Below are 57,671 nucleotides of genomic sequence, written 5' to 3'. Positions count from 1 at the left end.
CCGCAGCTGCGCTTCGCTGCAGAGCGGCACGGGTGTGCTGTCGATGCGGCTGGACATGCCCCGCGGCTCCGCGCCCGCCGACACCCTCGTCGGGCTCTTCGCCGACGCGGTGCCCCAGTGCGGCCCGGTCGCCTTCGGCGGCATGGCCAACATGAGCTCGGGCGAGCTGACCATCCACGGCGTGCCCGCCGGGCGGTGGACGGCGATCGCGGTCGCGCAGCACCAGCCGGGCGCGCCCGGGCCGCGGTTCTCGATCGGCTATTCGGCCGTGAACGTGGCGCCCTTCGGCCAGTCCACCGCCCGGGTGGGCCTGCGCGCGCCGGCCACGACCGACGCGCCGATCGCGATCACGCTGGCGTCGAAGCAGTCGCCGTTCACCCAGCGCATGCTCGCCGCCCAGCGGCCGCACCTGCGCGCCGTCGCCTGATTCCCCGACCAGCAAAGGACGACACCGGAATGTCCACGTTAATCGGAGTGCTGCGCAAGCGGGCGCTCGCTCCGTCACTGGCTTCGGTCGGGTTCGCCGAGCGCGGCTTCCCGGTCACCCACACCGACGCGACGGCCCGGCTGGAGGCGGTGCCGCAGGCGGTCGTGTGCGGGTTCGAATGGGCCATCGAAGGCGCGTCGCTGTGGGAGATCGAGCGCCGGCTGGCGCTGATCGAGCCCGAGCAGCGCGGGTTCGCCTACGAAGGCGCCACGATGGGCTACACGATCCTCGACGCCATGCCGGGCGGCGGCCGCGACCGCACCCGCGCGCTGCTGGAAGGCCCGGGGCGTCCGCACATCTTCCTGACCTACATCGGGATCGGCTTCGCGATGGCGCGCCTGCCGCGTCCACTGTGGAAGAACATCCTGCCCGAGCTGACCGGCGTGGCCTACCACCCGGTGATGAGCTGGCTCGCCGTCGACGGCTACGGCTTCGACCGGGCCTACTTCGACACGAAGAAGTGGGTCGACGAGCAGGCCGACCCGGTGCCCTACCCGTGGGCGGGCCGCCCGGAGTACTTCGGCCGGGCGTTCGACCAGGGTGTCGGCCGCGCGCTGTGGTTCATCAACGGCGGGAACCCGGACACCGTCGCGAAGGCGGTCGTGCGCTTCGCCGAGCACCGCCGGGCGGACCTGTGGAGCGGGGTCGGGCTGGCCGCGACGTTCGCGGGCGGCAGCGACCAGCGCGGGCTGGGCCGGCTGCGCCGGGCGGCCGGCGAGTACTACGACGAGCTGGCGCTCGGCGTGGTGTTCGCGGTGAAGGCGCGGACGTACTCCGCGTACGTGCCCGCCCACACCCACCTCGCGGCCGGGGTGCTCACCGACCTTTCCGTGCAGGGCGCGCAGAACCTCGCGGACCGCACCGAGCAGGCCGACGGCGACGACGGCGCGCAGCCGCCCTACGAGCTGTGGCGGCAGCGGATCCGGGCGGAGTTCGCCCCGGCCGCCCGCCGGCAAGCGGGCTGACGCGCCGGTTCCGCACGCGCGCGTCGATCCACAGGCAAGCGTGGAGTAGAGCGCTGACCAGCGAATCTGTGACTGTAGAAGCGAAGAAAGATCCTGAACCTAGTCGACCCTAAGGGGGAGAGTGCGTTGGGCACTGGTTGGCGCGCGCTCAGACGTCGCATCCTGACACCGAACGTCTCGGAGACCTTGCTGGAAACGCGGGGCTTCCACCGGAAGAGCCCAGCCGCTCAAGAACGACTCGAGACGGTCGGGGAGATGTTCCTCCTCGGGTACGCCCACGCCGTCGAAGCGAAGTCGGTCGAGCAGGCCGAAGAGTGGCTCGATCGCATCCCCCCGCAGTTCCGTGGATTCGCCTACGAAGGCGCGGGCATGGGGTACGGCGTGCTGGACGGCCTGCCGTTCGGCAAGAGCACGAACATCGCCGAGTTCCTGGCGGGCCCGGGCGAGAAGCACGACTACATCATCTACGTCGGCGTCGGCTGGGCGATGGCGCGGCTCCCGCGGTTCGCGTGGCCGAAGGCGCCGGCGTTCGACCCGCTGCTGCGCTGGCTCGTGCTCGACGGCTACGGCTTCCACCAGGCCTACTTCAAGACCGAGAAGTACATCGGGGGGCAGTTCCAGGACCCGGGCTTCTCCTGGCCGGACCGGCGGTACGACGGCTACGCGCTACGCGCCATCGACCAGGGCATCGGCCGGGCGCTGTGGTTCATCTGCGGCACCGACGTGTCGCTGGTGACCAAGACGATCGAGGAGTTCCCCGAGTCGCGCCACGGCGACCTCTACGCCGGGGTCGGGCTGGCCTCGACCTACGCGTGCGGCGTCACGGCCGACGAGCTGGCGGAGCTGGTCGACCGGGCCGGGATCCACCACGGCCAGCTGGCACAGGGCAGCGCCTTCGCCGCCGAGTGCCGGGTGCGCTCGGGCCTGCTGATCCCGGAGACCGAGATGGCGGCCCGGGCGATCTGCGGCCTGTCCGCCGAGCGCGCGGCCGCGATCACCCAGGAGGTCCGCCCGGCCGTCGTCGTCGACGGTGCCGACGTGCCGGCGTTCGAAATCTGGCGGCAGCGGATCGCCGAAGAAGTGCTGACCCACGGAGGGAAGAAGAAATGACCGCGACCTTCGGCTGGCTGCGCAAGCAGCTGGCGGGCATCGTGGCGCTGGTGCTGATCCTCGGCCTGTTCCTGGTCGCCCGGCTGCCCAGTGTCGACGCCGCCGAACAGGACTCGATGGCGAGCAGGTTCCACTTCACGCCGATGACGATCGCACTGCCGGCGGCCGCGAAGTCGCAGTCGATCCGGACGGTGAACAAGGAGTACGAGCACATCGCGGCGTGGATCTCCTCGGTCGGTGCCGGGATCGCGATCAACGACATCAGCGGCAGCGGCAAGGCCAACGACATCTGCCTGGTCGACCCGCGCAGCGACCAGGTCGTCGTGACGCCGACGCCGGACTCGGGCCCGCGGTACGCGCCCTTCGCGCTGGATCCCGCGCCGGCGCTGCCGACGTGGGACTACATGGCGCCGATGGGCTGTGTCCCCGGTGACTTCAACGAAGACGGGCGCACGGACATCCTGGCCTACTACTGGGGCCGGACCCCGGTGGTGTTCCTGCAGAAGGCGACCGCGGCGAAGTTCGACGCGTCCGCGTTCCAGCCGACCGAGCTGGTGGGCGGCAACCACCGTGGCGCGGACGGCAAGTACAACGGTCCACTGTGGAACACCGACTCCGTCACCATCGGCGACTTCGACGGCGACGGGCACGTCGACGTCTTCGTCGGCAACTACTTCCCGGACAGCCGGGTCCTGGACCCGAACGCCGACGGCGGCATCACGCTGAACCAGTCGATGTCGCACGCGACGAACTCGGGCGGCAAGTTCATCTACCGCTGGACCGGCGCCACGTCCGGGGCGAACCCGAGCGCGCAGTTCATCGACGCCTCCCAGGGCATCCCGGAGAGCGCGCGCCTGGGCTGGACGCTGGCCTCGAGCGCGACCGACATAGACGGGGACAACCTGCCGGAGCTCTACATCGCCAACGACTTCGGCCACGACCACATGCTGTACAACAAGTCCACGCCGGGACACATCGAGCTCGCCGAGGTCACCGGCGTCCGCGGGATCGCCGACCCGAAGTCGAAGGTGCTGGGGCACGACTCCTTCAAGGGGATGGGCGTCGACTTCGGCGACCTGAACCACGACGGCCTCTACGACCTGTTCGTCAGCAACATCACGACGTCGTGGGGCATCGAAGAGTCGAACTACCAGTTCATGAACACCGCGCGCAGCACCGAGGACCTGCGCGACCAGCTGAAGGACGGGGTCGCCCCGTTCCACGACGAGAGCGGCCGGACCGGGACGGCGTGGTCCGGCTGGGGCTGGGACGTCAAGATCCAGGACTTCAACAACAGCGGCGAGAACCAGATCGCCCAGGCGACCGGGTTCGTCAAGGGCCAGGTCAACCGCTGGCCGAACCTGCAGGAGCTGGCCACGGCCAACGACGGCCTGCTGTCCAACCCGTTCTGGTGGCCGAACGCGCGGGCCGGGGACGACATCGGTGGCGACCAGACCCTGCACTTCTTCGTGAAGAGCGCGGACGGCCGCTACACCGACCTCGCGCCGCAGCTCGGGCTGGCGGTGCCGGTGCCCACCCGCGGCATCGGCGTCGGCGACACCGACGGCGACGGCCTGCCCGAGTTCGCGGTGGCGCGGCAGTGGGAAGCGCCGATCTTCTACCACAACGACAGCCCGAACCCCGGCAAGTACCTGCAGCTGAAGCTGACCACCGACGCCCAGGTGGCGCCCGGCACGCTGCCCGCGGCCGGCTCGCCCGCGATCGGCGCCCAGGCCACCGTGACGACGTCGGACGGCAAGAAGTACCTCGGCCGGGTCGACGGCAGCAGCGGGGAGGGCGGCCGGCGCAGCTTCGACATCCAGATCGGCCTCGGTCAGAACGTCAGTGGCCCGCTCGACGTGCACCTGCAGTGGCGGGACCGGACCGGGCACCTGCGGACGCAGGACCTGAAGCTGCAGCCCGGTTGCCACATGTACCAGCTCGGCTCCACGGCTAAGGAAGAGATGTGACGGCATGGCCACCCCGACTCTGACCAAAGTGGACACCGCGCCGCCGAAACGGACCAACAAGGTCATCACCGCGCTGCGCCGGTTCGCGATCTCGATCACGGTCTTCAACATCCTCGGCTACACCATCCTCGGCTTCGAGCAGCCGTGGCTGTACCCGTTCATCGCGCTGGCGACCGCGTACACGACGGAGATCCTGCTCGAGGTCATCAACGCGCGGGTGACCAAGCGCGACGTCCGGTTCAAGGGCAACGGCTTCAAGGGGCTCGTGGAGTTCCTGCTGCCGGCGCACATCACCGGCCTGGCGCTGAACATGCTGACCTACGTCAATGACCGGGTCCTCGTGATGATCTTCGGGGTCGTCGTGGCCGTCGGGGCGAAGTGGGTCCTGCAGGCGCCGGTGTACGGCCGCATGCGGCACTACATGAACCCGTCGAACTTCGGGATCACGATCATCCTGCTGGTGTTCCCGTGGGCCAGCATCGCCCCGCCGTACCACTTCAGCGAGCAGATCGCGACCTGGGGCGGCTGGCTGATCGTCGCGATCATCCTGGTGTCGGGCACGGTGCTCAACGCGCTGCTGACCAACCGGATGTGGCTGATCGCGGGCTGGCTGAGCTTCTTCGTGATCCAGGCCTTCGTCCGAGGCTGGCTCTTCGGCACGTCGATCCCCGGCGCGCTGGCGATGGGCACCGGGATCGCGTTCGTGCTCTACACGAACTACATGGTGACCGACCCGGGCACGTCGCCGTCGAAGCGGGGTTCGCAGTTCGCCTTCGGGGCGGGAGTCGCACTCGCGTACGGCTTCTTCACCGCCGTGCACGTCGCGTACGGGCTGTTCCTGGCCACCGCGACCGTCTGCCTGATCCGGGGGGCCTTCCTGTGGGGCCTGCACTTCTCGAACAAGGCGCGGATCAAGTTCGAGGCCGACCAGGCCGCCCAGAAGGCGAAGCTCGAGCTCGCCCCGCCGGTCGAATCGGCCGGCGACGGCGAGAAGCCGGGAGCCGTCGCGGCATGACCGGTCCGCAGCACGAGGCCCGGGCGGCGCGCACCGCGCCGCCCGGGCCGCCGCGCCGGGCGACGTTCCGGTTGATGAAGCAGCTCTTCACCGACCGCCTCGCGCTCATGGGCGACAACGCCGGGACCTACGGCGACGTCGTCCGCATCGCCATCGGCCCCAAGGCGATGTACCTGGTGAACCACCCCGACCTGGCCAAGCACGTCCTCGCGGACAACGCGGCGAACTACCACAAGGGCATCGGCCTGCAGGAGGCCCGCCGCGCTCTCGGCGACGGCCTGCTGACCAGCGACGGCGACACCTGGAAGACGCAGCGCCGGACCATCCAGCCGGTCTTCCAGCCCAAGCGCATCTCGCGCCAGGCCGCGGTCGTCGCGTCCGAAGTGGACGCTGTGATCAAGCGGCTGGCCGGGCACGACGGGCCGGTCGAGATCCTGCACGAGATGACCGGCCTGACGCTCGGCGTGCTCGGCAAGACGCTGCTCGACGCGGAGCTCGGCGGCTACGAGACGCTGGGCCACTCGTTCGAGGCCGTGCAGGACCAGGCCATGTTCGAGGCGGTCACGCTGAGCATGGTCCCGCAGTGGGTCCCGCTGAAGAAGCAGGTGGAGTTCCGGGCCGCGCGCGAGGACCTGCGCCGGATCGCCGACGAGCTCGTCGAGCAGCGGCTGGCGAACCCGGTCGAAAACGGCGAAGACGTGCTGTCGCGGCTGATCGCGTCCGGATCGGCGGAGGGCGCGTCGCGCGAGCGGATGCGCGACGAGCTGATCACCCTGCTGCTGGCCGGGCACGAGACCACGGCGAGCACGCTCGGCTGGGCGTTCCACCTGATCGACGAGCACCCGGAGGTCGCCGAGCGGCTGCACGCCGAAGCCGTCGACGTGCTCGGCGACCGGCTGCCCGAACACGAGGACCTGCGGAAGCTGACCTACACGGTCGCGGTGGTCGAAGAGGTCATGCGGCTGTACCCGCCGGTGTGGCTGCTGCCGCGGATCGCGCAGGCCGACGACGAGATCGGCGGGTACCACGTGCCCGCCGGGTCCGACGTCGTCGTCGTGCCCTACACGCTGCACCGGCACCCGGAGTTCTGGACCGACCCGGAGCGCTTCGACCCGGGCCGGTTCGACGCCGCCAACCCGGCCGGCCGGCCGGCGCGCTACGCCTACATCCCGTTCGGCGCCGGGCCGAGGTTCTGCATCGGCAACAGCCTCGGGGTGATGGAGGCGGTGTTCGTGCTCGCGATGGCCGCGCGGGACCTGGAGCTGCGCAAGGTACCGGGCAAGGTCGTCGAGCCCGAGGCGATGCTGTCGCTGCGGGTGCGCGGCGGGCTGCCGATGACCGTGCACCGCCGCGAGCGGCGGCGGAGTGCCGAAGCAGCTTGAAGTCTGTTGTGGACATTCGACGAGGAGGTAGGCCGGTGCAACCCGAGGTCAGTCAGGGAGCTACCGAAGAAGAACGCGTGATGAACATGACCCTCGAGGCCTACGCGGACACGATCGTGCCGGGGGAGAAGCGTTACCCCGAAGACCGCGCGATCGCCGGGGCCGCGCCCGGCCCGGGGTCGGTGGTCGCCGGCGCGCTCGAGCTGCTGAACTTCGACGCGACCGGCGTCACGGCCGGCCTGCCCTACCTCGCGCAGTCGCTCAACGACCACGCGAAGACCTACGCGGGCGAGGTCGAGCTGGTGCTCGACGACGACGTCCCGCCGTTCGTGGCGCTGCCGTACGAGCATCGCCGCGAGCTGGTGCACCGGCTCACCACGCCCGGGCACCCGGAGAAGGACGGCTGGGTCAGCCTGGCGCTGTTCTGCAACATGGCCTACGACAGCGCCCCGCACCTGCACACCGCCGACGCGATCCGCGACGGGCACCCCGGCCTGCTGGCCCTGGGGTACAAGGCCCCGGACGCCGACGGGTTCTGGCGGTTCCCGAAGTACGGCTACGGCCGCAAGCTGGCCGAACTCCACCCGGACACGACGCCCTCGGGGAGCCCCGCATGACTGCCATCGACCAGACCGACGTCGTCATCGTCGGCAGCGGATTCGGCGGGTCCATTCCCGCCTACCACCTCGCCGCGGGCGGGGCCAAGGTGACGGTCCTCGAGCGCGGTCCCTGGCTCGCCGCGGCCGACTTCGAGCACGACTACCTGCTCGGCTCGTCCTACACGCGGGCGTTCGACTTCGTCGTCGGCGACGGGATGAGCGTGCTGGGCGGCAACTGCGTCGGCGGCGGCAGCGTCGTTTACTTCGCCGCGATGCCGCGGGCGCCGCGCTTCGTGTTCGACCGCCACGGCAGCATCGGCCGCCGGATGTGGCCGCACGCCATCACGCGCGACTCGCTGGAGCCGTGGTACGACCGGATCGACGAGTCGATTCCCGTGTCCAAACAGGACTGGAGTGACGTCTCCTACGCCGGTGGCCTGTGGGCCGCGGCCTGCAACCACTCCGGGCGCACCGCGAACCCGGCGCCGGTGGCCGTCGACAACGACACGTGCGTCAACTGCAACTTCATGATGGCCGGCTGCAAGTTCGACGCCAAGCGGTCGATGCTGACGAACTACCTGCCGGCCGCGCTCGCGCACGGCGCCGAGATCCGGCCGCTGCACGAGGTCCAGCGCCTCGAGCGGACCGAGGACGGCGGCTACCGGGTCCACTTCGACCTGATCGACGAAGAGGACTACCGGGTCCACACCGGCACCGGCGTGATCGAGGCGAAGGTCGTCATCATCGCCGCGGGCGCCGGCGCGACGCCGGTGATCCTGCAGCGCTCGGAGGCCACGCTCGGCACCATGCCGCACGGCGTCGGCCGGTACTTCTCCGGCAACGGCGAACGGCTCAACACCGCCATCATCGACGAGGACCGCGTCCGCGAGGTGCTCGGACTGTCCCGTGAGGACGGTCCGGTGTACTCGGCCAACCACATCGGCAAGGGCCCGACCGTCGCGAACTGGGACAAGCTCGACGGCTCGCTGCCGGAGTACGAGCGGTACTCGCTGGAGCAGCTGTACTTCCCGCCGGGGCTGGGCACCATCCTCGCCCAGGTGCCGGGCGGGGAGGAACCGCGCTGGTACGGGGCGCAGAAGAAGGAGATCCTCAACCAGTGGGCCAACTGGCTGACGATCTTCCTGATGACCGAGGACGACAACGAAGGCGTCTTCGGCACCCCGCCGCCCACCGGCAACGCGTACCGGATCTCGCAGCAGATGCTCGGGCGCGGCCCGCTGCGCTACGACCCGACCGAGAACACCAAGCACGGCTGGGCGCTCGCGGACGCGGACTGCAAGTCCATCATCGAGAAGGACGGCCTGGCGAAGGTCTCGCCGTGGACCAACGACGTCGTCGGGGCGTACACGGTGCACCCGCTGGCGTCGTGCCGGATCGGGGACGACGCGGCGACGTCCGCGCTGCACCCGAACCACGAGCTGCGCAACCACCCGGGCATCTTCGTCACCGACAGCGCGTCGGTGCCGGGCGCGCTGACGGTGAACCCGGCGATGACCATCGCCGCGCTCGCCGAGCGGTCGATCCCCGGCATCGTCCGGGCGCTGCAGGCCCGTGACGTCGACGTCAAGTACGGCGCCCCGGCGCCGGACGGCTCGATCACCGGCCGCCGGGCGGTGTCCAAGCTGGACCTGGTCGCCGGCAACTGATGCACGGGTACATGGAACTCGCGCTCCTGGGGGCCTGGGAGCGCGAGTCCGCCGGTTCTCGAGGAGGAACGATGGCGCCCGGACTGGTGCGGTTCGCCCTGCGGCGGACGCTGCGGGACGTGAAGTACGTCGAGGCCGTGCGGCCGCGGCGGGCACGGGGGCTCGTCCGGGACGTCTACCGGCAGGTGGAGCGGGACTTCGGGATGCTCGCCCCGCCCGTCGCGCTGCACTCGCCCGCGCCGGAGGTGCTCGCCGCGGCGTGGCTGATGCTGCGGGAGTCGCTGGTCGCGGGCGGGACGGCGAGCCGGGCCGACAAGGAGGTCGTCGCGGCCGCGGTGTCGGCGGCGAACTCGTGCCCGTACTGCGTCGAGGTGCACGGCATGGCGCTCGCCTCGCTGGGGGAGCCGGCGGCCGCCGCGGCCATCGAGGCCGGCGACGCCGGGGCCATCCCGGACGGCGACACGCGGGCACTGGCGGCGTGGGCGCGGGGCGAGGGCCGGCTGCCCGCGGACGTCCCCGCGGACACCGCCGCCGAGTTCACCGCCGTGGCCGTGGCGTTCCACTACCTGAACCGGGTGGTGAGCGTGTTCCTCGACCGGTCACCGCTGCCCGAAGCCGTCCCGCCGGCGGCGCGGGAGAAGGCCAAGGCGGTCCTGGGGTACTTCCTGAAGCCGGGGGCGCCGCCACCGGCCGGGACGAGCCTTGCCCTGCTGCCCGTCACCGCCACCGACGGCCCCGGCTGGGCGCCTCCGGGCGGCACCGTGGCCGACGCCTTCGCGCGCGCCACGGCGGCGATCGAGGCCGCCGGCGAACGCTCGGTGCCGCCCCGCGTGCGGGACCTCGTCCGCCGGGAAGTCAAGGCCTGGGACGGGAAGCCGCCCGGGCTGAGCCGCGCGTGGGCCGAGGCGGTGCTCGCCGAGCTGCCCGCCGGCGAACGCGCGGAGGGCCGGCTGGCGCTGCTCACGGCCAAGGCGCCCTACCAGGTGGGGCCCGCCGACGTCCGTCCGGAAAGGACGGACGATCGCGGGCTGGTGGAGCTCGTGTCGTGGGCGGCTCTCACCGCGGCCGTGGCGGCCGGTGAGCGGCTTTCCCTCCGCCCGCGAAGAGAAGACTCCCCAGGTCGGCGCGGGTGATGATCGAGAGGTCGGATCGCCCGCCGGGGCGCGCAGCACCGGGACACACCGAACCTGACCCGGTCCGTGACGCCGCCCCGGCGACCCGATCCGCCCAGCCGGTGGCCGCCGCGAGGAAGGGCTCCCCTTACCCGCCCCTCCTCGCGGCGGCCCCGGCCCACGAGAAGACGTCGCACCGGTGAGAGGACAAACAGGTGACTGACACCACGGGCGTGATCGCCGACCTGACCGCGGATGCCGTCGAGGTGGACGCCCTCGTCGCCGGCCTCCCCGAGGCGGGGTGGGACACCCCGACCCCGGCGCCGGGCTGGGCGGTCCGGCACCAGATCGCGCACCTCGCGTTCATCTTCCGGATCGCGGGCCTCTCGGCCGCGCAGCCGGAAGCGTTCGTCCAGATGACCAAAGCCGTCGCGTCCGTCGGTTTCGAGAACGCGGTCGAAGGCGCGCTGCAGGAGTTCATCCACGACCCGGCCGAGGTGCTGCTGACCCGCTGGCGCGCCGAGCGCGACGCGGGGATCAAGGCGCTGGCCGCCGTGCCCGGCGACCAGCTGGTGCCGTGGCTGGTGAACCCGCTGCCGCCGTACGTGCTCGCCTGCGCCGGGATGATGGAGCTGTTCGGCCACGGCCAGGACGTCGCCGACGCGCTCGGCGTGCGCCCGGTGCGCACCGACCGGATCAAGCACCTGGTGGGGTTCGCCGTCCGGGTCCGGGACTTCGGCTACGAGGCGCGGAACCTGACGCCGCCCGCGGAGGAGTTCCGCTTCGAGCTCACCGCGCCTTCGGGCGCGCTCTGGACGTTCGGGCCCGCCGGCGCGACGCAGGTGGTCAGCGGCAGCGCCGAGGACTTCTGCCTGCTCGTCACCCGGCGGCGGCACCGCTACGACCTCGACATCCGGGCGAAGGGCACGCTGGCGGACCAGTGGCTCGACATCGCCCAGGCCTACCGCGGGCCGGCGGGCCAGGGCCGCCGTCCCGGCCAGTTCGACACCGGTAAGTCCTAAGTAGACAGTCTGTGTCCTTGTCCCAGCGTGCTGACGTGCGGGCCGGGGCAGGGAGAAAGAAGACGGTCCGGACGGCCCGGGAGATGCTGGACCGCACGGCCGGGAACACCGGGCGTACCGGGCAGCGGCGCCGCCGCGGCCCGAAGGAAGTGACCGGTGCGGGATCCCCATCCCGCACCGGGAGGACAGCGGGGACCTGATGGTTCCGGTGATACGGGGCTCGAGAGCCAGTGGGAGTGCGGTGGCATGAGCGTAGAGCGGATTTCGATCGTCGGTATCGGTCTCCGGTACCCCGACGCGAGTTCTCCGGAGGAGCTCTGGGAAAACGTGCTGGCCGGGCGCCGGGCGTTCCGCAGGCTGCCGGACGAACGGATGAACCGGGCGGACTACTACTCGCCCGACCCGAAGGCGCCGGACCGCTTCTACGCGTCGAAGGCGGCCGTGCTGCGGGACTACGAATTCGACCGGGTGGCGCACAAGGTCGCCGGCAGCACCTTCCGGGCGACCGACACGACGCACTGGCTGGCGCTCGACGTCGCCGCCGCGGCGCTGGCGGACGCCGGGTTCGGTGAAGGCGACGGAGCCCCGCGGCAGAGCACCGGTGTGGTCATCGGCAACAGCCTCACGGGCGAGTTCTCCCGGGCGAACATCATGCGGCTGCGCTGGCCGTACGTCCGCCGCACGGTCGCGGCGGCGCTGACCGCCCGCGGCTGGGAGGACGAGGACACCGCGAGCTTCCTGCGCGAACTCGAGGTCCAGTACAAGGAACCGTTCCCCGAGATCAACGAGGACAGCCTCGCCGGTGGCCTGGCGAACACCATCGCCGGTCGCGTGTGCAACCACTTCGACTTCGCCGGCGGCGGGTACACCGTCGACGGCGCCTGCTCGTCCTCGCTGCTGTCCGTGGTGACGGCGGCCAACGCGCTGGTGCAGGGCGACCTCGACCTCGCCATCGCCGGCGGCGTCGACCTCTCGATCGACCCGTTCGAGGTGATCGGCTTCGCGAAGACCGGCGCGCTGGCCAAGCGCGAGATGAAGGTCTACGACGCCGACTCCAACGGCTTCTGGCCCGGCGAAGGCTCGGGCATGCTCGTCCTGATGCGCGAGAGCGACGCGCTGGAGCAGGGCAAGCGGATCTACGCGTCGATCGGCGGCTGGGGCGTCTCCTCCGACGGCAAGGGCGGCATCACGCGGCCCGAAGCCGCCGGGCACCGGCTGGCCCTCAAGCGCGCCTACGACCGCGCCGGGTACGGCGTCGAGAGCGTCTCCTACTTCGAGGGCCACGGCACCGGCACCGCGCTGGGCGACGCCACCGAGATCGAGGCGCTGTCCACCGCCCGCCGCGACGCCGACCCGCTGGCCAAGCAGGCCGCGCTGTCGACCATCAAGGGCAACATCGGGCACACCAAGGCCGCGGCCGGGGTCGCCGGCCTGATCAAGGCGACGCTGGCGGTGTACCACCAGGTCATCCCGCCGGCCACCGGGCACTACGAGCCGCACGAGTCGCTGACCGGGTCGTCGGCGCGGATGTACGTCCCGCGCGACGCGTCCCTTTGGCCGGAGGACCAGCCGGTGCGCGCCGGTGTCTCCGCGATGGGCTTCGGCGGCATCAACTCCCACGTCACCGTCACCGAGGCGCCGACCGCCGCGCGCCGCCGCGAGCTCGACGAGCGGGCCCGCGCCCTGGTGGCCGGCCGGCAGGACGCCGAGCTGCTGCTGTTCGACGCCGACGACGTCGCGACCCTGCGCGGGAACATCGCCGCGACGCTGGAGGTCGTGCCCAAGCTGTCGTTCGCCGAGCTGACCGACCTCGCCGGCGAGCTGGCCGGGAAGCTGGCCGGCCGGGCGGTGCGCGCCGCGGTCGTCGCGGCCAACCCGGAGCACGCCGAGCGGAAGCTGACGAAGCTGCTGGAACAGCTGGAGTCCGGTGACTCGGTCTTCGACTCGGCCGACGGCATCTTCGCGAGCAGCCGCGGCACCGCGCCGAAGATCGGCTACCTGTTCCCCGGCCAGGGGTCCGGGCGCGGCGGCGACAGCGCCCTGCGCCGCCGGTTCACCGTGGCCGAGGAGGTCTACCGCGCCGCGGCCCTGCCGGTCGCCGGCGACCAGGTCGCCACCGAGGTGGCCCAGCCGCGGATCGTCACCGGTTCGCTGGCCGCGCTGCGGGTGCTGCGCTCCTTCGGCATCGAGGCCGCCACCGCGACCGGGCACAGCCTCGGCGAGCTGACCGCCCTGCACTGGGGCGGCGCACTCGACGAACGCGGGTTGCTGGAGCTGGCGAAGGTCCGCGGCAAGGTGATGGCCACGACGACCGGCGACGGCACCGGCGCGATGGCCGGGATCGCCGCTTCGCCGGGCCGCGTCGAGGAACTGGGCCTGGGCACCGACGTCGTCATCGCCGGGTACAACGCGCCCGAGCAGACCGTGATCTCCGGCCCCGCCGGGGCGATCGACAAGATCGTCGCCCGGGCCAAGGCCCAGGGCGTCGGCGCGACCCGCATCAAGGTCTCGCACGCCTTCCACTCGCCGGCCGTCGAACCGGCCGCGAACGCGATGACCGAGCGGCTGGGCCAGTTCACCTTCGCCCGGCTCGAGCGGCCCGTCGTCTCGACGGTCAGCGGCGACGTGCTGCACACCGCCGAGAACCTGCCCGAGCTGCTGCGCGACCAGATCGTGCTGCCGGTCCGCTTCCGCGAGGCCGCCGCCAAGGTGGCCGAGCGCAGCGACCTGGTGGTCGAGGTCGGCCCCGGCCGGGTGCTGACCGGGCTCTTCGAGGAGATCGCGCCGGAAACCCCGGTTCTCGCCATCGACACGGACAACGCGTCGCTGCAGGCCCTGCTGCGGGTCGTCGGCGCGGCGTTCGCGCTCGGCGCCCCGATCACGACCGACGCGCTGTTCGAAGGCCGTGTCGTGCGTGCCCTGCCCGCCGACGGCGAGTTCAACTTCCTCGCCAGCCCGTGCGAGGCGGCGCCGTCGATCGACAGCGAGCTGGCCGCCGAGCTCGCCGCGGAGAAGGCCCAGGCCACCGAGGCCGACGCCGGAACCGCCGATGGCGACGGCTCGACCCTGGACCTGCTGCGCAAGCTCGCCGCCGAGCGCGTCGAGCTGCCGCTGGAGGCCGTCACGGCCGACACCCACCCGCTCGACGACCTGCACCTGTCGTCGATCACGGTCGGGCAGCTGGTCAACGACGTCACCCGGGCGCTGGGCCGGCCCGCGCTCGAAGGCATGCCGAACTTCGCGACGGTGTGCCTCGGTGAGCTCGCCGAGATGATCGACGAGCTGGCGCAGACGGCGAAGCCGAGCGACACGGGCAAGGGCGAGGCCCCGGGCGTCGGACCGTGGGTCCGGCCGTTCGCGGTCGAGTACGTGCCCGCGCCGCGGCCCAACGCCGACCTCACGCCGGGCACCGGCCACGCCGACTGGCAGGTCTTCTCGACGCCGCGGCACCCGCTGGCCGAACCGCTGCGGGCCGCGCTCGCGGCGTCCGGCGCCGGCGACGGCGTCGTGCTCTGCCTGCCGGCGGACTGCGACTCCAGCCACGTCGGCCTGTTCCTCGACGCCGGCCGCGCCGTCATGGCCGCCCCCAACGGCACGCGCTTCGTGGTGGTGCACCACGGCTACGGCGCCGCCGGCCTGGCCAGGACCCTGCGGCTCGAGGACCCGTCGGCGAAGACGACGATCATCGACTTCGCGGACCCGGCACCGTCCGATGTGGACGCGATCGCCGAAGCCGTGCACACCGTGGTGGCCGAGGTCGCCGCGACCACGGACTTCACCGAAGCCCGCTACGGCGCCGACGGCGGGCGCACGGTGCCGCGGCTGTCCGCGCTGCCGGCGCCGAAGCCCGGCCCGATCCGCGACTCGCTGGACTCCTCCGACGTCCTGCTCGTCACCGGTGGCGGCAAGGGCATCACCGCGGAGAGCGCGCTGGCGCTGGCCAAGGACTCCGGGGCCAAGCTGGCCCTGCTCGGGCGCAGTGACCCGGAGACCGACACCGAGCTGGCGGAGAACCTCGACCGCATGGAGGCGGCGGGCATCCGCTACCGCTACGAGCGCGCCGACGTCACCAGCGCACCGCAGATCGCCGAGGCGGTCGCCCGGGTCCAGGCCGAGCTCGGCCCGGTCACGGCGGTCCTGCACGGCGCGGGCCGCAACGAGCCGGCCGCCCTCTTCAGCCTGACCGAGGACAGCTTCCGCAAGACCCTCGCCCCGAAGATCGGCGGGCTCAACGCGGTGCTCGCCGCGGTGGACCAGGACAAGATCAAGCTCCTGGTCACCTTCGGCAGCATCATCGGCCGGGCGGGCCTGCGCGGTGAGGCGCACTACGCCACGGCGAACGACTGGATGACCGAGCTGACCCTGCGCTTCGGCCAGGAACACCCGCAGGCGCGGGCGATCGCGCTGGAGTGGTCGGTCTGGTCGGGCACCGGCATGGGCGAAAAGCTCGGTGTCGTGTCCGCCCTGATGCGGGACGGCATCACGCCGATCCCCACCGAGGAGGGCATCACCATCCTCCGCCAGGTGCTGGCCGACCCGGCCGCGCCGCCGGTGCTGGTGGTCTGCGGCCGCACGTCGGGCCTGGCCACCTTGCCGATCCAGAAGCGCGAGCTGCCGCTGTCCCGGTTCGTCGACCGCGCGGTCGTGCACTACCCGGGCGTCGAGCTGATCACCGAAGCCGACCTCTCCGACGGTGCCGACCCGTACCTGACCGACCACCTGCTCGACGGGCAGCTGCTGTTCCCGGCGGTGCTCGGCATGGAGGCCATGACGCAGGCCGCGGCGGCGACGCTGGACCGCACCGGCACCCCGGTGCTCTCCGACGTCGAGTTCCTCCGGCCGATCATCGTCTCGCCGGGCGGGTCGACCACGGTCCGGCTGGCCACGCTGGCCCGCGACGCCGACACCGTCGACGTCGTGATCCGCAGCGACGAGACCGGCTTCAGCGCCGACCACTTCAAGGCGCGGCTGAGCTTCGCCCGGCCGGCCGAGATCGGCGAGTGCGTCCCCCGTGACGTCGCGCTGCCGCCGGTCCCGGTCGAGCCGATCAGCGAGCTGTACGGCTCGGTCCTGTTCCAGGGCAAGCGGTTCCAGCGGGTCCTCGGCTACCGCCGGGCGAGCGCCCGGCACGCCGTCGCCGAGATCTCGACCAGCTCGGACCACTACTGGTTCGCTCCGTTCCTCCCCCAGGAGCGGCTGCTGGCCGACCCCGGCACCCGGGACGCGATGATGCACGCGATCCAGTGCTGCGTCCCGGACGCGACGCTGCTGCCGCAGGGCATCGAGAAGCTGTACCTGGCCGAGCCGGGCGCCCAGCACGACGAGTACGTGCTGCTGGACGCGAAGGAACGCAGCCAGGACGGCGACAGCTACGTCTACGACCTCGACGTGCGCAACCCGGACGGGACGCTGGTCGAGCGCTGGGAAGGCCTGAAGCTGCGCGCGGTCCGCAAGCGCGACGGCGCCGGGCCGTGGGTCCCGTCGATGCTCGGGTCCTACGTGGAGCGTGCCTGCGAGCGGCTGCTCGGCGGGACGCGGTCGGTGGTCCTCGAGCCGGACCCGGTCGGGCGCCCGGCCGAGGGCATCGCCGAGCGGAGGGCGCAGACCGCGCTCGCCGCGGGCCGTGCGCTCGACAAGCCGATCGAGATCCGGTACCGCCCGGACGGGAAGCCCGAGTGCGACGACGTGAACGTCACCGCGTCGCACACCTCGGAGCTGACCCTCGCGGTCGTCGGCGCCGACCAGGTCGCCTGCGACATCGAGACGGCGATCGAGCGCACCGAAGAGGACTGGGCCGGGTTGCTGGGCGAAGAGCTGCTCGCCCTCGGCCGGCTGCTGGCCGCGGACACCGGCGAACCGATCAGCGTGGCCAACACGCGGGTCTGGAGCGCGCTGGAGTGCGTCCGCAAGACCGGTTCGATGACGCAGGCGCTGACGGTGCGCCAGGTCGACGCCGACGGGTGGGCGCTGCTCGCCTCCGGCGCCGCCCGGATCGCCACCTGGTCGACGACCGTCAACGACCGGACCGACCCGATCGTGTTCGCGGTGCTCCACACAGAGGGGAACTGAAGATGGCCGACTACTACGAGATCCGCCACACGGTCGGCTTCGAAGAGACCAATCTGGTGGGCAACGTCTACTACGTGAACTACGTGCGCTGGCAGGGCCGGTGCCGCGAGATGTTCCTGAAGGAGAAGGCCCCGGCGGTCCTCGAGGAGGTCCGCCACGACCTGAAGCTGTTCACCCTCAAGGTGGAATGCGAGTTCTTCGCCGAGATCACCGCGTTCGACGAGCTGTCCATCCGGCTGCGGCTGGAAGAGCTCACCTCGACGCAGATCCAGTTCGCGTTCGACTACGTCCACCTCACCGAGGGCGGCGAGGAGCGGCTGGTGGCCCGGGGGCGGCAGCGGATCGCCTGCATGCGCGGGCCCAACACGGCGACCGTGCCGTCGCGCGTCCCCGAGCAGCTGCGCGAGGCGCTGGTGCCCTACTGGACGGCCGCGGTCAACGGCAAGGGAGCATGAAGTGGCCCACGAATCCGAGCCTCACGTGCTGAAGCGGCTCCCGACGCCATCGTCGCGTCGGGGCCTCTCGGCCCAGCCGGGGCTGCGGCAGGTGATGGCGCAGTTCGCCACCGGCGTGACGGTGCTGACAGCGGGCGGTGAAGACGCGCACGGCATGACCGCGAACGCCTTCTCGTCGGTCTCGCTGGAGCCGCCGATGGTGCTGTGCTGCGTGTCCCGGGCGGCCCGGATGCACACCGCGATCGTCACCGCCGGCTCGTTCGGCGTGAACATCCTCGCGGCGGACCAGCAGGACACGTCGAAGTACTTCGCCGACTGGCGGCGCCCCGACGGGATGGCCCAGTTCGAGGCGGTCGGCTACACGCCGGGCACCAAGACCGGGGCCCCGCTGCTGGCCGGGGCGCTGGCCTGGCTGGAATGCGAGCTGGAGCAGGTCGTGGCGGGCGGTGACCACTCGATCTTCCTGGGCCGCGTGGTCGCGACCAGCCGCGGGACCGGCGAGGACGCGCTGGTCTTCTACAGCGGCAGCTACCACCAGATCGACGGGAAGGCCCGCGCGGCCTGAAGGGGGAGAGGGCATGCTGATCGCGGTCACGGGCGGCACCGGCTTCCTCGGTGCTCACACCGTCGCGGCGCTGCTGCGGCGGGGGCACCGGGTCCGGCTGCTCGCCCGGGACGCGAGCGGCGTCGACGAGTCCACAGTGGACGTCGTGGCGGGTGACGTCACGGATCCCGCCGCGGCCCGCCGGCTGGTGGCCGGGGCGGACGCGCTGCTGCACGCGGCCGGCGTCTACACGTTCGACAGCCGGCGTCGCGACGAGCTGTGGCGGGCGAACGTGCGCGGCACCGAGGTCGTGCTCGGGGCCGCGCGCCAGGCGGGCACCGGCCGGATCGTGCACGTCTCCACCGTCGGGGCGCTCTACCCCACGACCGCGCCGTCGATCGGGGCCGCCGCCCCGGTCGGCGAGTCGCGGGAGCCCTACCTGGCGTCGAAGGCCGCGGCCGAGCGGATCGCGCGGCAGCACCGGGCGACCGGGGCGCCGGTCGTCCTCACCTACCCGCCGGCGCTGCTCGGCCCGCACGACCCGCGCCTGGGCGACCAGAACGCCCGGCTGCGGGACCTCCTGCGCGGGCGGACGCCGATCTGGCCGGGCGGCGGGCTCCCGATCGGGGACGTCCGCGACTCGGCGGAGCTGCACGCCCGGCTCCTCGGCGGGGAGGCGCGCGGTGCCGCGTTCTTCGGGCCGGGCCGGTTCCTGACCACCCGGGAGTACCTGGCCACCGTCCGGGCGGCGACCGGGCGGGCGCTGCCGGCGGTGTTCCTGCCGCCGCGCGCCCTGTACCCGGTGGGGCGGTTCGCCGACCGGCTGCAGCGCGTCTGGCCGTGGGCGTTGCCGGTGCAGTACGGCGCGATCCACGTCTGCGCGACCGCGGTGCCGGTCGCCGCGGACGCGCCCACCGGGGACGTGCCGGCCCGGCCGGTGCTCGAGACCGTGCGCGACACGGTGGCCTGGCTGCACGCCACCGGGCGCGTCACCGGCCGCCAGGCGGGTGCGGCGACCCGGCCCGGACTGTCCACTCCGGACAGCGGGCCGTCAGCTCTCACCGGTCCCGGACCCGGGACCGCGCAGACCGAGGAGGTCCTGTCATGACCACCAGCGATGCCGGGCACGCGGACACCGGTGACCGGCGGCCCGCGCCGGCGATCCTCACCCCGGCTCCCGTCGAGGCGCTGGTCCGCCCGATGCCCCGGCTGGGCCGCGGCATCGTGTGGTCCGCCATCGTCGCCGAGATCGAGCGGGACCACCAGGCCCGGATGAGGGATGCCGCGTGAGCGGACCCCAGGACTCCGGCGCCGTGCGGGCCGAAGACGCGGAGGTGGTGCCGGTCCCCGAGGGGGTCCGGCGCCGCCGGCTGGGCCGCCCGGCGCCGACCGGGGAGGCCCAGGTCATCGAGCTGGCCCGCGCCGCCGACCCGGCGCGGCCGCCCGACATGCGGTTGCTGCGCCGGCGCCGTGAAGAGCTGCGCTCGCACATCAACGAGGGCAAGCTCGACGCCGTCCGGCGGCAGCACTCGCTGGGCAAGCTGACCGCGCGCGAACGGCTCGCCCTGCTGCTCGACGACGACTCCTTCACCGAGATCGAGCCCTACCGGCGCCACCACGCGACCGGCCCGGGCCTGGCGGGCAACCGCCCGCACACCGACGGCGTCGTCGCCGGCTCCGGCACGATCGACGGGCGCCGGGTGTTCGTCTACGCCCAGGACTTCACGCTCTTCGGGGGATCGCTGGGCGAGGCGCACGCGGCGAAGATCCACAAGGTGCTCGACCTCGCGGTGGCCAACGGCGCCCCGGTGATCGGGCTCAACGACAGCGGCGGCGCCCGGATCCAGGAGGGCGTGCTGGCGCTCAACGGCTACGGCGGCATCTTCCGCCGTCAGGTCGAGGCGTCCGGGGTGATCCCGCAGATCAGCGTCATCCTCGGCCCGTGCGCGGGCGGCGCGGCGTACTCGCCGGCGCTCGCGGACTTCACGTTCATGGTGCGCGACACCGCGCGGATGTACCTGACCGGGCCCGACGTCGTCGAGGCGGTGAGCGGACAGCGCGTCACGCACGAGGAGCTCGGCGGCGCGGACGTCCACGGGAGCGCGTCCGGCGTCGCGACGGTGGTGCACGACGACGAGGAGAGCTGCCTGGCCGACGTCCGGTACCTGGTGTCGCTGCTGCCTTCGAACTACCTCGACCTCCCGCCCGCGACCGCGCCGACGAACGCGGCGGACGACTACCGGCCCCGGCTGGCGGAGCTGGTGCCGGTGGAGCCGAACCAGCCGTACGACATGCGGGACGTCTTCGCCGAAGTCGCCGACGACGGCGAGTTCTTCGAGCTGCACGAGGGCTGGGCGCGCAACGTCCTGTGCGCGTTGGCGAGGATCGACGGCCGAGTCGTCGGCCTGGTCGGCAACCAGCCGATGGTGTTCGCCGGGGTGCTCGACGGGCCGGCGTCCCAGAAGGCCGCGCGGTTCGTGCGGTTCTGCGACGCGTTCGGCATCCCGCTGGTGACTCTCGTGGACGTGCCGGGGTTCCTGCCGGGGGTGGAGCAGGAGCGCGGCGGGATCATCCGCCAGGGCGCGCAGCTGCTGCACGCGTACTGCGAGGCGACGGTCCCGCGCATCCAGGTGATCCTGCGCAAGGCGTACGGCGGCGCGTACATCGTGATGGACTCGCGCTCGATCGGGTGCGACCTGTCGCTGGCGTGGCCGACGAACCAGATCGCGGTGATGGGCGCGGAGGGCGCGGTGAACGTGCTGTACCGCCGGGACCTGGCGGCCGCCGCGGACCCGGCGGCGTTGCGCGCGAAGCTGGTGGCCGAGTACACGGAGGAGTACTTGAACCCGCAGTACGCGGCGGAAAGGGGCTTGGTCGACGACATCATCGACCCGGCCGAGACCCGCGCGGCGGTGGCCCGCGGCCTGGCGATGCTGCGCGACAAGCGCAAGCCGGCGCCGGGCCGCAAGCACGGCAACCTGCCGATCTGACGGAGGGGTGCGCGATGTCCGCGATCCGCGTGCTGCACGGCGCCCCGGACGACAGCGAGCTGGCAGCCCTGGTGGCGGTCCTGTCGGCGGCGTCGGCGTCGGTGGCCCGCGCCCGGCCGCCGCGTCGCGCGCCGGAGCGGTCGGCGTGGGGAGACCCGGCTTGGCGGGCCCGGGAGCCGCGGGCCGCCGAGGGAGCTTGGCGGATGTCGGGTCTGCCGCACTGACTCCGCCCGCCCGCCCGCTGGGCCCGGCCCCGCCCGGCCCGGCCCGGCCCGGCTCGCCGAGCGCCCCAAGGAGCCCTTGGGTGCGTCTCACGCAACCAAGGGGCCCTTCAGTGCGCGCCCCAATGTGGCCTTCGGTGCGTGAGACGCGCCCAAGGTGGCCTTCGGTGCGTGCCGTGGGGAGCGCCCCAATGTGGCGTTGGGTGCGTGGGGCGCACCCAATGTGGCGTTGGGTGCGTTGAGCGCGCCCGAGGTGGCTTTCGGTGCGTGCCGTGGGGAGCGCCCCAATGTGGCCTTCGGTGCGTTGGACGCAACCAAGGGGCCCTTCGGTGCGTTGGACGCACCCAAGGCCGCCTTGGGGCGCTCCCGTGGACTTCCGGCGTCTGGCCGCGAGAGCAGGCGAGAGCCCGCGAGAGCAGGCGACAGCCTGCGAGAGCCCGTGAGAGTTCGTGAGAGCCCGCGAAGTCGTGGCGCAGCCACGCGCGCAGCAGGAGTGCCGCAGGACGGCCGCGGGAGGGCTGGTGGAGAGACAAGAGCCGGTTGTCAGGCTGCCTGGCCCGGGATTCCCTTCAACCTCCGCGCCGCCGCGCGTTCGCGGGTGGGGGAGTGCGTCGTGTGGCCCGGGTGGACCGCCACGTACCGGACCTCGCCGTCCGAGAACGCCTCCAGGTCCGTGCGCTCGCCCGGGCGGAACTCCGCGCCGCACATCGCGCACGTGCGCTGGCGGTTCGCCGCTCCGCCCGGGGGCTTCCGTTGGTCCGTCATGCGCGCACCTCGCCGTCGATTCGTCCCTCCAGTGCACCTCGCGCGCCCCGGTCGCGGCCACTCGAAAGCTGCGCACGTCAGCGGTTCCCATCCGATCCTCGACCCCGGGCGCGCATGGTGGTCCCACACACCGAAAGCGAGGAACGCCATGACAGCAGCAGCGGTCCCGGCCGACGACTGGACGCCGGCAGCCACCGAAGAACCCGGCAAGCTCCGGCTGGTCGCGCCGTCCGAGCCGGCCGACGAGGAGCTCGGCGAGCACATCGTGCTCGGCTACAACTGAGCGGCGGGAGCTCCGGCGCCGGACACGGACGGTGCCGGAGCGCACGCTCGGAGATGAGCACCGCGTCCCCCGCCCGGGAGAATCGAGGGTGTTCGGGCCGGAGTGTCACCGCAGCACGGTGGCCCATGCGTGCCGGCGACCTGCGACGTTCGGTTGGGAGGCCGGCGGATGGCAATGCGCCTCCAGCTCACGGCGGGCCACGAGGTCCTCGAAAGCTGGGCCGAGACGGCGTCGCAGGCGGAGCGGAACGTCGTCTACGAAGCTTTGTTCGCCGTCGGTGACGGTTCCGCATTTCTCGTTTACGACATTTTCGGCGACCCGCGTGACCCCGGTAATTTCCTCATCATGGTGAAACCGGGACTGGTCCTGAAAGTAATGGTGCAGCGCGCGGAATCGGCATTCGAAATCCGGCACGTCGGCGCGGTCGACGAAGCGGATACCGCCGCCGCAGCTCAGGAGACGTCGAGTCCCGAGTGAGTGCGGCCGGAGTGCTGGGCCGAACGGGCTAGTGCCCGGCCCGCACCCGGCTGCCGTCGTTTCCGCCGACCGGCCGCCGGATTTCCGCTTCCGGACGTGTATTCCTCATCTTGACAGCGTATCTTGCCGTGTGAAAGCCTTTAAGCGTTCGCTGGTCAAGCCGCTATTTCTGGGGTGGGTAAACGTAGGAGGCTGCACCATGTCTTCACCCGAATTGCCAGGACTCGATGTTTCCAGCCGGGTGCGCGCCCGGGACGTCCAGATGACCGGGACCGCCGATCTCGGCCGCCGGGTCCTGATGATCACCGGTGCCATCGACACCACCGATCACGACGTTTCGGTGAGCGTCAGCCTCCCCGAGCCCGGCCGCTGGCAGGTCATCAAGGCCGAGACCAACCTGACCGACCAGACGTGGGTCGCGATGCAGGCCGTGATGGACGAGGACTCGACGTTCCTCGACGACGAGATGCTGATGTCGCCGCAGTTCTCGAAGAGCTTCATGACGCCGGACCAGCGCCGCCTCACCTTCTACGACGGCGAGGTCCGCCCGGGCGAAACCGTCCTGAAGACGTATTCGATGGAGACCGGCGGCCGCAAGCCGACGTACTTCTACTCGCGCTACAGCCCGATCGCCACCGACAGCGCCGAACAGTCCCAGCAGACGCTGGACGAGCTCGTCACCAACGGGATGGGCCAGCGGCCGGTGGTGGAGCTGATCGTCCCGGTCACGGTGCTCTGAGCCGGCGGCGGGCGAGCAGTGATCAAGTTCGTTCCGGAGCCGCACCTGCTCGACTCGCCGCGTGGCCGGCCGTGGCCGCGTCCTCCCGCGCCACCTTCCCCGGCGCGGGGGGCGTCGCCGCGGCCCGCGGCCGACGTCGTGATCGTGGGTGCCGGGCCGGCCGGTCTCGCCGTCGCCTCCGCCCTGTGGCACCACGGCGTCCACGACGTCGTCGTGGTGGACCGCACCGGGCGGCCGTGCGGGCGGTTCTTCGGCCGGATCGACCTGCTGGGCCAGCGCGTGCTGCGCTCGCCCTACGAACACCACCCCGGCGTCGAAGGCTTCCGCGACTGTGAGCTGCTCGACTTCGCGAGGCTGCATTGGGGCCGGCTGACTCCCATCGAACGACGCGAAATCCGGATGGCGCAGTCCGGGCACCGGTCGGTCGTCCCGGTGGACGTCTTCGACGCCTACTGCGCGCACCTGGTCACCACCCACCACGTCGGGGAGAAGACCTGGCAGGCGACGGTCCGCGAAGTCGTCCCGGGGCCGGACGCGGTCACCGTGCGCACCGACCGCTTCTCCGTCGCCGCCCGCCACGTCGTGCTGTGCCCGGGCGAGGAACGCCGGCCGGCGCCGGAAACCTGGTGGGGCGGCGGGCATCCGCCGCGCGGCGTGTCCTTCTGGGACGAATCGGTGCCGTCGGGCGCGCGCTGCCAGGTGGTCGTCGGGGCCGGGCTCACCGCGGCCCACCTGATCACCGGCGCGCTCGCGGCCGGGCGCGAGGTGCACTGGGTGGTGCGGGAGACCGGCGAGCGCTACCAGTGCGCGGACGTGAACTCCACCTTCTTCCGGCCGGAGGGCCGCAAGCGCTTCGACGGCGTCGGCTGGGCCGAGCGGCTCGACCTGATGGGCCGGTTCCGGCGCGCGTCGATCATGTTCGAGTTCCGGCCACTGCTCGAACGCGCCGAAGCCGAGGGCAGGCTGGTCGTCCACCGCGGTGAAGCGGTCAAGGAGATCGCGCCCGCGGTCGGCGGGAGCGTGGTGCTGCGGCTGGAAAGCGGGCGGCGGGTCGCGGGCGACCACGTCGTGCTCGCGCTCGGCACGACGCCGTCGATCGGCACCGGCCTGCTGCCCGACGAGATCGTCGACGCCCGCGACGGCTGGCCGTCCCTGGACGAGCGGACGCTGTCCTACCACCGCGAACCACGCGTGTCGGTGGTCGGGGCCGCGGCCGGGATGGTGCTCGGCCCGGCCGCCCGCAACATCGACGGCCACCGCGTCGCCACCACCCGGGTCGCCGCGGCGATCGCCGCGCAGCTGCGCGGTGTCGCCACCCCCGCCGCCCCGGCCGAGGCGGTCGTCGGTGTCTGACTCCCGGTTCGCCCTGCCCGACGTCGACGCGCCCGGCGAGACCGAAGCCGGGATCATCCTGCTGGGCCTCGACGCCGACCGGCTGCTCGCCGGCCTCGCGCTCGCCCGGCTCGCCGACGACCCGGCCCTGGTGACCCAGGTGGTCGACCAGGCGCGGCACGGCACGGCGGAGTTCGGCCTCGGCGGGCTCCTGGAGTCCGGCCGCGAGCACTGGCTGGCCCTGCGCGACCGGCTCGGCGACCCGCCGTCGACGTCGTCGCCGGGCTCGCTGCGGCGGGAGTGGGAGAGCCGCCTGGCCGTCGTCGCGGCGGCGGTGCCCGGTGCCGGCGCGGGCACGATCGCCTACCTGACCGCGTGCGCGCTGCGCGGCACCGAGGTCGACCAGCTCGCCTCCGGGCTGGCGGACGGAAAGGAACACCCGGATGTCGTACCTGAGGTCCCTGCCGGCTGAAACCACGCTGCTGCAGGTGTTCAAGGCGAACCGGGACCCGGCGCGGCACCTGCTCGACCTCCACGAGGTGCTGATGCGCGGCGAGTCGTCGCCGTTCACCCCGGGGGAGCGCGAGCTGATCGCGGCCTACGTGTCCGGGGTGAACAGCTGCGGCTACTGCCACGGGATCCACACGGTCACCGCGGAGGCGTTCGGCGTGCCGGAGGGGCTGCTGGCGGCCGCGGTCGCCGACTTGGACTCGGCACCGGTCGACGACAAGCTCCGGCCCGTGCTGGCCTACGTCGGCAAGCTGACCCGCACGCCGTCGCGGATGACCGAGGAGGACGCCGAAGCCGTGTTCGCCGCCGGCTGGGACGAACGGGCGTTGCACGACGCGGTGCTGGTGTGCGCGCTGTTCAACTTCATGAACCGCATGGTGGAGGGGCTGGGGATCCGCGCGGACGAGGCGTATGCGACGACGTCCGGGTTGCGGTTGAAGGAAGGCGGCTACGCGGGACTGGCCGAATTGCTGTGAAAACCGTATTTTCGTCGTGAAGAGCGCATTGCCCGGGCCCTGGCCGGGGGAATGCGTCCGCGAGCCGGCCGCCGTGCGCAGTGGGGAGCATCGGGGTGACTTTCGACGCGCCGGACGAAGCGGCGGAGACGGTTCCGTTGTGGTCGCTCGCCGAGGACAGCCTGCTCGAGTTCGGTGAAGGTACCTCGCTGGTCGTGCTCACCCGCTGGGGCGAGTTCGACTTCCCGGACGCCGGGCCGCTGGTCGGGGAGGCGCTTCGCCGGATGGCGCTCGGCCCGGTTTCGCCGGCGAACGTGGCCGCGTCGTGGGAAGAGGACGGCGGTCTCGGCCGGACGGTGCCCGGCGCGGCGCTCGACCGCGTGCTGACCGAGCTCAGCGGGTCGGTCGTCCGGTCGCTGGGCCTCAACGACGGCAAGGGTCCGCTGCTGTCGGTCGTGCCGGTGGTCCCGGACCCGGTGTTCGCGCCGGAGGAGATCGCGGCGACCCGGCCGGTCCGGCTCTCGCGCTTCGGCGCGCTGCGCCCCGATGCCTGCGGGCTCTGCCTGGAGTCCCCGTCCGCGCGGTTCCGGGTGCTGCTGGCCCAGCCGTGGGCGGTGCACGTCGCCGCGTCGCTGGGCAAGGCGGCGTCGGCGGCGGAAATCGCCGCGCAGGAGGGGATCCCGGTCGACGTCGTCACGCAGCTCGTCGGCTACCTGGTGGCGTCGGGCTGCGTGGTGGCGGGTGAGGACGGCGGCCGGTTCGCCGAGGACACCGACCCCGGGCTGAGCCTGTGGTCCTACGAGGAGCTGCTCTTCCACGACCGCAGCCGCACCTGGCAGGCGTACGGCCTGCCGGAGACGGCGGAGCCGCCTCGCTCGCCGGTGGCCAAGCCGCTGGCGCCCGGCCGGGAGTTCGTCCTCCACCGGCCCGACCTGACCGACCGCGCCGCGCTCGGCCCGACGCTGACCGAACTGCTGGAGACCGACCACGCCGCGCCGGCGTTCACCACTCGCGAGCTTTCGGTGGACCAGATCGGCGAATTCCTGTACCGGGCCGCGAGGATCCGTTCCAGCGGCCCGGCGAGCCTGCCCGACGGCACCGTGGGCGAGGTGTCGCAGCGGCCGTACGTCAGCACGGCGCGGCTGTACGAGCTGGAGCTCTACCTGACGGTCAACCGCTGTTCCGGGCTGCCGCAGGGGATCTACCACTACGACCCGGCCGGCCACCGCCTCTTCCTGGTCTCTTCGGACACCGCGGACCACAAGATCCTGCTCGACATGGCCATGGTCGCCGCGGCCGACCACCGCCACCCGGCCGCGCTGCTCAGCGTCACCACGCGGATGGCGCGCACCGCGCCGGTGCTCCGCAGCCGCGCGTACGCGGCGGCCCTGCTGCACCTCGGCGCGTTGCAGGAGACGCTCCACCTCACCGCGAAGGCGATGGGGCTGGCCGCGCACGCGGTCTCGGTGGACGCCGGCGACCGCGTCGGCCGCGCGTTGCGGCTGGACTGGCCCGCCGAGGTCTGCGTCGGGGAATGCGCGCTGGATTTGGCGCCCTGACGGGGTTGATCGCGCACTTTGCGAAACCCGGGCGTACCGCGCCCGGCAGTAGAATTCGGTGCACGACGCCGATTTCCGCCGGCGGTGCACGCCGGGAATGAAGCCGCGATCCCTGCCCTTCGACGCTTTCCGGGCGTGGGAAAGGGGGAGCGGCGATGGACGAAGTGGACTACAACACCGGCAACGCCACCTTCCGCAGCCTGACGAACCAGCAGGCGCTGATGGCCGGCGAGGTCGCCTCGCAGCTCGGCGGTGGCGCCGACCTCGAACTGACGTCCTACGGCTGCGGCTTCGGCATGTTCGAGCTGGAGTTGATCGCGCGGACGCCGCGGGAAACGGTGTGGTTCCAGGGCCTGGACACCAACGGCGAAGCGGTGGCGCGCCTGCGCGCGGAGCTCGCCGCGCTGCCGAAGGTGCGCGGCTACCGGCTGTTCACGATCAGCATGGCCGAAGCCGCCGACCGCCGGATCGCGCCGACCGAGTGCGGCCTGTTCGTCCAGTCGCTGTGCTACCTCGGCGCGGCCGAGGGGATGGCGGTGCTCAAGGAGGCCCGCAACCGTCATCGGCGGGTGATCGTGGCGGTCACGCCGTTGAACGCGCTGAACGCGGCGTTCGCGGATTCCCTGGCCCGCCAGGGGGTCGTGCGGCCGCTGTTCGCGGACACCCTCGCCGACGAGCTGCGGCGGCTCGGGCTCGGGTTCCGCTCGGTCTCGGTGGACGCCGAGATCGTGGTGCCGCTTTCCGAGACGCGCCAACGGCTTCTCGAGTTCCTGGTGTTCGCCCGGCACCAGCCGTGGCGCGGCCCACCCGGCCGGGCCGCGCTGCTCGACGCCGTGGCCGAGCTGGGGACGGCCGAGGCGGACGTGATCCGCGTCCCGCACCCGGTGGAGGTGTTCACGCTCGATTAGCACCCGCCTCGACCCCGAGACCGGATTCGAACGTCTTGAATGAGTCATTCGGGTCTGGGGAGGTCTTGAATGACTCATTCAAGACGTTTGCCCGGGGCACCGCACCCGTCGGCCGGAGCGAAAAGGAACCCGGGCCTCGAGGGGAGGCCCGGGTTCCTGGGGTGGGGCGCGGGTCAGACGGTGCCCGGCTTCGGCAGCTGCTGCTTGGCCGGGGTGTTCTGGTAGGACGCCAGGTGCCAGGAGCCGTCGCGCTTCACGACGGTCCAGGAGGCCCGGATCGACTGGGAGTCCGCGACCTCGGTCTCGCCCGCGGCGAGGACGCCGCCCTGGGTGATGAGGACGCCGGAATCCGCGGTGAAGAAGCGGATCTCGATCGGGCGCCCGGTGACCTGGGTGCCCTTGTAGTTGCCCGCGAACGACTCCACCAGGAACGCGCGGATCTCCTCGCGGCCCTTCTTGAAGATGCCGGGCAGGATCATCGTGCCGTCTTCGGTGAAGACGTTGGCGAACCCGTCGGCGTCGCCGTAGGCCCACGCGGCGATGACCTTCTGGGTCAGCGCCGCGATCGCGGCCTGGTCGGCCGCGGTGCCGGCTTCGGTCGTGGTCATGGAGTTCTCCCTAGATGTAGAGCGTGTTGGGCTCGAGCCCGCAGAGGACGCGGCCGTACAGTTCGGTGTTGGTGTTCGGGTGCATCAGCGCGTGGAGGTTGACCGCGGTGACGTCGCGGGCGATGCGCTGGATCGGGATGCCGTGGTAGATCGAGGAACCACCGGAGGCCGAAGCCAGGATGTCGATGGACTCCTTGGCCAGCCGGACCACCGCGCCGAGGTCGGCCCGCGCGATCGCGCGCTCCTCGAGCTTCCACGGGCTGCCGTCGGCGACCTTCGTGTCGACCAGCGTGGCCAGCCGGTGCGCGTGGAACTGGGCCTCGTCGATCTTCATCGCCGAGTCGGCCACCTGGTGGTGCGTGATCGGGGCCTCGCGCTGCGATTCGTAGGCGGTGTAGGTGATCTTGCGGTCCGGCAGCCGCTTGAGGAAGCTGTCCTGGGCCGACTTCGCCATGCCCACCAGCGTGCCGACCGACGACACCGAGGCGACCGGCAGCAGCGGCGAGCGGTAGATCGAGCCGGCCGCGCCGCCCTGCCCCTCCAGCACCGCGGGCAGCGGGAGCACGCGCTCGGCCGGGATGAAAACGTCCTGCGCCACCGTCGACACGCTGCCGGTCCCGCGCAGGCCCGCGGTGTCCCAGTCGTCCACGATCAGCAGGTCCGACAGCGGAACCAGCGCCATGATCGGGTACGGCTCACCCTCGGCCGGGACGAGGATCGCGATGATCTCCTGCCACTGCGCGTGCAGCGCCCCGCTGATGAAGCCCCACTTGCCGTTCACCACGACGCCGCCGTCGACCGGCGCGGCCATCGCGGACGGGCTGAGCGTGCCGCACACGCGCACGTCCGGGGTCGAGAACACCTCGTCCTGCACCGCTTCCGGGAAGTGGCAGGCCATCCAGGTGGGGATCCAGTACACCGAAGCCACCCAGGAGGTCGAGCCGTCGGCGCGGCCGATCTCGGTGGCGACGTCGACGAGCGTCCGGGTGTCGGCTTCGAACCCGCCGTAGCGCTTCGGGCGGCGCAGCTTGAACACGCCGGCCTCGGCGAGCGCCTCGATGGACTCCTCGTGCACCCGCCGGTTCTGCTCGGACCAGTTCGCGTGCTTCTTCAGTGCGGGAGCCAGTTCGGCCACGCGGCGAACCAGTTCCTCCCGCGTCGGAACATCGGTGCTCGACACCTTGACCTCCTAGATTGTCGACCGTCCCAGCTTCGCAGCGGGCCCGGGGCAACCGCGTCTTCCTGCTTGCCGGTGGCGTCACGCGGCGGCACGCTCGGAGGTGCGCGGCGGGAGCCCCACGACGTTCTGGCCGTCCCGGCGCGCGAACCAGGTCGCCATCGGCCCGGCCATCGCGGTCGAGACCAGCGCCATGATCACCAGCATCGTGAACAGCATCGGCGACAGCACGCCGAGGTCGAGCCCGATGTTGAGCACCACCAGCTCGGTCAGGCCGCGGCAGTTCATCAGCACCCCGACCTGCAGGGCCCGGTTCCAGTTCTCGCCGACCGCCCGCGCGGACAGCGCCGAGCCGCCGAGCTTGCCCACGACCGCCGCGACGAGGATCAGCGCGCACCACAGCCAGCCTTCGGCGGAGATCAGCGTGATGTTGGTCCGCAGCCCGCTGTAGGCGAAGAACAGCGGCAGCATCAACGCCGTGGTCAGCCCGCCGACCTTGTCCATCAGCCAGGTCGCGACCACGTTGTCGCGCGGGAAGACCAGCCCGAACACGAACGCGCCGAACATCGCGTGCACGCCGATCCACTCGGTGGCCAGCGCGCACAGCAGCACGCCGACCACCGACAGCGGCGCCGCCTTCTGCAGCCGGGCCACCGGAACCCGGGTCACGAGCTTGCGCAGCAGCGGCCGCACGACCAGGCCGAGGAACGCGACGAACGCCACGGTCAGCGCGACCGTCAGCACCACGCCGAACAACGAGGACGCTGTCGTCAGCGCGACCACCAGCGCCAGCAGGCTCCACGCCGTGACGTCGTCGACCACCGCGCAGGTCAGCGCGACCACGCCGGCCTCGGTGCGGAACAAGCCGATCTCGTGCAGGATCCGGACCAGCACCGGCAGCGCCGTGATGCTCAGCGAAACGCCGAAGAACAGGGCGAACGCGAGGAAGCCGACGCCCTCGGGCGCGAACCGGCTGTAGGCGAACACCGCCAGCCCGACCCCGAGCAGGAACGGGAACGCGATGCTGACGTGGCTGACGACCACGGCGAGCCGCCCGCGTCCGCGCAGCAGCCGCGTGTTCAGCTCCAGCCCGGCGAGGAACACGAAGAAGATCACGCCGAGCTGGGCCACGACGTTCAGCTGGGGGATCGCGGCCTTGGGGAGCAGGACCGCCGCGCCCTGCGGCCAGAGGGCACCGAGCACGGACGGCCCGAGCACGATGCCGGCGACGATCTCGCCCATCACCGCGGGTTGCCAGACGCGCTGCCCGAGCCAGCCGACGATCTTGCAGGCACCCACGATGACGGTGATCGCCAGCAGCAGCTGGACCAGTGACGGCCCGGCCGCGGCCTTCGCCTTGGCGACGTTGTCGCCGTCTTCCCCGCTGCCCAGCAGGACGATCGCGACCACGACGGGCACCACGACCAGTCCGATGTAGACACCCAGGGCGCGGCGGATCCCGGTCCGCGTTTTCACGTCGGCCATGTGACTCCGATCAGGGTTCGGTGACGTTCGCGATCGGCGGCGGCGAGCTCGTCCCGGACACCGAGGCGCGCGGAACCAGGCGGGTCCGGGGAGTGCCCACCGGTGCCGCCGATTACCCGACCGAAGCTAACAATCGCGGATCGAGATCCACTCAAGGAGTGACCGTGGGAACGGGCAGCGGCAGCGGCGGACACTCCAGATCGGACCGGTTGCCGGATTTGCGCGCGGGCAGCGTGCCGCCCGACAGGTACTCCGCGATCTTGCCGTCCACGCAGGCGTTGCCGCCCATCAGCGTGTTCGCGTGGTTCAGGCCGCCGGGCACGGCGAGCAACGTGGCGGCCGGGAACCGGGTGCGGGTCTCGAGGCTGCCCTCGAACGGCGTGGCCGGGTCGAGCGTCTCGTCGACCAGCAGCATGCTGTCCAGGCGGTGGCTGCCGACGTTCACCGGCCGGCCGGCCGGGGCGGGCCAGAACGCGCACGGCGCGTTGATCCAGGTGTTCTGCCAGGCGAAGTACGGCGCCTCGGCGAACGCCCGCCAGGTGTCCGCCCGCCACTTGTGCCAGTTCGTGGGCGACTGCGTGTCCGTGCACTCCACGGCCAGGTACGCGGCGTAGGCGTTGTCGTTGCCGCGTCCGCCGATCTGCACGAACAACGTCTTCAGCGTCGCGCCGTCGTGGTGGTTGACCCAGCCGGCGAACGCGTCGGCGACGAGCGTCCAGTGGAGCTGGCGGTAGGCGGCCAGCTGGAAGACGTCGGTCCACTCGTCCGGGCCGACCGCGCCCGCGGCCGGTTCGCGCGCCAGCTCCACCAGCTGCCGGTCGTACACGTTCTTCACGGCGGCCTGGGTCCTGCCGAGGTGGTAGACGTCGTCGTGCGCCGCGACCCAGCCGAAGAACGCGTTCAGGCTCCGGTCGTACCCGGAGTCCTGGGACAGGTTGAGCCGGTAGTAGACGTCCCGGGGGTGCACGCTGCTGTCCAGGACCATCCGGCGTACCCGATCCGGGTGCAGCGTCGCGTAGACCTCTTCGACGTACGTGCCGTACGAGTAGCCGTAGAAGCTCATCTCGGTCACGCCGAGCGCGGCCCGGATGCGCTCCAGGTCCGCCACGGCGTCCGTGGTCTTCATGTTCGCCAGCAGGTCCGGGTCGTTGTGCGCGCCGCAGGCGCGGGCGTAACCCCGGACGCGGTCGAGCCAGGTCCGCTCGAGCTGCGGCGTGACCGGCACGTAGCCAGGCCGGTCGAAGTCCATGTAGCCGGGATCGCAGGACAGTGCGGGCTCGCTCGTGGCGACCCCGCGCGGGTCGAAACCGATCCAGTCGTAGGCGTCCCCGACGTGGCCGGGGACCAGCGTGCCCAGCGTGGCCAGTGCCAGCCCCGGCAGGCCGGGACCGCCCGAGACGGTCAGCATGACGCCCTTGAAAGCGCTCTCCGGGGTCTTGTGCCGGATCCGGGACACCGCGATCCGGAGCTGCTTCCCGGTCGGCCTGCGGTAGTCCATCGGCACCTGGAGCATCCCGCACTGGGCGCCCGCCGCCACCAGGCTCGGGTCCTGGCACGGACCCCAGGTGATGGTGGCCGGCGCTGCGGCGGCGGCCGGGGCACTCACCGCCGAAAACGCCACGGCAACGCCGGCGACCGCGGTGACAATCAGACGTTTCACCTAGTCCACCTCCGGTTGAACCGAACAGATGCGCCGAGGCTAGGCGGGAAGTTCCGCGTCACACGTCTTTGCGGTTGCCGAGCAGGCCGGACCTCCTCGCGAATGCCGACTTCGCGCGCGGGCTGGAGTGCGGCCGGGCGGGGAGTTACGTTGGCTTCCATGGGATTCCCGATCGACGACCTGCTGGCGACGTTGCCCGCCGATCGCGTGCTCACCGATCCTGACCTGCTGGCCGCCTACTGCCGCGACGAAGCCGACCTGTGCGACGCGGGCACGCCGCTCGCCGTCGTGCGGCCGCGGAGCACCGCCGAGGTCGCCGCCACCGTGCGGGTCGCCGCCGCGCACCGGGTGCCGGTCGTCCCGCAGGGCGCGCGCACCGGGCTGACCGGCGCGGCCAACGCGGTCGACGGCGCCCTCGTCGTGTCGCTGACCGGGTTGAACCGGATCCTGGAGATCGACCAGGGCGAGCGGATCGCGGTCGTGCAGCCGGGGGTGGTCAACGCCGAGCTGAGCCGGGCCGCCGCCAAGGAAGGGCTCGCCTACCCGCCGGACCCCGGTTCCTGGGAGTCCTCGACGATCGGCGGCAACGTCTCGACCGACGCGGGCGGCATGTGCTGCGTCAAGTACGGCGTCACCGGCGAGTACGTGCTGGGCCTGGAAGTCGTGCTCGCCGACGGCGAGGTGCTGCGCTGCGGCCGCCGGACCGTGAAGGGCGTCGCCGGCTACGACCTGACCGCGTTGTTCGTCGGCTCGGAGGGCACCCTCGGGATCATCACCGAAATCACCGTCCGGCTCCGGCCCGCGGCCCGGGAGGCCCGGACCATGGTGGCGGTGTACCCGACGGTGGCGGCGGCCGGGCGGGCGGTGGCCTCGATCACCGCCGCCGGTCACGTTCCGAGCATGCTCGAGCTGCTCGACCGCACGCACCTGCGGGCCATCGAGGCCTATCGCCCGATGGGCCTGGACACCGAAGCCGCGGCCATGCTGCTGGTCGCGACGGACACCGGCGACGGCACCGACCTCGCCGCGATCGCCGAGTGCTGCCGGGCGGCCGGCGCGAGCGAGCTGTACGCCGCCGGGGACGCGGTCGAAGCCGAGGCGCTGACCAGCGCACGCCGGCTGGCACACCCGGCGATGGAACAGCTGGCCGCGCAGGCGTTCCCCGGCGGCCGGGGCGGTCTCGTCGTGGACGACGTGGCCGTGCCGAGGTCACGGGTCGCCGACCTCGTCGCCGGTGTCGAGGAGATCGCGGCGCGGCACGACGTCCTGGTCGGCGTGGTCGGCCACGCCGGCGACGGGAACCTGCATCCGGTCATCGTGGTGGACCGGGCGGATCAGTCCAGTATGGACCGTGGGCGGCAGGTGTTCGACGAGATCATGCGGCTGGGGCTCTCGCTGGGCGGCACCTGCACCGGCGAGCACGGCGTCGGCCTGCTCAAGCGGGACTGGCTTGCGCGGGAGATCGGACCCGTCGGCGTGCGGGTCCACCGGGCACTGAAACTCGCGCTCGACCCGGACGGGATCTTCAACCCCGGCAAGGTGATCGCGCCCCGCTGACGGCATCCCGGAGGAAGGCAGCCGCCGTCCCGGCTGGAACCATCGGCAGGATGAAGATACTTGCGGGGGAAGGAAAAGCGCCCGCGGTGGCGGTCATCGCCGGCACCCCCTACGACTCCGGTCTCGGCGCCGGGCTGCTGCGGGCCCGCGGGCTGGCGGCCGATCCGTACGCCATGGCGGCTTCGCCGGACGAGCAGGACTCGTTGCAGTACGAGGATCCCGGCGCGCTGGCGGCGGCGTTCCACGCCCGCCTCCGTGAGCTGCGCGCCCGGGGGACCGAGCAGGCGATGCTCTTCTGCAACTCGCTGTCCGCCGTGGTGGACCACGACAGCGCGGCGCTGCCGGTGGTCTCGCCCGGGACGGTCTACCGGGAAGCGTTCCCGAAGCTGCGTTCTTCCCTGGTGGTGACCGGGAACGCGCACGCCGTCGTCGGCGTCGAGCGGGCCGCGTGGCAGGTCAGCCCCGGCCACCGGCTGCTCGGGGTGTCGGATCCCGCGCTGGTGCGCGGGATCGAGGCCGGCGACCCGGCGGCGGCGTTCGAGGCTTCGCACCTGCCGACCACCCTGCGCCTCGCCGAGCGCCTCGGCCTGGACGCCGTCGTCCTGGCGTGCACGCACTTCACGGCCGTGCTGCCGTTCGTGACCGAAACCTGTGCGCTGCCCGTCATCGACGTCGGCACCAGGCTCGTCGAACTGACCGGCCGGGCGGTCGCGGCCCGGACACTCGCCGCCTGAACGAAGAGAACCCGTGCGGTCCGCACGGGTTCTCTCCGGGCCGGGAGCGTCAGCCGGCGAACAGCCGCCGGTTCCACCAGGTCGAGGTCCGGCGGCCGACCACCCCGGTCAGCGCGTCGATCTCCTTCGACAGGACACGAAGGTCTTCGGCCACGAGCGCCTGCGGGCCGTCGCACATGGCTTCCTCGGGATGCGGGTGGACGTCGACGAGGATCCCGTCCGCGCCGACGGCGATCGCCGCCCGGGACAGGGGGAGGACGAGGTCCCGCCGTCCGCCGGAGTGCGAGGGGTCGATCATCACGGGCAGGTGCGAGAGCCCCTGGACGACCGGGATCGCCGAGATGTCGAGCGTGTTGCGGGTGGCGGTCTCGAAGGTCCGGATCCCGCGCTCGCACAGGACGATGTCGAGGTTGCCGCGCTGCGCGATGTACTCGGCGGCCATCAGCCATTCCTCGATGGTGGAGTTCATGCCGCGCTTGAGCAGCACCGGCTTGCCCGCCTCGCCGGCGGCCTGCAGCAACGAGAAGTTCTGCATGTTCCGGGTGCCGATCTGCAGCATGTCCGCGTACCCGGCGACCATCTCGACGTCGTGGGCCGCGACCACCTCGGTGACGATCGGCAGGCCGGTCTGCGCGCGGATGTCGGCGAGGATCTGCAGGCCGCGCTCGCCGAGGCCCTGGAAGGCGTAGGGCGACGTGCGCGGCTTGAACGCGCCGCCGCGCAGCAACGTCGCCCCGGCCGCCTGAGCCATCCGGGCCGCGGCCAGGGTCTGCTCCGGCGTCTCGACCGCGCACGGCCCGGCGATCAGGGTGACCGTGTCCGGGCCGATCGGCACCCCGCGGACGTACACAGTGGACCGTTGCGGGTGGTGCTGCAGGCTCACCAGCTTGTACGGGGCGGAGATGCGGGTGACGCTCTGCACCCCGCGCATCCCGCCGAGGTTGAGCGTCTCGAACCGGTCGACGTCACCGATGAGCCCGACGATCACCCGGCTCACGCCGCGGCTGACGAAGGCTTCGCCACCCGCTTCCGTCACCCGGTCGACGACGGCCTCGACATCTGCGGTCCCCGCATCGGTAGCCATGACGATGACCATGATTTCTGCACCCTCCAGCGCTACGGACTCGGCCACCGGCGGGCGCCGGCGGTGTCCCGGTGGATCGAGCATCCAGCGGGGCGGCGAAGCACCGCGTCTCCGCGGCTGCGCAATCGTCCGGGGGCCAGGGGAGGCGACCGGTGTGTCCGTTCCGCCGGCCGGGCTGAGGTCGGGCCGGCTCGCGCGGTTCGGACCGGCCCGGCCTCGGCCCTCCGGCGTCCACCCCGGAGCCCGGCACGGTCGCGGTTCAGTCGCCCGGCTGGTGCCGCTGCCGTGCGACGGATCCAGCCACTCGCTCGCGATCCGGACGTCGCGAACGACTCATGCGCGACACCGGATCCGCCGCAGCCGGGGCAGCCAGGCCGGGCGATTCGCCGGAGCCCCGCCCGTCCCCGGCGGAGTCAGGGGAGGCGGCCGGTGATGAGGGCGGCGAGCCGGGTCACGCCCTCGTCGATCAGGTCCGGGGTGAGCAGGCTGATCGACAGCCGCAGCTGCGTGAACCCGCCCTTGCCGCCGTAGAAGTGGTGCATCGGGGTGAAAAGGACGCCGTGGTCGCGGGCGGCGACGGCCAGCAGGTCGTCGTCGACGGGGAACGGTACGGTCACCGTGATGAAGAACCCGCCCGTCGGCGTGTTCCAGCTGACCCCGGGGCAGCCGCCGAGCGTGCGGGTGAGCCCGGCCAGCGTCAGCCGCAGGTTGCGCTGGTAGATCGCCGTCTCGCGCGCGTTGGCCCTGGTCAGGCTCAGGTCGTTGAGCAGGAGCTTCCCCGCGATCACGGCCTGGGCGATGGGGGAGGTGTTCACCGTGAGCATGCCTTTGAGCTTCGACAGCTGATCGGCGAGCAGGCCTCCGCCGGCCACGGGCTGATCCGCCACCACGTAGCCGACGCGGGCGCCGGGCATGCCGGTCTTGGCGAAGGAACCGAGGTACACCACGGTCCCCGCCTCGTCGAGCGCCTTCAGCGAGGGCAGCCGGTCCGCTCCGAAGAGCCCGTAGGCGTTGTCCTCGAGCAGCAGGATCCCGTGCTCCTCGGCGATCTCCAGAAGCCGGCGGCGCGCGGGCAGGTCCATGCTGGTGCCGGTGGGGTTGGCGAAGTCGGGGGTCACGTAACAGGCCCGGACCCGCTCGCCCGCCTCGCGCGCCAGTTTCAGCTGGTGCGCCAAGTCGTCGAGGTCGATGCCGTTCCCGGTGGACCGCACCGGCCGCACGGGGGTGTCGGTGAGCAGCGCCGCCCCGGTGAGGCCGACGTAGGTGGGGGCGGGGGCGAGCAGCACGTCCCGCTCGTCCGTGCGCAGCGCCCGGAGCACCAGGAACATCGCCTCCTGGCAGCCGACGGTGACGACCACGGACTCGGGGGCGGCGACGATGTGCTCGTCCTCGGCGAGGTTGCGGGCGATGAGGTCGGCGATCACGCCTTTCGTGGCACCGTACTGGAAAAGCGTACGGGTGACTTCGGCCTCGCTCAGTTTCCGGTCACGCCGGAGGTGGTCGCAATAAGCGTCGAGGTACCGGTGGATCTGGCCGACGTCGAAGAATTCTTCGTACGGCCGGCCGGCCGCCATGGAAATGGCCTGCGGATATTCGTCGATCAACTCGTTGAGCAGGTTCATCGACGAGATGGCCGGATCGGCGAGCGATCCGTGCAACGTTTCCACGCTCAGTTGGGTTGACAACCGTATCGCCTCTCCTGCGGCCGATCACCGGGTGATCAGTATGCGACCCGGTGCGCTGCCACGGCTTCTCCGGCCATGCGTTGTCCGGCGGCCGGCGCGGGCAACGGAAGAGAGGACAGTGCCGGCCCGTTTTGCGATTCTCGACGGTGGGACGCGAGACGCCAGGCACCGAATACCCGTCAGTGGAGGTTGGAGACCGTGCAGAACGCACTCCGGGACATGACCATCGATTACGTCGAGCTGTACGTGGACGATATCGAACGGAATCTCGCCTGGCTCGTCGACGGGTGCGGTTTCGTCGTGCGCGCGGAGTCGGCCCCGTCGGGCGGGACGACGCGGTCGGTCACCGTCGGGCAGGGCGAGATCGACCTGGTGCTGACGCAGTCGGGCGAGGACCACCCCGCGCACGCCTACGTGGAGCGGCACGGGGACGGGATCGGCGACATCGGCATCCGGGTGCCGGACGCCGCCGCGGCGTTCGCCGAGGCCGTGCGGCGCGGGGTGCGCCCGGTCATGGCGCCCGTCACCCGGGGAGCGGTGACCCTAGCGACGATCGCCGGCTTCGGCGACGTGACGCACACGTTCGTGCAGCGACCGGACGACGCGGGGGTGGCCGACGTGCGCGGCCTCGTCGCGGTGCCCGAGAGCGGTGCCGCCGCGGGGACCGGGCTGCACAAGGTGGACCACTTCGCGATCCCCGTCGAGGCGGGCCGGATGGACGAGACCGTCGAGTACTACCAGCGGACACTGGACTTCGAGCTCATCCTCACCGAGCGGATCGTCACCGGCGACCAGGGGATGTTCATCAAGGTCATCCAGAGCAAGTCGCGCGCGGTCACGTTCACGCTCGTCGAGTCGGACACCAGCCTGGCGGTCGGCCAGGTCGACCGGTTCCTCAAGGACAACGACGGCTCGGGCGTGCAGCACCTGGCCTTCAGCACCACCGACATCCTGTCCACGGTGCGGCAGCTGACCGCCGACGGCATCGAGCTGCTGACGACGCCCGCCGCCTACTACACCGCGCTCGCGAACCGCGTGCACCCGGAGAAGTACTCCGTCGACGAGCTGCGCGACCTGCACGTCCTGGTCGACGAGGACCACGACGGCCAGCTCTACCAGATCTTCGCCAAGTCCGTGCACCCGCGGAACACGCTCTTCCTGGAGATCATCGAGCGGGCGGGCGCGACGTCCTTCGGCAGCTCGAACATCAAGCACCTGTACGACAGCGTCGAAGCGGACCAGGTGCCGGGGCCGGCCGGGGACTGACCGGCCCGGAAGCGCAGCACAATCGCGAAGACGTGCCCGGTGAACCGTCCCGGGCAGACTGGAATCCGCTCACCGCGGCGCGCGGCCGCGCCCGACACCGTCAGACCGTCCTAAGTGGAGTGAGGTTATCGTGTCCAATCCGTTCGAGGACGCCGACGCCCGGTACCTGGTCCTGGTCAACGACGAAGGCCAGTACAGCCTGTGGCCCGCCGGCATCGCCGTCCCGGCCGGCTGGAGCACGGCGCGCGGCGCGGACTCCCGCGCGAACTGCCTCGAATACATCGAAGCGCAGTGGACGGACATGCGGCCGAAGAGCCTCGTCCGGGCCGAACGGGCGTGACCGGGATGGATCTCCGACGGGACCTGGTGGGTTCGGGGTGGAACGACACGGCGCGGGACGTTCCCGTGACGGTGTTGCCGGAGCTGTTCGCGGCGCAGGCCGCGCGGACGCCGGACGCCGTCGCGGTGGAGTCCGGGGGCGTGGCGTGGTCGTACGCGGAGCTGGACGCGCGGTCGAGCCGGCTGGCGCGCCACCTGGTGGGGCTGGGCGTGGGGCCGGAGCGCTTGGTGGCGGTGGCGTTGCCGCGGTCGCTGGAGATGGTGGCGGCGGTGCTGGGCGTGGCCAAGGCCGGCGCGGCTTATTTGCCGATCGATCCCGGGTATCCCGTGGAGCGGATCGGCTACATGCTCGACGACGCCGCCCCGAGCCTGCTGATCACCGACCGGGCCACTTCGGCACGGCTGCCGGAAGCGGCGGGCGTGGCCGTGCTCGACGTCGGCGACGCCGCGGTGACCGCGGCCGTGGCGCAGCAGCCCGACGGCCCGGTCACCGATGCGGACCGGATCGCGCCGTTGCGGGCCGCGCACCCGGCGTACCTGATCTACACGTCCGGCTCCACCGGGCGGCCCAAGGGCGTGGTGGTCACCCACCAGGGGCTGGCGAGCCTGTCCGCGTACCTCATCTCGACCTTCGCCATCGGGCCGGAGTCACGGGTGGGGCAGGTGGCCTCGCTGAGCTTCGACGCGGCCGTCATGGAACTGGTGATGTCGCTGCCGGCCGGCGCGGCGCTGGTGCTCCCGCCGCCGCGGCAGCTGGCCGGCGAGGTGCTGGCCGAGGCGCTGCACGAGCTGCGCGTCAGCCACGCCCTGGTCGGGCCGGCGTCCCTGGCCGGGGCGGCGCCGGACCAGCTGCCCCTGCTCGAGTGCATGATGGTCGGCGGCGAGGCGTGCTCCGGTGAGGTCTGCGCCGAGTGGTCGCCGGGGCGGCGGATGTTCAACGCCTACGGCCCGACCGAGGCGACGGTGGCGGTGACCCTGAGCGGGCCGCTGTCCGGAGCGGACGCTCCGCCGATCGGGAAGCCGATCTGGAACGCCCGGGTGTACGTGCTGGACGAGCGGCTGGAAGCGGTGCCGCCGGGCGTGCCCGGCGAGCTGTACATCGCCGGCCCGGGTTTGGCGCGAGGCTACCTCAACCAGGCCGGGCTGACCGCGCAGCGGTTCGTGGCCTGCCCCTTCGGTTCCGGGGAACGGATGTACCGGACCGGGGACCTGGCGCAGTGGCGGGAAGACGGCCAGCTGGAGTACCTGGGCCGGGTGGACCAGCAGGTCCAGGTCCGCGGGTTCCGCATCGAGCCGGGTGAGATCGAGGCCGTGCTGGCCGGGCAGCCCGGAGTGGCCCAGGCCGTCGTGGTGGCCCGCGAGGACCGGCCGGGCGACCAGCGCCTGGCGGGCTACGTCGTGCCCACGCCGGGGAGCCGGGTGGACCCGGCCGGGATCCGGGCCGCCGCGGCCGCGGTGCTGCCCGGCTACATGGTGCCCGCCGCGGTGGTGGTGCTGGACGCGCTGCCGCTGACGGTCAACGGGAAGCTGGACCGGAAGGCCCTGCCCCCGCCGAAGTACGCCGCCGGAACCGGCCGCGAGCCGTCCACCCCGGCCGAAGAGATCCTGTGCGAGCTGTTCGCCGAAATCCTCGGCGTGGACCGGGTCGGCGTGGACGACAGCTTCTTCGACCTGGGCGGCCACTCGCTGCTGGTCGCCCGGCTGATCAGCCGGGTGCGGTCGGTGCTGGGGGTGGAGCTGGAGATCCGGACGGTGTTCGACCACCCGACGGTCCAGCTGCTGGCCAAGTCGCTGGACGGCGCCGCGCGGGCGTGGCCGGCGCTGGAGCGGGCCGAGCGGCCCGAGCGCCTGCCGTTGTCGTTCGCGCAGCGCCGGCTGTGGTTCCAGGCGCAGCTCGAGGGGCCGAGCGCCACCTACAACGTGCCGTTCGCGTGGCGGCTGCACGGTCCGGTGGACGCGGGTGCGCTGCGCGCGGCACTGGGCGACGTGGCCGGGCGGCACGAGGCGTTGCGGACGGTCTTCCCGGCCGCGAACGGGCAGCCGTACCAACAGGTTCTCCCGCCCGCGCGGGCGGTGCCCGACCTCACCGTGGTGCCGGCCGCCGAAGCCGACCTGGCCGAGCTGACCGGGCAGGCGGCGCGGTACGTGTTCGACCTGGCCGAAGAGCTGCCGGTGCGGGCGTGGCTGTTCGAGCTGGGGGCCGACGAGTCCGTGCTGGTGCTGCTCACGCACCACATCGCCAGCGACGGCTGGTCGCTCGGGGTGCTGCTGCGGGACCTGGGACAGGCGTACGAGGCGCGGCTGGCCGGCCACCGTCCCGAGTGGACGGACCTGCCGGTGCAGTACGCGGACTACACGCTCTGGCAGCAGGGGCTGCTGGGTGAGGACTCCGGCGACGGCAGCGTGCTCGCCCGGCAGGTGGCGTACTGGGAGTCGACGCTGGCCGACCTGCCCGAGCAGCTGGACCTGCCGTTCGACCGGTCCCGCCCGGCACATCCCTCCCACCGCGGCGGGCACGTCGACGTCGACGTGGACGCCGGGCTGCACGGCCGGCTCGTGGAGCTCGCGCGCGAGCACCAGGTGACGGTGTTCATGGTGCTCCAGGCCGGGCTCGCGGTGCTGCTGTCCCGGTCCGGGGCCGGCACCGACATCCCGATCGGCGTGCCGGTGGCCGGCCGCGGCGGGGACGAGGCGCTGCACCAGCTCGTCGGGTTCTTCGTCAACACGTTGGTGCTGCGGACGGACCTGTCGGGCGACCCGAGCTTCGCGGAGCTGCTCCGCCGGGTCCGCGACCGGGACCTGGCGGCGTACGCGCACCAGGACGTGCCCTTCGAACGGCTGGTGGAAGTCCTGAACCCGGTCCGGTCGGCCGCGCACCACCCGCTGTTCCAGGTGATGCTGGCTTCCGACGAGGAAACCCGCCGGGAGTGGGCCGTCCCGGGCCTGCGGGCCCAGGACCTGGAGCTGGCCGGGAGCTCGGCCAAGTTCGACCTGACGCTGACCTTCCGGTCGCGGCACGAACCGGACGGCGCCCCGGGCGGGATCGGCCTCGCGCTGGAGTACGCGGCGGACCTGTTCGACCACGGCACCGTGCGGGCGCTGGCCGGGCGGCTGATCGCGCTGCTGGGCCAGTTCACCGCCGAGCCGGGGCTGCGGGTCGGCGACGCGGACCTGCTGACGGCGGCCGAGCGGGACCTGGTCGTCTCGCGGTGGAACGACACGGCGCGGGACGTTCCGGTGACGGTGCTGCCGGAGCTGTTCGCGGCGCAGGCCGCGCGGACACCGGACGCCGTCGCGCTCGAGTCCGGCGGCGTGGCGTGGTCGTACGCGGAGCTCGACGCCCGCTCGACCCGGCTGGCGCGCTACCTGGTCGGGCTGGGGGTCGGGCCGGAGCGGGTGGTGGCGGTCGCGGTGCCGCGGTCGGCGGAGATGGTGGCCGCGGTGCTCGCGGTGGCCAAGGCCGGCGCGGCCTACCTGCCGATCGACCCGGGGTACCCGGCCGACCGGATCGCGTACATGCTCGGCGACGCCGACCCGGTCGTGGTGCTCACGACCCGGCAGGCCGGGGCGGAGCTGCCCGGCCGGGACCGGCTGGTCGTCCTGGACGACCCGAGGGTGGCCGCGGTGGTCGCGGACCTGCCCGGCGGCACGGTCGCCGACCAGGACCGGCTCGCGCCGCTGCGGGCCGCGCACCCGGCCTGGGTGATCTACACGTCCGGGTCCACCGGGCGCCCCAAGGGCGTGGTGGTCAGCCACCGGGGCGTGGCCAACCTGGCCGCGTTCATGGTCGAGACCCTGGCCGTCACGCCGGAATCCCGGGTGGCCCAGCTCCTTTCGCTGAGCTTCGACATGTCGCTGCTCGAACTGCTGTCGGCGTTGTCCTCCGGGGCGGCGCTGATCCTTCCCCCGCCGGGGCAGCTGTCCGGCGACGAGCTGGCCACCACGCTGCGCGAGCTCCGGGTCAGCCACGCCGTGGTGGCGCCGGCCGCCCTGGCCGGGGCGGCCCCGGAGAGCCTGCCCGAGCTGGAGTGCCTGGTCGTCGGCGGGGAGGCCCTGCCGGGCGAGGTCGTCGCCGAGTGGTCGGCGGGCCGGCGGCTGTTCAACGCCTACGGCCCGACCGAGACGTCGGTGTGCACGACGATCAGCGGACCGCTGTCGGGTGCCGGGGCCCCGCCGATCGGCGGGCCGAACTGGAACGTGCGGGCTTACGTGCTGGACGGCCGGCTGGCACCGGTGCCGCCGGGCGTGGCCGGCGAGCTCTACCTGGCCGGCCCGGGCGTCGCCCGCGGGTATCTGAACCAGGCCGGGCTGACCGCGCAGCGGTTCGTGGCCTGCCCCTTCGGCTCAGGGGAACGGATGTACCGGACCGGGGACCTGGTGCGCTGGCGCGAGGACGGCGAGCTGGACTACCTCGGCCGGGTGGACCAGCAGGTCAAGGTCCGCGGGTTCCGCATCGAGCCGGGGGAGATCGAAGCCGTGCTGGCCGGGCAGCCGGGCGTGGACCAGGCCGTGGTCGTGGTCCGGGAAGACCGGCCGGGAGACCGGCGTCTCGTGGGCTACGTGCAGCCCGAGGCCGGCCGCGCACCGGATCCGGCGGAGCTGCGGGCCGCGGCCGCGCGGCTCCTGCCCGGCCACATGGTGCCCAACGCGGTGGTGGTGCTGGCCGCGCTTCCGTTGTCGCTCAACGGGAAGCTGGACCGGAAGGCCCTGCCCGAACCGACGTTCACCACCGGGGCCGGCCGAGCGCCGGCCACGCCCCTCGAAGAGCGCCTGTGCGCGCTGTTCGCCGAGGTGCTCGGGGTGGAGCGGGCCGGGGTCGAGGACAGCTTCTTCGACCTGGGCGGGCATTCGCTGCTCGCCGCCGTGCTCGTCGCCCGGCTGGAAGAGGAGTTCGGCATCGCGCTCAGCCTGCGGGACTTCCTGGCCGACCCGTCCGTCCGCGGCATCACCCAAGGGAGGAACGAACGATGATGGACCTGGCCGCCAACGGCGTCACCGTCTACTCGACCTGCCGGTCCAGCATCGGTTACCACGAGCAGCACCACCTGCGCAAGCTGCTGGACATCGCCGGGTGGGCCGACGAAGCCGGCTACCGCGGAGCCTTGATCTACAGCGACAACACGTCGGTCGACTCCCTGATGGCGGCGCAGGCGGCCATCGCGAACACCGAGAGCTTCGTGCCGCTCGTCGCGATCCAGCCGATCGACCTGAGCCCGTTCGCGCTGGCGCGCTCGGTGTCGTCCCTGGCGCACCTGTACGGCAGGCGGATCGACATCAACTTCGTCAGCGGCGGGTTCAGCCGCGATCTCGCCGTCCAGGGCGACACCGTGTCGCACGACGACCGGTACGACCGGCTCACCGAGTACGCGACGATCGTCCGCAAGCTGCTCGGCGGCGGCATGGTCAACTTCGCCGGCGAGTACTACAACTTCCGCCGCGCCCGGCTCACCACGCCGGTGCCCCACGAGCTGCTCCCCAAGGCGTACGTGTCCGGCTCGTCGACGGCCAGCCTGAACGCGGGCGAGGCACTGGGCCTGAGCCAGCTCTCGTTCCCGTTGGTGCCGGAGGACTTCGTCCGCCCGGACCTGCGCAAGAACCAGTTCGGCTCGGGCATCAGCGTGGGCATCATCGCGCGGGACGACTCCGCCGAGGCCTGGCGGATCGCGCACGAGCGGTTCCCCGCCGACCCCGAAGGGGCCGCGAGGATGAAGCTGCTGCTCGCCGCCGGGACGTCGTCCTGGCAGCCCCAGCTCGCTTCCGTGCCCATCCCCGACGAATCGCCGGGACAGGCGTACTGGCTGGTGCCCTTCCGGTACCACCACACGTTCTGCCCCTACCTGGTGGGCAGTCACGACGAGGTGGCACGGGCGGTGGAGACGTACCTCAGGGGCGGCATCCGCACCTTCGTCCTCGACATCCCGCGGGAACCGGAAGACCTGTGGAACGCGCGGATCGCGATCGAGCGCGCCGTCACGGCCGTGGGTGGAACCGGGGCGGCACCGCACGCCGCCGCCTGACCGGGTCTCCGCCTTCATCCAAGGCGGCCTGACGGAAACCGGCGACGCCCACCAGGCGTCGCCGGTTTCCCTTTACGCAAAGAGAAAGGGCGCCGGGAAAGATCCCGGCGCCCTTTCCGCTGCCTCCGCTCAGGGCGTGAGGATCGTGAAGCCGTTCGCCGGGTGGGTGCCGTCGGCCAGGCTCCGGAACACCTTCGCGATCGCCTCGGGACCGTTGGCGGCGGTGACACTCAGCCAGGACTCGGTGGCGTCGATGAACTCGTCCTCGGCGGCGTGGTAGCGGGCGAAGAACGCGTCTTCCCCCTCGGCCTCGATCGTCGCGCCCTCGACCGCGGGCGTGAAGAACAGTTCCGGCGCGGGGTCGGCGAGCTCCGGCGGCGGCTGCGCGCCGTGCGTCCAGCCCAGCAGCGCGACGTGCACCAGGCCGGAGCGGAACTTGCCGTGGATGGCGGTGAGCACGGCGGCGTCCCCGGCGAGGTCGACGCACAGGACCGGACCGGCGGGCACCGCCGGCAGCGCGTCGTAGGTGGTCACCTCGTCGAACAGCCCGAGACCGGTGAGGAACTCCGCGTGGCCGCCGCCGGTGAGCCCGATGGTGCGCACGTTCGCGGCGCCGCGCAGGCGGTGCGCGATCCCGATGCCGACCTTGCTCGACGCGGAGGTGATGAGCACGGTGAGCCCGTCGTCACCCGCCTGGCCGGCGGCGAAGTCCGCGACGTGGAAGGCCGCGGGGTAGATCGGCCGCAGCAGGGTCCGGCGGTCGTCGCGGTCGTCGGCCGGGCCCGCCGGCTGGAACGTCTGGTACCAGGGGTGGGCGAAGTACCGGCCCGGCGTGGTGTCCACGAACCCGCGCGAGGCCGGCTCCGGCCGGACCACGTGGTGGCTCGACGACGGCAGGAACCCGAAGAACCGGTCGCCGGTCGCGTAACCGGGGTGGTTCGACCGGGCCACCCGGGCGAAGCCCCAGAGCGGAAGCCGGCCCAGGACCGGGTCCGGCGCGGGGAACGCGTCCCAGAAGTTCAGCGGCGGGATGGCGCCCCACCGCGCGTAGGTCACGTTGTTCATGGTCAGCGCCAGCCGCTCGACCGCGAGCTCGACCTCGCCCGCCTCGAGCCCGGCCGCGGCGACGTCGCGCACCTCGCCGGCCGCGAGGTCGTCGCGCTCGATCAGCAGTTCCCATCTTGCCGCTTCGGTCATCCGTGTTCTCCTTGCTGGATCGTCAGGCCGCGTGGCCGTCGGTGGGTACGAGGGCAGCCGCGGGGAGGCCGGCAGCGCGCTCCATGGTGTCCTCGGGCTCGGGCGCGCCGCATCTCCCGCGGTGCCCCGTCGAGGTGGAGACACGATTCCGCCCGGCGAACCGGAATTCGCCGGGCGGAATCGGGTGGGGCGGGTCCGGCCGGATCAGCTCCCGGCGTGGGCCGTGATGAACTCGGCGACCGAGCGCGGGCGCAGGTCCACCCAGTTCTCCCGGACGTAGTCCAGGCACTCCTCGCGCCGGCCCGGCCCGTGCACGACGGTCCAGCCGCCCGGTGCCGGCGCGAACGCCGGCCACAGCGAGTGCTGGTTCTCGTCGTTGCGCAGGACGGTGTAGTTGGAGTCCGGCTCTTCGAACGGGTTCGCCATCGGTTGCTCCCTCCGGCTCAGGCCGCCGCGGCGGCGGTGTCGATGTGGTCGGCCAGCCCGGCCACGGTGGGGATGTCGAACAGCACGTTGATCAGCAGGTCGACCCCGGCCTCGGAGCGGATCCGGCTGAGCAGCCGCATCGCCGCCAGCGACTGGCCGCCGAGGTCGAAGAAGCTGTCGTCGATGCCGACCTGGGACACCTCGAGCACCGAGCTGAAGATCGCGCACAGCTTCTCCTGCAGCGGCGTCTCCGGGGCCCGGTAGGCCGACGCGGCCTCGAAGTCGGGCTCCGGCATCGCCTTGCGGTCGAGCTTGCCGTTCGACGTCAGCGGGAGCGACTCCAGCTGGATGAGCGCGGCCGGAATCATGTAGTCGGGCAGCGTCTCCCTGGCGTGCGCGCGCAGCGCCCCCAGGTCGATGTCACCGGACTCCGGCACGACGTACCCGACCAGCCGCTTCTCGCCCGACTCGAGCACGCGCACCACGACGACGACCTGCGCGAGCCCGGGGTAGCTGCTCAGCGCTGCCTCGACCTCGGCCAGCTCGACCCGGAAGCCGAGGATCTTCACCTGGCTGCTCGCCCGGCCGACGTACTCGATCAGGCCGTCGTCGTTGCGGCGCGCCAGGTCCCCGGTGCGGTACATGCGGGCGCCCGGCTCGCCGAACGGGTCCGCGACGAACACCTCCGCGGTCAGGTCCGTGCGGCCGAAGTAGCCCCGCGAGACCCCGCGACCGGCGATGTAGATCTCGCCCTCGATGCCTCTCGGCACCGGGGTGAGGCGCTCGTCGAGGATGTGGATCGTGACGTCGTCGAACGCGTCCCCGACCGGCACCAGCGTGCCGGGCCGGTACGACGAGGTCAGCGGGTGGTGCGCCGAGAACAGCGAGCACTCCGTGACCCCGTACATCGCCCGGATCACGAGGTCCGGGCAGGCGTCCAGCACCCGGCGCACCGCGTTCGGGGCGATCACGTCGCCGCCGGTGAGGATCTCGGTCAGGCCGGTGAACGTCTCGAGCGACTCCTCCGCGAGCACCCGGAACAGCCCGGCCGTCAGGTGGATCCCGGTGATCCGCTCGCCCGCGATCAGCTCGCGCAGCGTCGCCGGCGTCAGCTGCCCCGGCGGCGCGACGACGATCCGGCCGCCGTGCAGCAGCGGCATCCAGATCTCGTACGTGGACACGTTGAACGCGTACGGCGCCACCATCAGCACCCGCGCGTGCCGCTCGACCGTCCACTGGGTGTTGAAGATCAGCCGCACCACGTCCCGCTGGGTCACCGCGACCCCCTTGGGGTGGCCGGTGGAGCCGGACGTGTGGATCACGTAGGCCAGCTGGTCCGGGTGGATCGGCACCGACGGGTCGGTGGCCGGCTGCCCGGCGGTGGCCGGGTCGTCGTCGACGACCACGACCGGCACCCCGGACGGCAGGCCCGCGTCCCGCGTGGTGGTGTCGGCCAGCAGCACCGACACTTCCGCGTGGTCCACGACCCACTGCCGGCGCTCGGCCGGGTAGTCCTCGTGCACCGGCACGTAGACGCCGCCGGCCTTGACGGTCGCGAGGATCGCCACCACCAGGTCGATCGACCGCTCCAGCAGCACCGCCACCCGGTCGTCCTGGCGGACGCCGAGCCCGATGAGCCGGTGCGCGAGGCGGTTGGCCCGCTCGTCGAGCTCCCGGTAGGTCAGCGCGGCCGGGCCCGCGGACACGGCGACGGCGTCCGGCGTCCGCGCGACCTGCCCGGCGAACCGCTCGGAGATGACAAATGATTCCATCTGCGTGGTCCCCATCCCTGTCCCTAGCCCGCCAGCGTGTCCGGCACGTCCGGCGCGTCGCTGTCGCGGAACGCCCGCAGCGCCAGCGGCCCGTCGAAGATGTCCCGCATGCCGGAGACGCCGGACAGCATCCGGGCGAAGTCGATCTTGCGCGGGCGCAGGCGCTTCGGGTCGATGCTCTGCTGCGCCGCCTCGAAGTAGTCCTCTTTGGACTTCGTGCGGTCGTAGAAGAACCGGACGAACTCCAGCAGCGAGGTGAGGAATTCGCGGTAGTTGCGCTCGTAGCGCTCGTAGAGCACTTCTTCCTGGTCCGGGTTGCGCAGCGCGAGGTTGGCCGTCTCGAACAGGCCGAGGGAGCCGCGCAGGGTCAGGCCGACACCGGTGGACAGCAGCGGGTCGATGAACGCCGCCGAGTCGCCGACCAGGGCCCAGCCCGGACCGTAGAACTTCTTGCAGGTGTAGGACCAGTCCTTGATCGTGCGGTAACCGCTGACGCGGGTGGCCGGCGCGGTGAGCGAGGTGATCTCGTCGGCCGCGGCCAGCTCGCTGGCGTGCAGCTCCTCCAGCGACTTGCCCGCCTTCTTGTACTCGTCGATGGGCGTCACGTAACCGACGCTCACCGTCGAGTCCGACAGCGGGATGAACCAGAACCAGCCGTGCGGGCGGTTCTCGGTGAGCGTGTCGCCCCACCGCGTCCCGCTGTAGCGGTTGCAGTTCTGGAAGTACGCCCAGACCGCGATGTTGCGCAGGTCGTTGTGGTACTCGATGAGGTCGAGCTTGCGCGGGAGCAGGTGCTGCTGGCCGGACGCGTCGATCACCAGCGTCGACCCGACGGTGGTCGGTTCGGCGTCGCCCTTGCGCTGGAACCGCACGCCGACGGCGCGCTCACCCTCGAAGAGCACGTCCTGGACGGTGGCCTCTTCGATCACCAGCGCGCCGAGCTCGCGGGCCCGCCCCAGCAGGACCGAGTCGAAGTCGGCCCGGCGGACCTGGAAGGTGTACTCGTACTCCGAGGCCTCGGTGAACCGGAAGTCCCACGCGCCCTGGTTGCGGCCCCACATCAGCGTGCCGCCGTACTTGCGGACGTAGCCCATCTTGTCCAGCCGGTCCCGCAGGCCGAGCGCCTCGATCGTCGGCATGGACCCGGTGATGAGCGACTCGCCGATGTGGTAGCGCGGGAACTTCTCCTTCTCCAGCACGAGCACCTTGTGCCCCTGCTGCGCCAGCAACCCGGCGGTCGCTGACCCACCGGGACCCCCGCCGATGACGACGACGTCGAAATGTTCCTTGTCAGCCATTACCGTGCTTCCTCCGTCACGTCACGTGCTTCCGGTTTCCCAGGGCGATGCCGCTGGATCTCGACCGCTTCGTACTGGACTTCCGTCCACGGTGGCGGAAAGCGCGGCCTGCTCGCATCTCCCGGATTGTCGAGCCCGGCGAGCCGCGCCGGTGCGGGGGACAGCGCGCTCCAGAAGACGTGCTCCGCGGGGGAGACCCGAGAGCATTCCGGGAGCGGACCTTGCGGACACCAACACTCAGGCCGCGCTTCGCGCGTTTCAGAGAGCGGGTTCATGATGACTTTCAGTCCTGTCGCGTATGCCAAGGAGCACGTCCCGCCGCCGGGGCCCCAGCGGGCGTACGTCCTGGGCTTCGCCATGGGCATGCTGGCCAACGGCGTCTTCCTGCCGATCTACGTGCTCTACTGCACGCAGATCGTGGGGATCTCGAATTCGGGGACCGCGCTGGCGATCGCGGTCGGCGGGCTCGTCGGCCTGCCGCTCACCACCTACGCGGGAGACCTGGCCGACCGGCTGGGCCCGCGCCGCGTGGTGTTGTTCGGGCTGGCCGGGCAGCTGACCGGGATGGGCAGCTACGTGTTCATCCAGGGATTCTGGTCGCTGCTGATCCTCATCGTGTGCATGAACATCTTCGCGTTCACCTACATGGCTTCCGAAGGCGCGCTGATGCGCCGGATCGGTGGCGCGGAAACGATCACCTTCCGCAGCCAGGTCCAGTCGATCGGGAACATCGGCCTCACCATCGGTGCGCTCGTCGCCGGGATCGGCATTTCGATCGGCACCCCGTGGGCCTACCGCGCGATGTTCCTGTTCTGCGCGGCCGCCTACGTGGTGGACGTCTTCATCACGCTCAGGATCCCCGACTACAAGCCGCTGCCGAAGCCGGAAAGCACCGGGGAGGCGAAGGGCCGCCGGTTCATCGTGTTCCGGGACAAGCCGTTCATCGCCTTCGCGCTGGTCTCCGGGGCGCTGTCGATGTCGATGCTCGTGGACAACATGCTGCTGCCGGTGTGGATCGTGGTGTACACGTCCGCGCCGCCCTGGACGGTGGCCGTCGTCTACGTGCTCAACACCGCGATGGCCATCCTGCTGCAGATGCGGCTCAGCCGGAACGTCAAGACCCTGCGCCAGGGCGGCTCGGCCCTGCTCCGCTGCGGCGTGACGCTGATCATCGGCTACCTGATGATGGCCCTGATGCCGGGGCAGACCCCGGTCCTGGCGACGGTCCTGCTCCTCGGCGGGGTCGCGGTGTCCGCCATCGCGCAGATCTGGCTGATCTCCGGCCGGTTCGTGTTCGAGTTCAACCTGCCGCCGGCGCACGCCCAGGGGCAGTACGACGGATTCCTGAACATGATCACCACGTTGAGCATGACGGTGGCGCCGCTGGTGCTGCTCGGGGTCGTGGCCAACCACGGCTTCGCCGGGTGGATGGGTCTCGGCGTGGCCTTCCTGCTGCTCGGGCTCCTGTGCCCGGCCATCGCGGCCTGGGGACTCCGGACGCGCCCGCCGGCGGTGACCCCGGACGAGGCGGTGACCCCGGACCAGGCGGTGGCCGGGTCCGGTGCGGGGCAGGAAATCATGGCGACAGCCGGAATGGACGACAGCAAATGACCATCGAACAGCAGCGCCCGAGCACCGGCGAAGCGCCGGCCGGCCGCCCGCTTTCGGCCAACGAGGAATTCCTGTACGCCTTCGACCGCGGCGACGACCTCGGCGTGTTCGGCCCGCGGGGGCTCGTCCTGGGCGGCTGGCGCCTGCACGGGCGCCTGGACACGGCGGCCGTGCAGCTCGCGCTGGACGACGTCGTCGCGCGGCACGAGGCGCTGCGCACCGCCATCGTCAGGGACGCGGAAGCACCCCGTGCCCGCGTCCACCCGCCGGGTCCGGTGGAGCTGACCGTCGTCGACCTTTCGGCGGCGGTGGGGGAGGCCGGCCGCGAGCGCCGGGCGCACGAGTTCCTCGACGAGGTCGACCAGGTCGGCAGGCTCTCGGCCACGCGCATGCCGTTGCTGCAGGCCAGGCTGGGCCGGTTCGACGACGAAGACGCGGTGCTCGTGCTCGTCACGCACCACACGGTCAGCGACGGCTGGTCCATGAACGTGCTCATGCGCGACTTCGTCAACTGCTACGCGAGGCGTCGCGGGCTGAGCGCGCCCGAGCTGCCGGAGATGTGCCAGTACGGCGAGTTCGCCGCCTGGCAGCAGCAGGCCCGCCTCAGCGAGTCCACCGCCCACGCGCACGAGTACTGGAAGACCAAGCTGGCGGGCGGGACGTTCCTCACCCTGCCCACCGACCGGCCGCGGCAGCTGGACGTCCCGCCGGTCTACTCGGTGTACCGGTTCCTGTTCGACCAGGAGCTGACCCGGGCCGTCACCGCGCTGGCGAAGTCGCTGCACAGCTCGCCGTTCATGGTGCTCTACGCCTGCTTCAACCTGTTCCTGCACCGCCGGACCGGCGTGCGCGACATCGTCTCGCCGATCATCACCTCCGGCCGCCGGGAGCCCCGGTTCGAGCAGACGGTGGGGGCGTTGTTCAACTTCCTGCCGATCCGCACCGACCTGTCCGGTTGCGCGAACTTCGCCGGCCTGGTGCACCGCACCCGGGCGGCGTTGCTCGAGGCGTACTCCTACGAGCTGCCGTTCAACGACGTCATCGCCCAGTCCGACCCGGAGCTCATGCGCGGTCCGACGTCGAACGTGAACAGCGTCATCACCGCGTTCCAGATCTCCCAGTTCCCGCCGGAGCTGGAGACCGAGGACGTCGGCGACATCAGGTACTCCGGGCTTCGCCGGCGCCTGAACTCGTCCGACGACATCTCGGAAATCCCGGACGGCAACCTCTGGGACTTCTACCTGGACCCGGCCGGCGACGTGGTCGGGCACGTGCGGTTCAACAGCCGCGACTTCGACCGGGCGACCATCGTCGCGATGGTCGACGAGTACCGGGAGCTGATGCTCGCGTCGCTGAGGTCACCGGCTTCGGCGTTGGCGCGGTAGGAATCGCGCGAGCACGACGAGAGCCCCGGCCCGGGGAAGGGCCGGGGCTCTCGTCGTTTCCGTTCCGGCGAAACCGAAGAGGCGCTCCCGTCCTGTTCGGACGGAAGCGCCTCTTCGGTGGTTCTCGGCTCAGTGGCGCTCGATCAGGTCGAGCACCACCTTCGCCACCTCCGGCGTCACGGCGTCGGGCCGGTCCGCGGGCGGTGGCGGCGTGATCCGGCACCGCTCCGGACCGGTCCCGGGCACTACGAAGCCGGGTTCGTCGGTGAGCACCGAGATCGCGACCGCGTCGGAAGGCACCTTCACGGGCTGGTCGTTGCGGCAGGCCAGCAGGAAAGCGAGCCAGGTCCGGTACGACACCAGCAGCTCGGAGAACGCCAGGGGCGCCTTGCTCAGGCCGAGCCGCTTCGCCAGCCCCGCCAGCCCCTCGGTCATGAGCTGTTCCATCCCCGCGATGCAGGACCACGGATCGCCGTCCAGGTCGGGGCAGGGCAGGTCGGCCACGCCCAGTTTTCCCTGGAACTCGGCGAACCGCTCGGTGACGTGGTCCGTGCCGGGCCAGGTCGGCTGCACCAGGATGGCCGTGACCTCCCGGTCGCCGGCCAGCCGGTCGGCGATCTGCAGGGACAGCGCGGCCGCGCTGCAGTGGCCCACGACGAACACCCGCCGGTCGGGTGCCCCGGAGGTTTCGGCGGCGCGGAAGAGCGCCGCGGTCTCGTCCGCCAGTTCCGGCACGGCGGCGTAGAGCCGGTCGCCGGAGAGCGCACCGCGGGGATCCACCTGGTGGACCGGGTGACCGGCGGCCGCGTCGCTCACCAGCTTGCTGAGCCGCGGTGCCGCGGTGAGCGGCTGGAAGTCGGCAACCAGGATGGCCGCCCCGTCCCCGGAGCTGAGCCGGCTGCACAGTGGTCTGGTACCCACGACGGCCTGCATCGAAGTGTCCTTTCCTCGGGCGCTTCAGCCCTTCAGCAGCAGCGGGACTTCGGCGGGCCCGTTGAAGATGAACGTCGCCGCGGGCTTCAGCTCGGTGGCCGGGACGGCCAGCTTGAGCTCGGGGAACCGCTCGAACAACGCCGGCAGCGCGACCATCGCCTCCATGGTGGCCAGCGCGGGGCCGAGGCAGCGGTGCCGGCCGTAGCCGAAGCCGAGGCTGCTCTTGTCCTCGCGGGTGATGTCGAACTCGTCGGCGGTGTCGCCGTACTTCACGGGGTCGCGACCGGCCGCGAGGTAGTTGATGAGCACCAGGTCGCCCTTGGCGATCGTCACCCCGCCGATCTCGATGTCCTCGAGCGCGCAGCGGAACGGCATCGAGCCGACGGCGCCGTCCTTGCGGACTTCCTCGTCCCACGCCGCTTCCCAGCTGGCTTCCCCGGCGAGGATCGCGGCGAGCTGGTCCGGGTGCGTGAGCAGGTCGACCAGCGTGTGGCACAGGACGTTGGCCGTGGTTTCCGTGCCACCGCCGATGAGCAGGTGCACCGAGCCGACGACCTCTTCGTCAGTCAGGGGCGCCTCGTCGTCTTCGGTCGCCTTGATGATGATGGTGGTGAGGTCGTCGCCCGGCTCGCGCCGCTTGGTCTCGACCAGCCGGCCGAGTGCCTCGTGCCACTGGTGGAGGTTGGCCTCGGCCTCCTCGGCGGTGTTGTCCGTCTTCGCGTTCACCTGGGCGCCCTGCAACATGGCCTTCTGGTCCTCTTCGCGGATTCCCAGCAGGTCGCAGACGAGGATGGTCGACAGCGGGTAGAAGAACCGGCCCTTGATGTCCACCACCTCGTCGGCGGGCACCGTCGCGAGGTCGTCGAGGAGGCGGTGCACGATGCCTTCGATGATCGGCCGGGACTTCGCCACCTGGCGGCTGGTGAACGCCCGCGCGACGAGCTTGCGGAGGCGGTCGTGCTCCGCGCCGTCCCGGGTCTGCATGTTGTCCATGGCGACCCAGGTGAACAGCTCCCAGTCCTGCGGCACCCGGCCCGCCTGGAACTCGGGCCAGTTGTCCTTGGTGTTCTTCGCGATCCGCGGGTCGACGAGCAGCTGCCTCGCCTCTTCGTAGCCGGTCACCGACCACGCGGTGTACCCGCCGTGCAGTTCGACGCGGGTGACCGGACCGCGGGCGCGCAGGTTCTTGTTCTCCTGGTGGAGATCACTGCCGCTCCGGTCCAGTACGTACGGGCACTTGTCCATTGCTTACTCCATACTGCCGGCGACACCGGAAAGGTGAAGAAATCTGTGGGTGCTGATCCCGGCCGGGACAGGAATCCCTTGAATCATCCGCACGTTCCGCGCCGACGGCGTCTCGCAGGCTGCTCCGGATCGGCGCAACCCGGAGGTTGCCGGCAGGAGCGGGACACGGAAACGAGCCGGACCGCTTCTGCCCGTTACCTCCCCCTTGCGCGGGTTCGCGGGAACTCCGTTCGCGCAACCGGTTCGGCAACTTGGGATACGCGGGTGCGGTTCGCGGCTGGTTGACTCGGTGGAACCGTTGGTTTTCCCGAGTCCCGTGAGGAGAGTGCTGAGCCTTGTTCACCACTGAGGCGATTGCCGCGCCGGCAGAAGGTGCCCCGCTCGGGGCCGCGACGATCGACCGTCGCGAGGTCGGGCCGCAGGACGTGCTGATCGACGTGGCGTACTGCGGGATCTGCCACACCGACATCCACCACGTGCGCGGGGAGTGGGGGCCGCAGCCCTACCCGCTGGTGCCCGGCCACGAGATCGTCGGGACCGTCTCCGCGGTCGGCGCGGAGGTCACGCGGTTCTCGCCCGGGGACCGCGTCGGGGTCGGCTGCATGGTCCGCTCCTGCGGCGAGTGCGCGAGCTGCCAGGCCGGGCAGGAACAGGACTGCGCGGGCATGGTCGGCACCTACGGCGGCACCGACGCCGACGGCACGGTCACCCAGGGCGGTTACTCCGGGAAGATCGTGGTCGGCCAGAACTTCGTCCTCCGCGTCCCGGAAAGCCTCGACCCGGCCGGCGCGGCGCCGCTGTTGTGCGCCGGCGTCACCATGTTCTCCCCGCTGCGCCGCTACGGGGCCGGCCCCGGCAAGAAGGTCGCCGTGCTCGGGCTGGGCGGCCTCGGCCACGTCGGCGTCAAGCTCGCCGTCGCCATGGGCGCCGAAGTCACCGTGCTTTCCCAGACGCTGAAGAAGCTCGAGGACGGTCAGCGGCTCGGCGCGACCCACTACCACGCGACCAGCGACGCCGACGCCGTCGCCGGGCTCGCCGGCCGGTTCGACCTCCTGATCAGCACCGTCACCGCGGCCCCCGACGTCGCCACCCTGCTGTCCCTGCTGGCTCCCGGTGGCACCCTGGTGAACGTCGGTCTCCCCGGCGAACCCCTTGTCCTGCCTGCCTTCTCCCTCGTCATGGGCCGCAAGACCCTCGCCGGCTCCCTGTTCGGCGGCATCGCCGAGACCCAGGAAATGCTCGACTTCTGCGCGGCGCACGGCATCACCGCGGACGTCGAGGTCATCACGCCCGACGCCGTCAACGCCGCCTACGACCGCGTCCTGGCTTCCGACGTCCGGTACCGCTTCGTCATCGACACCGGCAGCCTTTCCTGATCCCGACGGGGAAAGCCCTGGGGTGAGCCCGCTTCTCGCTCGTGCGAGTGCCCGCACCCCAGGGCTTTCCCCGTTTTCGCGTCCGCGCGGTACGTCACGTTCGGCGCTCGTCCGGGCACCCCACGCGTGCAATTCCAGAAGGCGTCGGCACGTGTTCCCCCGTGCGAAACTCCTCGTGCT

General features: G+C 71.9%; 47 protein-coding genes (1 of these 47 only partly in view). 34 read left to right on the top strand and 13 right to left on the bottom strand.

Features of this window, described 5'->3' with window-relative positions:
- From ACZ4TR_RS18280 to ACZ4TR_RS18200, 17 genes are all read left to right on the top strand, one after another.
- Positions 1–427, top strand: partial view of a helix-turn-helix transcriptional regulator gene (locus ACZ4TR_RS18280; RefSeq protein WP_465288086.1) — the 3' portion only. It extends 479 nt beyond the left edge of the window; the window shows 427 of its 906 coding nt (coding positions 480–906); its start codon lies beyond the left edge, outside the window; its stop codon occupies positions 425–427.
- A gap of 29 nt (positions 428–456) precedes the next feature.
- Positions 457–1,452, top strand: a complete 996-nt coding sequence (locus ACZ4TR_RS18275; RefSeq protein ID WP_465288085.1) for a DUF1702 family protein — start codon at positions 457–459, stop codon at positions 1,450–1,452.
- 126 nt (positions 1,453–1,578) lie between these two features.
- Entirely contained in the window at positions 1,579–2,562 is a 984-nt protein-coding gene (locus ACZ4TR_RS18270; protein ID WP_465288084.1) for a DUF1702 family protein, read from the top strand.
- Positions 2,559–4,532, top strand: coding sequence for an FG-GAP repeat domain-containing protein (locus ACZ4TR_RS18265; protein ID WP_465288083.1), 1,974 nt, complete (start codon positions 2,559–2,561; stop codon positions 4,530–4,532). Before ACZ4TR_RS18270 ends, ACZ4TR_RS18265 begins: the two co-directional genes overlap by 4 nt.
- A gap of 4 nt (positions 4,533–4,536) precedes the next feature.
- Positions 4,537–5,547, top strand: a complete 1,011-nt coding sequence (locus tag ACZ4TR_RS18260; RefSeq protein WP_465288082.1) for an enediyne biosynthesis protein — start codon at positions 4,537–4,539, stop codon at positions 5,545–5,547.
- Positions 5,544–6,929 (top strand): cytochrome P450, encoded by a 1,386-nt coding sequence (locus tag ACZ4TR_RS18255; RefSeq protein WP_465288081.1) that lies wholly within the window; start codon positions 5,544–5,546, stop codon positions 6,927–6,929. The genes ACZ4TR_RS18260 and ACZ4TR_RS18255 overlap by 4 nt, the downstream gene beginning before the upstream one ends.
- Positions 6,930–7,015: 86 nt before the next feature.
- Positions 7,016–7,546 carry a DUF5987 family protein gene (locus tag ACZ4TR_RS18250; protein WP_465288133.1) on the top strand — a complete coding sequence of 177 codons (531 nt, stop codon included), beginning with the start codon at positions 7,016–7,018 and terminating at the stop codon, positions 7,544–7,546.
- Positions 7,543–9,195, top strand: a complete 1,653-nt coding sequence (locus tag ACZ4TR_RS18245) for a GMC family oxidoreductase (protein WP_364529573.1) — start codon at positions 7,543–7,545, stop codon at positions 9,193–9,195. The genes ACZ4TR_RS18250 and ACZ4TR_RS18245 overlap by 4 nt, the downstream gene beginning before the upstream one ends.
- Positions 9,196–9,266: 71 nt before the next feature.
- Positions 9,267–10,328 (top strand): carboxymuconolactone decarboxylase family protein, encoded by a 1,062-nt coding sequence (locus tag ACZ4TR_RS18240; protein WP_465288080.1) that lies wholly within the window; start codon positions 9,267–9,269, stop codon positions 10,326–10,328.
- Between the two features lie 194 nt (positions 10,329–10,522).
- Positions 10,523–11,329: a TIGR03084 family metal-binding protein gene (locus ACZ4TR_RS18235; protein ID WP_465288079.1), complete on the top strand. Its 807-nt coding sequence runs from the start codon at positions 10,523–10,525 to the stop codon at positions 11,327–11,329.
- Between the two features lie 246 nt (positions 11,330–11,575).
- Positions 11,576–17,398, top strand: a complete 5,823-nt coding sequence (locus ACZ4TR_RS18230; RefSeq protein WP_465288078.1) for a type I polyketide synthase — start codon at positions 11,576–11,578, stop codon at positions 17,396–17,398.
- A 2-nt stretch (positions 17,399–17,400) separates the two neighbouring features.
- Entirely contained in the window at positions 17,401–17,853 is a 453-nt protein-coding gene (locus tag ACZ4TR_RS18225; protein ID WP_285480860.1) for an acyl-CoA thioesterase, read from the top strand.
- 1 nt (position 17,854) lies between these two features.
- Positions 17,855–18,418 carry a flavin reductase family protein gene (locus ACZ4TR_RS18220; RefSeq protein ID WP_465288077.1) on the top strand — a complete coding sequence of 188 codons (564 nt, stop codon included), beginning with the start codon at positions 17,855–17,857 and terminating at the stop codon, positions 18,416–18,418.
- 13 nt (positions 18,419–18,431) lie between these two features.
- A complete protein-coding gene (locus ACZ4TR_RS18215; protein ID WP_465288076.1) occupies positions 18,432–19,505 on the top strand; it encodes an NAD-dependent epimerase/dehydratase family protein in 1,074 nt (357 codons plus the stop codon).
- Positions 19,502–19,687, top strand: coding sequence for a DUF6222 family protein (locus ACZ4TR_RS18210; protein ID WP_364527915.1), 186 nt, complete (start codon positions 19,502–19,504; stop codon positions 19,685–19,687). The genes ACZ4TR_RS18215 and ACZ4TR_RS18210 overlap by 4 nt, the downstream gene beginning before the upstream one ends.
- A complete protein-coding gene (locus ACZ4TR_RS18205; protein ID WP_465288075.1) occupies positions 19,684–21,387 on the top strand; it encodes an acyl-CoA carboxylase subunit beta in 1,704 nt (567 codons plus the stop codon). Before ACZ4TR_RS18210 ends, ACZ4TR_RS18205 begins: the two co-directional genes overlap by 4 nt.
- Positions 21,388–21,401: 14 nt before the next feature.
- On the top strand, positions 21,402–21,611 hold the full coding sequence (locus tag ACZ4TR_RS18200; protein WP_465288074.1) for an acyl-CoA carboxylase epsilon subunit: 210 nt from the start codon (positions 21,402–21,404) through the stop codon (positions 21,609–21,611).
- A gap of 540 nt (positions 21,612–22,151) precedes the next feature.
- Here the strand turns inward: ACZ4TR_RS18200 and ACZ4TR_RS18195 are convergent.
- Complete coding sequence (locus tag ACZ4TR_RS18195; RefSeq protein WP_364527906.1) at positions 22,152–22,373, bottom strand: hypothetical protein; 222 nt, start codon at positions 22,371–22,373, stop codon at positions 22,152–22,154.
- A gap of 148 nt (positions 22,374–22,521) precedes the next feature.
- Here ACZ4TR_RS18195 and ACZ4TR_RS18190 point away from each other — a divergent pair, with 148 nt between their 5' ends.
- The 8 genes from ACZ4TR_RS18190 (at position 22,522) to ACZ4TR_RS18155 (ending at position 28,636) form a co-directional block, all read left to right on the top strand.
- Positions 22,522–22,656, top strand: coding sequence for a hypothetical protein (locus ACZ4TR_RS18190; RefSeq protein WP_465288073.1), 135 nt, complete (start codon positions 22,522–22,524; stop codon positions 22,654–22,656).
- A 174-nt stretch (positions 22,657–22,830) separates the two neighbouring features.
- Positions 22,831–23,133 carry a DUF6235 family protein gene (locus tag ACZ4TR_RS18185; RefSeq protein ID WP_465288072.1) on the top strand — a complete coding sequence of 101 codons (303 nt, stop codon included), beginning with the start codon at positions 22,831–22,833 and terminating at the stop codon, positions 23,131–23,133.
- Between the two features lie 262 nt (positions 23,134–23,395).
- A complete protein-coding gene (locus ACZ4TR_RS18180) occupies positions 23,396–23,872 on the top strand; it encodes a DUF6423 family protein (protein WP_350310758.1) in 477 nt (158 codons plus the stop codon).
- A gap of 18 nt (positions 23,873–23,890) precedes the next feature.
- Entirely contained in the window at positions 23,891–25,225 is a 1,335-nt protein-coding gene (locus ACZ4TR_RS18175; RefSeq protein WP_465288071.1) for an FAD-dependent oxidoreductase, read from the top strand.
- On the top strand, positions 25,218–25,676 hold the full coding sequence (locus ACZ4TR_RS18170) for a DUF6187 family protein (RefSeq protein WP_465288070.1): 459 nt from the start codon (positions 25,218–25,220) through the stop codon (positions 25,674–25,676). The genes ACZ4TR_RS18175 and ACZ4TR_RS18170 overlap by 8 nt, the downstream gene beginning before the upstream one ends.
- A complete protein-coding gene (locus ACZ4TR_RS18165; protein WP_465288069.1) occupies positions 25,648–26,190 on the top strand; it encodes a carboxymuconolactone decarboxylase family protein in 543 nt (180 codons plus the stop codon). Before ACZ4TR_RS18170 ends, ACZ4TR_RS18165 begins: the two co-directional genes overlap by 29 nt.
- 95 nt (positions 26,191–26,285) lie before the next feature.
- The gene (locus ACZ4TR_RS18160) at positions 26,286–27,728 is read left to right on the top strand and encodes a SagB family peptide dehydrogenase (RefSeq protein ID WP_465288068.1); all 1,443 of its coding nucleotides are present in this window, start codon (positions 26,286–26,288) and stop codon (positions 27,726–27,728) included.
- Between the two features lie 155 nt (positions 27,729–27,883).
- Positions 27,884–28,636 (top strand): hypothetical protein, encoded by a 753-nt coding sequence (locus ACZ4TR_RS18155; protein WP_465288067.1) that lies wholly within the window; start codon positions 27,884–27,886, stop codon positions 28,634–28,636.
- Between the two features lie 173 nt (positions 28,637–28,809).
- On the opposite strand, the gene ACZ4TR_RS18150 is transcribed toward ACZ4TR_RS18155, so the two are convergent.
- The 4 genes from ACZ4TR_RS18150 to ACZ4TR_RS18135 form a co-directional block, all read right to left on the bottom strand.
- A complete protein-coding gene (locus ACZ4TR_RS18150) occupies positions 28,810–29,244 on the bottom strand; it encodes an SgcJ/EcaC family oxidoreductase (RefSeq protein ID WP_465288066.1) in 435 nt (144 codons plus the stop codon).
- A 10-nt stretch (positions 29,245–29,254) separates the two neighbouring features.
- Positions 29,255–30,424 carry an acyl-CoA dehydrogenase family protein gene (locus ACZ4TR_RS18145; protein ID WP_465288065.1) on the bottom strand — a complete coding sequence of 390 codons (1,170 nt, stop codon included), beginning with the start codon at positions 30,422–30,424 and terminating at the stop codon, positions 29,255–29,257.
- Between the two features lie 78 nt (positions 30,425–30,502).
- The gene (locus ACZ4TR_RS18140; protein WP_465288064.1) at positions 30,503–31,906 is read right to left on the bottom strand and encodes a cation:proton antiporter domain-containing protein; all 1,404 of its coding nucleotides are present in this window, start codon (positions 31,904–31,906) and stop codon (positions 30,503–30,505) included.
- A gap of 151 nt (positions 31,907–32,057) precedes the next feature.
- Positions 32,058–33,566 carry an alpha/beta hydrolase gene (locus ACZ4TR_RS18135; protein ID WP_465288063.1) on the bottom strand — a complete coding sequence of 503 codons (1,509 nt, stop codon included), beginning with the start codon at positions 33,564–33,566 and terminating at the stop codon, positions 32,058–32,060.
- A gap of 159 nt (positions 33,567–33,725) precedes the next feature.
- Here ACZ4TR_RS18135 and ACZ4TR_RS18130 point away from each other — a divergent pair, with 159 nt between their 5' ends.
- Both ACZ4TR_RS18130 and ACZ4TR_RS18125 read left to right on the top strand, forming a co-directional pair.
- Positions 33,726–35,123, top strand: coding sequence for an FAD-binding oxidoreductase (locus tag ACZ4TR_RS18130; protein ID WP_465288062.1), 1,398 nt, complete (start codon positions 33,726–33,728; stop codon positions 35,121–35,123).
- 50 nt (positions 35,124–35,173) lie between these two features.
- The gene (locus ACZ4TR_RS18125; protein ID WP_465288061.1) at positions 35,174–35,857 is read left to right on the top strand and encodes an aspartate/glutamate racemase family protein; all 684 of its coding nucleotides are present in this window, start codon (positions 35,174–35,176) and stop codon (positions 35,855–35,857) included.
- Between the two features lie 49 nt (positions 35,858–35,906).
- Here ACZ4TR_RS18125 and aroF read toward each other — a convergent pair whose 3' ends face one another.
- On the bottom strand, positions 35,907–36,941 hold the full coding sequence (gene aroF / locus ACZ4TR_RS18120; RefSeq protein WP_364526939.1) for a 3-deoxy-7-phosphoheptulonate synthase: 1,035 nt from the start codon (positions 36,939–36,941) through the stop codon (positions 35,907–35,909).
- A 413-nt stretch (positions 36,942–37,354) separates the two neighbouring features.
- Positions 37,355–38,608, bottom strand: coding sequence for an aminotransferase-like domain-containing protein (locus ACZ4TR_RS18115; protein ID WP_465288060.1), 1,254 nt, complete (start codon positions 38,606–38,608; stop codon positions 37,355–37,357).
- A 237-nt stretch (positions 38,609–38,845) separates the two neighbouring features.
- Here ACZ4TR_RS18115 and hppD point away from each other — a divergent pair, with 237 nt between their 5' ends.
- The 4 genes from hppD to ACZ4TR_RS18095 all read left to right on the top strand — a co-directional run bounded on the left by hppD (position 38,846) and on the right by ACZ4TR_RS18095 (position 46,248).
- A complete protein-coding gene (gene hppD / locus ACZ4TR_RS18110; RefSeq protein ID WP_465288059.1) occupies positions 38,846–39,892 on the top strand; it encodes a 4-hydroxyphenylpyruvate dioxygenase in 1,047 nt (348 codons plus the stop codon).
- Positions 39,893–40,022: 130 nt separating this feature from the next.
- Positions 40,023–40,232: an MbtH family protein gene (locus tag ACZ4TR_RS18105; protein ID WP_465288058.1), complete on the top strand. Its 210-nt coding sequence runs from the start codon at positions 40,023–40,025 to the stop codon at positions 40,230–40,232.
- Between the two features lie 5 nt (positions 40,233–40,237).
- Entirely contained in the window at positions 40,238–45,202 is a 4,965-nt protein-coding gene (locus ACZ4TR_RS18100) for an amino acid adenylation domain-containing protein (protein ID WP_465288057.1), read from the top strand.
- Positions 45,199–46,248: an LLM class flavin-dependent oxidoreductase gene (locus tag ACZ4TR_RS18095; RefSeq protein WP_465288056.1), complete on the top strand. Its 1,050-nt coding sequence runs from the start codon at positions 45,199–45,201 to the stop codon at positions 46,246–46,248. The genes ACZ4TR_RS18100 and ACZ4TR_RS18095 overlap by 4 nt, the downstream gene beginning before the upstream one ends.
- Before the next feature lie 129 nt (positions 46,249–46,377).
- Here ACZ4TR_RS18095 and ACZ4TR_RS18090 read toward each other — a convergent pair whose 3' ends face one another.
- The 4 genes from ACZ4TR_RS18090 to ACZ4TR_RS18075 all read right to left on the bottom strand — a co-directional run bounded on the left by ACZ4TR_RS18090 (position 46,378) and on the right by ACZ4TR_RS18075 (position 50,941).
- Positions 46,378–47,445 (bottom strand): DUF2855 family protein, encoded by a 1,068-nt coding sequence (locus ACZ4TR_RS18090; protein ID WP_465288055.1) that lies wholly within the window; start codon positions 47,443–47,445, stop codon positions 46,378–46,380.
- Positions 47,446–47,649: 204 nt separating this feature from the next.
- The gene (locus ACZ4TR_RS18085) at positions 47,650–47,871 is read right to left on the bottom strand and encodes an MbtH family protein (RefSeq protein ID WP_364526953.1); all 222 of its coding nucleotides are present in this window, start codon (positions 47,869–47,871) and stop codon (positions 47,650–47,652) included.
- Between the two features lie 17 nt (positions 47,872–47,888).
- The gene (locus ACZ4TR_RS18080) at positions 47,889–49,643 is read right to left on the bottom strand and encodes a non-ribosomal peptide synthetase (RefSeq protein ID WP_465288054.1); all 1,755 of its coding nucleotides are present in this window, start codon (positions 49,641–49,643) and stop codon (positions 47,889–47,891) included.
- A gap of 23 nt (positions 49,644–49,666) precedes the next feature.
- Positions 49,667–50,941: an NAD(P)/FAD-dependent oxidoreductase gene (locus tag ACZ4TR_RS18075; protein ID WP_364526957.1), complete on the bottom strand. Its 1,275-nt coding sequence runs from the start codon at positions 50,939–50,941 to the stop codon at positions 49,667–49,669.
- Between the two features lie 276 nt (positions 50,942–51,217).
- On the opposite strand from ACZ4TR_RS18075, the gene ACZ4TR_RS18070 reads away from it, so the two are divergent.
- Positions 51,218–52,552 (top strand): MFS transporter, encoded by a 1,335-nt coding sequence (locus ACZ4TR_RS18070; RefSeq protein WP_465288053.1) that lies wholly within the window; start codon positions 51,218–51,220, stop codon positions 52,550–52,552.
- Positions 52,549–53,937 (top strand): condensation domain-containing protein, encoded by a 1,389-nt coding sequence (locus tag ACZ4TR_RS18065; protein WP_465288052.1) that lies wholly within the window; start codon positions 52,549–52,551, stop codon positions 53,935–53,937. The genes ACZ4TR_RS18070 and ACZ4TR_RS18065 overlap by 4 nt, the downstream gene beginning before the upstream one ends.
- 129 nt (positions 53,938–54,066) lie before the next feature.
- On the opposite strand, the gene ACZ4TR_RS18060 is transcribed toward ACZ4TR_RS18065, so the two are convergent.
- On the bottom strand, positions 54,067–54,870 hold the full coding sequence (locus ACZ4TR_RS18060) for a hypothetical protein (protein WP_465288051.1): 804 nt from the start codon (positions 54,868–54,870) through the stop codon (positions 54,067–54,069).
- Between the two features lie 24 nt (positions 54,871–54,894).
- Complete coding sequence (locus tag ACZ4TR_RS18055; RefSeq protein WP_465288050.1) at positions 54,895–56,115, bottom strand: cytochrome P450 family protein; 1,221 nt, start codon at positions 56,113–56,115, stop codon at positions 54,895–54,897.
- Between the two features lie 335 nt (positions 56,116–56,450).
- On the opposite strand from ACZ4TR_RS18055, the gene ACZ4TR_RS18050 reads away from it, so the two are divergent.
- Positions 56,451–57,491, top strand: coding sequence for an NAD(P)-dependent alcohol dehydrogenase (locus tag ACZ4TR_RS18050; RefSeq protein ID WP_465288049.1), 1,041 nt, complete (start codon positions 56,451–56,453; stop codon positions 57,489–57,491).
- Positions 57,492–57,671: the final 180 nt, after the last annotated feature.

It is taken from the genome of Amycolatopsis sp. NPDC028719 (assembly GCF_055565395.1).
The sequence above is the reverse complement of the archived record's forward strand: the minus strand, read 5'-3'. Positions and strand labels throughout refer to the sequence as shown.

Excerpts from the sequence above, each read along its gene's own strand:
- ACZ4TR_RS18275 (WP_465288085.1), top strand. The coding sequence starts at position 457 with ATGTCCACGTTAATCGGAGTGCTGCGCAAGCGGGCGCTCGCTCCGTCA.
- ACZ4TR_RS18265 (WP_465288083.1), top strand. The coding sequence starts at position 2,559 with ATGACCGCGACCTTCGGCTGGCTGCGCAAGCAGCTGGCGGGCATCGTG.
- ACZ4TR_RS18260 (WP_465288082.1), top strand. The coding sequence starts at position 4,537 with ATGGCCACCCCGACTCTGACCAAAGTGGACACCGCGCCGCCGAAACGG.
- ACZ4TR_RS18255 (WP_465288081.1), top strand. The coding sequence starts at position 5,544 with ATGACCGGTCCGCAGCACGAGGCCCGGGCGGCGCGCACCGCGCCGCCC.
- ACZ4TR_RS18250 (WP_465288133.1), top strand. The coding sequence starts at position 7,016 with ATGACCCTCGAGGCCTACGCGGACACGATCGTGCCGGGGGAGAAGCGT.
- ACZ4TR_RS18245 (WP_364529573.1), top strand. The coding sequence starts at position 7,543 with ATGACTGCCATCGACCAGACCGACGTCGTCATCGTCGGCAGCGGATTC.
- ACZ4TR_RS18240 (WP_465288080.1), top strand. The coding sequence starts at position 9,267 with ATGGCGCCCGGACTGGTGCGGTTCGCCCTGCGGCGGACGCTGCGGGAC.
- ACZ4TR_RS18230 (WP_465288078.1), top strand. The coding sequence starts at position 11,576 with ATGAGCGTAGAGCGGATTTCGATCGTCGGTATCGGTCTCCGGTACCCC.
- ACZ4TR_RS18225 (WP_285480860.1), top strand. The coding sequence starts at position 17,401 with ATGGCCGACTACTACGAGATCCGCCACACGGTCGGCTTCGAAGAGACC.
- ACZ4TR_RS18215 (WP_465288076.1), top strand. The coding sequence starts at position 18,432 with ATGCTGATCGCGGTCACGGGCGGCACCGGCTTCCTCGGTGCTCACACC.
- ACZ4TR_RS18210 (WP_364527915.1), top strand. The coding sequence starts at position 19,502 with ATGACCACCAGCGATGCCGGGCACGCGGACACCGGTGACCGGCGGCCC.
- ACZ4TR_RS18200 (WP_465288074.1), top strand. The coding sequence starts at position 21,402 with ATGTCCGCGATCCGCGTGCTGCACGGCGCCCCGGACGACAGCGAGCTG.
- ACZ4TR_RS18195 (WP_364527906.1), bottom strand. The coding sequence starts at position 22,373 with ATGACGGACCAACGGAAGCCCCCGGGCGGAGCGGCGAACCGCCAGCGC.
- ACZ4TR_RS18190 (WP_465288073.1), top strand. The coding sequence starts at position 22,522 with ATGACAGCAGCAGCGGTCCCGGCCGACGACTGGACGCCGGCAGCCACC.
- ACZ4TR_RS18185 (WP_465288072.1), top strand. The coding sequence starts at position 22,831 with ATGCGCCTCCAGCTCACGGCGGGCCACGAGGTCCTCGAAAGCTGGGCC.
- ACZ4TR_RS18180 (WP_350310758.1), top strand. The coding sequence starts at position 23,396 with ATGACCGGGACCGCCGATCTCGGCCGCCGGGTCCTGATGATCACCGGT.
- ACZ4TR_RS18165 (WP_465288069.1), top strand. The coding sequence starts at position 25,648 with ATGTCGTACCTGAGGTCCCTGCCGGCTGAAACCACGCTGCTGCAGGTG.
- ACZ4TR_RS18155 (WP_465288067.1), top strand. The coding sequence starts at position 27,884 with ATGGACGAAGTGGACTACAACACCGGCAACGCCACCTTCCGCAGCCTG.
- ACZ4TR_RS18150 (WP_465288066.1), bottom strand. The coding sequence starts at position 29,244 with ATGACCACGACCGAAGCCGGCACCGCGGCCGACCAGGCCGCGATCGCG.
- ACZ4TR_RS18140 (WP_465288064.1), bottom strand. The coding sequence starts at position 31,906 with ATGGCCGACGTGAAAACGCGGACCGGGATCCGCCGCGCCCTGGGTGTC.
- ACZ4TR_RS18130 (WP_465288062.1), top strand. The coding sequence starts at position 33,726 with ATGGGATTCCCGATCGACGACCTGCTGGCGACGTTGCCCGCCGATCGC.
- ACZ4TR_RS18125 (WP_465288061.1), top strand. The coding sequence starts at position 35,174 with ATGAAGATACTTGCGGGGGAAGGAAAAGCGCCCGCGGTGGCGGTCATC.
- aroF (WP_364526939.1), bottom strand. The coding sequence starts at position 36,941 with ATGGCTACCGATGCGGGGACCGCAGATGTCGAGGCCGTCGTCGACCGG.
- hppD (WP_465288059.1), top strand. The coding sequence starts at position 38,846 with ATGACCATCGATTACGTCGAGCTGTACGTGGACGATATCGAACGGAAT.
- ACZ4TR_RS18100 (WP_465288057.1), top strand. The coding sequence starts at position 40,238 with ATGGATCTCCGACGGGACCTGGTGGGTTCGGGGTGGAACGACACGGCG.
- ACZ4TR_RS18095 (WP_465288056.1), top strand. The coding sequence starts at position 45,199 with ATGATGGACCTGGCCGCCAACGGCGTCACCGTCTACTCGACCTGCCGG.
- ACZ4TR_RS18090 (WP_465288055.1), bottom strand. The coding sequence starts at position 47,445 with ATGACCGAAGCGGCAAGATGGGAACTGCTGATCGAGCGCGACGACCTC.
- ACZ4TR_RS18085 (WP_364526953.1), bottom strand. The coding sequence starts at position 47,871 with ATGGCGAACCCGTTCGAAGAGCCGGACTCCAACTACACCGTCCTGCGC.
- ACZ4TR_RS18080 (WP_465288054.1), bottom strand. The coding sequence starts at position 49,643 with ATGGAATCATTTGTCATCTCCGAGCGGTTCGCCGGGCAGGTCGCGCGG.
- ACZ4TR_RS18075 (WP_364526957.1), bottom strand. The coding sequence starts at position 50,941 with ATGGCTGACAAGGAACATTTCGACGTCGTCGTCATCGGCGGGGGTCCC.
- ACZ4TR_RS18070 (WP_465288053.1), top strand. The coding sequence starts at position 51,218 with ATGACTTTCAGTCCTGTCGCGTATGCCAAGGAGCACGTCCCGCCGCCG.
- ACZ4TR_RS18065 (WP_465288052.1), top strand. The coding sequence starts at position 52,549 with ATGACCATCGAACAGCAGCGCCCGAGCACCGGCGAAGCGCCGGCCGGC.
- ACZ4TR_RS18060 (WP_465288051.1), bottom strand. The coding sequence starts at position 54,870 with ATGCAGGCCGTCGTGGGTACCAGACCACTGTGCAGCCGGCTCAGCTCC.
- ACZ4TR_RS18055 (WP_465288050.1), bottom strand. The coding sequence starts at position 56,115 with ATGGACAAGTGCCCGTACGTACTGGACCGGAGCGGCAGTGATCTCCAC.